This window comes from Rhodococcus sp. T2V (assembly GCF_029269925.1).
Lineage (GTDB): Bacteria > Actinomycetota > Actinomycetes > Mycobacteriales > Mycobacteriaceae > Rhodococcus_F > Rhodococcus_F koreensis.
Window position 1 is genome coordinate 57,672 of record NZ_JARJBD010000033.1, and the last position, 41,509, is coordinate 99,180.

Here is a 41,509-nt window from a genome sequence, read left to right on the forward strand (position 1 = left end):
CGTCGATGCTGGCGGGACTGACGCCGGAGCAATGGGACGCGCCGTCGCTGTGCTCGGGGTGGCGCACCCGGGAGGTGATCGCGCACATCACCATGCCGTATCGCCTGTCGACGCCGCGGATCTTGCTGAAGATGGTGAAGGCGCGCGGCAAGTTCAACCGGATGTCGGACGCGCAGGCCCGCGAGGACGCGCGGACCCTGACCGCCGACGCGCTGCTGCGCACACTGGAGGAGAACGTCGCGCACCCGTGGACGCCGCCGGGCGGCGGCTTCGAGGGGGCACTGTCCCACGACGTGATCCACGGTCTCGACGTGTCGGTGGCGCTCGGCCTGGGCAGGCGGGTCCCGGACGACCGCCTCGACCGGGTCCTCGGCGGCGTCGGCCCGAAGCACGTGAAGTACTTCGGCATCGACCTGACGGGCGTGCAGTTGACGGCGGACGATCGCCCCTGGACCTTCGGTGGGGGTGCGCCGCTGCGTGGTTCCGCCCAGGACCTGCTCCTCGTGCTGTGCGGTCGCCGGTTGCCGCCGGGACATCTGAGCGGGGAACCGAGCGCACGGTTCACGGCGCCGGGGTGAGCCCGGGCCAGGCGGGGGCGTCGCCGCCCCAGGGCCGGGCCGGGAACGGGTAGTCGTCGAATTCGGCCAGGGCGGGGCGGGCCGTCACCAGGTCGCCGTGCGTGGTGAGGCAGCGGGGTCCGGGCACCGCCGGCGGCGGCGGATCCTCGGAGCGGCCGTCCGCGGTCAGCAGCCACGCCGCGGTGCGGGCGAGGGACACGTCGACGGAGCGGCCGCGCCCGTCGGTGTACCCGGCGGCGAGGGCGTCGACGATGCCCGCGGCGAGCAGATACCCGGTCGCGTGATCGAGTGCCTGCGCGGGCAGCGCGCCCGGGATGTCGCCGCCGCCCTCGATCGTCGCGATCCCCGACGCCGCCTGGACGATGCTGTCGAATCCCCGCCGGTCCGCCCAGGGACCGGAGCCGCCCCACGCGCACACCCGTCCCCGCACCAGATGCGGTGGGGCGTGGTCGAACAGCCCGTCCAGCGCGCCCGGACGGTAGCCGGTGACGACCACGTCCGCCTCGGCCAGCAGGCGGTCCCACACCGCTCGGCCGGCCGCGGACCGCACGTCGAGCAGCGCGGACCACTTGCCCTGCCCGGTGTCGCGGTGCTGCACGACGATCTCGGGGAGCGACGGCGGATCGATCCGCAGCACCTCGGCGCCGAGCAGCGCCAGCGTGCGGGTGGCGACGGGACCGGCGATCACCCGGGTCAGGTCCAGAACCCGCACCCCCGCCAACGGTCCCGGGCCGGGAACGATGCGGGAGCGCTGCCCGGCGGCGTGCACCACGGTGGTCACGAGGTCGCCCGCCGTGGCGGCCGCCCCCTGCGGGCTCGCCGCCCACTCCGCGGCCGTCCGCACCCGCACCGCGACGGCCTGCGCGGCGGCGGCCCTATCCTCGACCTCGGCAGCGGTGAGGGTCCCGATCCGGGCGGCCACCGCGTCCCGGCCGGCGCCGGCGGACAGGCCGAGCGCCGACAGCAGCCGGGTGCGGTGGTGCGGGTAGTTGGCGTGGGTCCGCACCCAGCCGTCCCACGCCGGAAAGAACCCCGACAGCTCCGCGAAACCGGACACCGGGGCGCCCGACAACCGCAGCAGACGGTCGCTCGCGAACGACGCGGCGATCCGCTCGGGGTCGAGCCGCCACTGCCGGGGGTCGCGGCCGTGCGCGCGGTCGAACCGGTCGACGGCGCCGGTGAGGGCGGTCAGCGAGCCCGCCGCCACCGCGTACACAGGGAGGCGGGCCGCCAGGTAGTCCCCGGCGTGGTCGGGCACCGGGGGAGTCACGGCCCCACGGCGGCGAGCAACCGGCGGCACCGGTCGTGCAACGCGGCACGCAGCGGGGCGGCGCGGGCGGCCAGCGCCGCCTGCTCCCGGACGTATTCGGCGCGGCCGTGCGGGGTCTCGATCGGGATCGGGGTGTAGCCGTATCCGCTCAGGTCGTACGGGCTGGCCCGCATGTCGAGTTCCCGTGCGGCGAGGGACAGTTCGAAGCAGTCGACGGTCAGGTCCGAGTCGATCATCGGCGCCAGCTTGTAGCAGTACTTGTACAGATCCATCGACGCATGCAGGCACCCGGGCTGCTCCCGGCCGAGCTGGTCGGCCCGGGTCAGCGGCACGCTGTTCCGGGGTTCGGCGGCCGGGGTGAAGAAGCGGTACGCGTCGTAATGGGTGCACCGCAGTTGCAGCGACTCCACCACCGAGTCGGTGCCGCCGGCCCCGAGCCGCAGCGGTACGCCGCCGTGCCGCACCTCCTCGGACCGGTACACCATCGCCCACTCGTGCAGGCCGAAGCAGGACAGGTGCGGGGGCCGCCCGCCGGTCGCCTCCATCAGTCGTGCGGTGAACGCGACCGTGTCCGCGCGGCGCCGCAGGAATTCCGGGTCGACGGTGACACCGCCGTCGGTGCGGTGATAGCCGCGCAGGTCGGCGTACTCGTCCGCGCCGGCGAGGACGGTGCCCCACCCGGCGTGCCAGCGGAGCAGCTGGTTCGGCCGGTAGCTGTAATAGGTGAACAGGAAGTCGTGCACCGGGTGGGTCTCACCGCGGTCCCGCCGCTCGAGGTGCGGCCCGATCAGCGCGGACACCCTCGCCCGGTGCCGGTCGCGGCGAGGGATCCATTCCGACGCGTCCAGAACGTTCATCCGATCAGCTCGTTCGCTGTCCCGGATTGACGCCGTTGTTCCGGTGGGTGCCGTCGCGGACGGTGCCCACGTATTCCTCGACGAGGTCCTCGAGGGCGACGATGCCGACGATCTGCCCCGACGGGTCTGCCGCCGCCCCCAGGTGGGAGCTGGCGCGGCGCAGACTCGCCAGTGCCTCCGCGAGCGGGGTGGTGGTCGACATCCGCGGCAGCGGGCGGATGTCCGACCGCGGAATCAGGGTGTCGGGTCCGGCCTCCTCGTCGAGGATGTCGTCGAGCACGTCCTTCAGGTGCAGATACCCGACCAGCGACCCGTCCTCGGCGCGCACCGGGTACCGGGAGTAGCCGGTCTCGACGACGGCCTGCTCGATGGCGCCGAGCCGGGTACCGCCCTCCGTCAGGGGGATGGTCCGTGCCTCGCTCAGCGGGATCATCACCTCGGTGACGGTGCGGTCCGTGGTCTCCAGCGCCTGGGTGAGCCGGCGGTGTTCCTCCGCGTCGATCAGCCCCTCGGACCGGGATTCGCCGATCATCTCGGACAGTTCCACCGCCGACACGGTGACGTCGAGTTCGTCCTTCGGCTCCACCCTCAGCAACCGCAGCGTCAGGTTGGCGCACAGGTTGTAGAACGAGATCAGCGGCCGGGCCAGCTTGATGAACACCAGGTGCACCGGGACCAGCAGCATCGCCGTCCGCTCCGGGCCCGCCAGGGCGATGTTCTTCGGCACCATCTCACCGAGCAGGATGTGCAGCACCACGACGAGCGCCAGCGCGATCGTGAACGCGATCGGGTGCAGCAGCCCGGCGGGCAGCCCGACCGCGTGCAGCGGGACCTCGAGGAGATGCGCGATCGCCGGTTCGGCGACCTTGCCGAGCAGGATCGAGCAGATGGTGATGCCGAGCTGCGCGGCGGCCAGCATCAGCGACAGGTTCTCGCCCGCGAGGATCACGGTGCGGGCGCGTTTCTTGCCCTGCGATTCGAGGGCCTCGAGCCGGTCGCGGCGCGCCGAGATCAGCGCGAACTCGGCGCCGACGAAGAAGGCGTTGCCCGCGAGCAGCACGAACGTGAGCAGCACACCGAAGAGGTCACTCATCGTCGTCCTCCTCGCTGCCGGTGCCGGTGGTCCGATCGGGTTTCGGGGTGAGCAGCACCCGGTCGATGCGCCGGCCGTCCATGTGGGTCACGGTGGCCACCCACCGGCCGCCGGGGTCGTGCGCGCCCTCGGGCAGTGGGAGTTGCACCTCGTCGCCCTCGTCGGGGATCCGTCCGAGTTCGGTGAGCACGAGACCGCCGAGGGTTTCGTATTCCCCCTCGGGGGCGGTGTAGCCGGTGGTCTCGGAGACCTCGTCGACGCGCAGCAGCCCGGAGCAGGACCAGCTGTCGCCGATCCGCTGGACGTCGATCTCCGGTTCGTCGTGCTCGTCGCGGACGTCGCCGACGATTTCCTCGATCAGGTCCTCCATGGTGACCATTCCGGCGGTGCCGCCGTATTCGTCGACGACGAACGCGACCTGCATGCCGTCGGACCGGATCCGTTCCATCAGCGTGTCGCCGTCGAGGCTGGACGGCACCACCGGCACCTTCTGGGCCAGCGTGTTGAGGCGGGTGGTGCGGCGGCGTTGCGCGGTCACCGCGAACGCGTGCTTGATGTGGACGATGCCGACGGCGTCGTCCAGGTCGCCGTCGACGACGGGGAAGCGGGAGAACCCGGTGCGGGCGGCGGTGTCGATCAGATCGGCCACCGTGTCCGTGGTGGACAGGGTCTCGATCTTCACGCGCGGGGTCATCAGTTCCTCCGCGGTGCGTTCGCCGAAGCGCAGCGAGCGGTTGACCAGCAGCGCCGTGCCCTTGTCGATGGCACCGCGCTGCGCGGACGTCCGCACGAGCGAACCGAGTTCCTGCGGGGACCGCGCGGACCGCAACTCCTCGGCCGGTTCGATGCCGAGGCGTCGCACCAGCCAGTTCGCGGTTCCGTTGAGCCCGTTGATGGCCCATTTGAAGATGAGCGAGAACGCGGCCTGCATGCCGGCCGTCGCCCGCGCCGTGGGCAGGGGGTGCGCGATGGCGAGGTTCTTCGGGACGAGTTCGCCGAATACCATCGAGAATGACGTCGCGAGAATCAGGGCGATCACCAAAGACGTTGCCGCGGTAGCAGATTCACTGAACCCGATCGCGGACAGTACCGGAGTGATGAAGCGCGCGAGGACCGGTTCGGACAGGTAGCCGGTGATCAGCGTGGTGATGGTGATGCCGAGCTGGGCTCCCGACAACTGGAACGACAGGGTGCGGTGCGCGTGCTGCACCTGGCGGGCCCGCCGGTCACCGGTGCGGGCGTGCGCGTCGACGGTGCTGCGTTCGAGGGCCGTGAGGGAGAACTCGGCCGCCACGAACAACGCGGTACCCGCGGTCAGGGCGAGAAAGCCGAGCAGGGCGAGAATGCTGAGCGCGATGTCCATCGGTCATCGCCGCCGAGCGGAGGAACGGGGGTCGCCGGGTTTGTCACCCGGCTCGATAGAGGAGCCCTCCGAACCGGCGGAATCGGAGTCCGATTCCACGGAGCAGGAGGGGACGACACTCCCGGAGACGGCGGGTGGAGCGCTTGCTGCGTATGTGGGTGCCGCGGGCACCGGAGTCCTCTCGTTCGGCCTCGACGGCCCGGACGGGTCCGGCGCCGAGAACTGGTGGGGTTGAGCGACCCATGATACCGGGGGATGTCCGGTTCCGTGGAACAGGACACCCTCCGGCACTTCAGGATGCAGTCCTCACCAGCCGGCAGGCAGCGGGCGGCCCTCCGCGAACCCGGCGGCCGACTGCACGCCGAGAACGGCCCGCTCGTGCAGTTCCGCCAGCGTCCGCGCGCCCGCGTACGTGCAGGTGCTGCGCACCCCGGAACAGATGTGGTCGATCAGGTCCTCGACGCCGGGACGCTCCGGGTCCAGGCGCATCCGGGAACTCGAAATACCCTCCTCGAACAGCCCTTTCCGGGCCCGGTCGAACGCGGTGTCGGTGGCGGTGCGCGCCGCGACCGCACGCTTGGAGGCCATCCCGAAGCTCTCCTTGTACGCGTTGCCGGACTGGTCCACGCGCAGGTCGCCGGGCGACTCGTAGGTGCCGGCGAACCACGATCCGATCATCACGTTCGACGCGCCCGCGGCCAGGGCGAGCGCCACGTCGCGGGGGTGACGGACGCCTCCGTCCGCCCACACGTGCGCACCCATCGCGCGGGCCTGCGCGGCGCATTCCTCGACGGCGGAGAACTGCGGCCTGCCCACCCCCGTCATCATCCGGGTGGTGCACATCGCGCCCGGCCCGACCCCGACCTTCACGATGTCGGCGCCCGCGTCGATCAGGTCCCGGGTGCCGGCGGCGGACACGACGTTGCCTGCGACCAGCGGCACCCCGAGATCGGCCTTCTTCAGTGCGCCGAGGACGTCGATCATCTTCTGTTGGTGGCCGTGCGCGGTGTCGACGACCAGCAGGTCGGCCCCGGCGTCGACGAGGGCGCGCGCCTTCGCGGCGACGTCGCCGTTGACGCCGACGGCCGCGGCCACCCGCAGCTTCCCGTTGCCGTCGACGGCGGGCTGGTAGATGCCGTCCCGGATGGCGCCGGTGCGGGTGAGGACACCGGCGAGGGTGCCGTCCGGGTGCACGATCACGGCGAGGGAGTCGTGCGTGCCGTCGAGGAGTTCGAACACCTCCCGCGGCGACGCGGAGACGGGGGCGGTGACGAAGTCGGTCAGCGCCACCGCGCGCAGCCGCGCGAACCGGTCGACGTCCGAGCACGAGGCCTCGGTGACGACACCGACGGGGCGGTCGTCCTCGACGACGACGACGGCGCCGTGCGCCCGCTTCGGCAGCAGCGCCAGCGCGTCGGACACGGCGGCGTCGGGGCCGAGGGTGACCGGGGTGTCGGCGACCAGGTGCCTGCTCTTGACGAAGGCCACGGTCTCCGCGACGGCACGGGCGGGAAGGTCCTGCGGGAGGACCACCAGACCACCACGGCGGGCGACGGTTTCGGCCATGCGGCGCCCGGACACCGCCGTCATGTTCGCGACGACGATCGGGATGGTGGTGCCCGAACCGTCCGCGGTGGCCAGGTCGACGTCGAATCGCGACGTGACCTCGGTGCGGTTGGGCACCAGGAACACGTCGTCGTACGTCAGGTCATAGGGAGGGCGATGCCCGTCGAGGAACTGCACATTTCAGGACGATACCGGGGAAATTGCGGCGACGCCGGATGTCCGCTGGGCCTGCGACCTGGACAGTCCGATCGTGGCCACCACCATCACCGCGACCGAGCAGCCGACCACCACCAGTCCGGGTCCTGCGACCCGCAGGCGTTCGTCGAGGACGGTCATGCCGAGGAACACGGCCGCGAGCGGTTCGGCGATGGTCAGCGCGGGCAGGGACGCGGACAGCGGCCCCACCTGGAAGCCGCGTTGCTGCAGATACACCCCGGCCAGCCCGGCGGCGACCAGCGCCCACGCCTGCCAGCTGCTCAGCACCGCCCACAACCCGCGGGGGAAGAGTTCGACGACGTACTTGGTGAACGCGACCGCCACCCCGTACAGGATGCCTCCCGCCCCGCCGAGCAGCAGGGCCCGCCACCCGGGGTCGATCTTCGTCATCCCCGCCGCGGCCGCGACCGCCACCACGGCGAGCAGGATGCCGAGGGGCACCACCCATTCCCGGAACGGGGCGTCGATGTTCCCCTCGGTGGGGTCGCCGATCACCAGGAAGATCGCGAGCGCCACGGCCAGCGCGACGGCGAGGGCCCACGTGGTGCGGCTGAGCCGGTACCCGGAGAACTTCGCCGACAGCGGCAACGCGAACAGCAGCGCCGTCACCAGCAGCGGCTGCACCACGAGCACCGACCCCAGCGCCAGTGCCACCGCCTGCATGACGTAGCCGCCGCCGTCCCCGACGATGCCGGCCCACCAGCGGGGACTGCGCAGGAGGGTGGACAGGAACGCGGCGTCCTCGGGGACCTCGGACGCCGCACTCTGCTGCGCGACCGACGCGCACGCGAACAGCAGCGCCGCGATCAGCGCGCACACGACCGACGCGAACGGCAGGGACATGCCTCTCAGTGTGCCCCGCGGTTGCGGTGTCCGTGGGGAGTTGACGCAGGTCCGGGTTTCCGGCCGCGGCGCGCACCCGACCGGGCCGCTCCGCCGTCGCCGGGCCTGCCGCGGCGGGCGGCGCGACCCGCGGGGTCGTGCGCCTGCCTGCCCTTCTTCGGGGTGTCCTGCGCCGGCGCCCGGGTGTCCGGGGCGGGGACCGCCTTCCCGGTGGGGCGGCGCGCGCCGGTGAGCTCGGCCAGCACCCGGTCACCCGGCCGCACCGGGGTGCCGGTGACGTCGAGACCGGCCTTGCGGGTCAGCTTCTCGACCGCGTCCCGCTCGTCCTCGGTGACGAGGGTGACCACCACCCCGGACTCGCCCGCGCGGGCGGTGCGCCCCGCCCGGTGCAGGTAGTCCTTGGCCTCGGTGGGCGGATCGACGTGGACGACGAGCGTGATGCCGTCCACGTGGATGCCGCGGGCCGCCACGTCGGTGGCCACCAGGACCGGGGTGGTGCCGTCGGCGAACGACTCCAGGGTGCGGGTGCGGTTGTTCTGCGCCTTGCCGCCGTGCAGAGCCCCCGCCGCGACGCCGGCGGCGTGCAGTTCCTGCGCCACCCGGTCCACCCCGTACTTGGTGCGCACGAACATCAACGTCCGGCCGGATCGTGAACCGATATGTGCCACAACGGAATACTTGTCCTGCCGGTCGACGTACAGCAGGTGGTGCCGCATCGTCGGCACCGCCGCCGCGGCCGGCGCCGTCGAATGTGTCACCGGGTCGTGCAGGTACCGGCGCACGAGGGTGTCGACCTCCCCGTCGAGGGTCGCCGAGAACAGCAGCCGCTGACCCCCGGCCGGCGTCTTGTCGAGGATCGCCGTGACCTGCGGCAGGAACCCCAGGTCGGCCATGTGGTCGGCCTCGTCGAGGGCCAGCACCGTCACGTCGTCGAGGGACACCGAGCCCTGCGCCAGGTGGTCGGCGAGGCGCCCCGGCGTCGCGATCAGCAGGTCGACACCCCGCGACAGCGTCTCGACCTGCCGTTTGATCGGAACCCCGCCGACGACGTTCGCCACCCGCAACCCCACCGACAGGGCCGGCTCGTCCAATGCGCGTTCGATCTGCACAGCCAGTTCGCGGGTGGGCACCAGCACGACGCCGCGCGGGTACCCGCGCCTGCTGGCTGCGCCCTTGAGCCGCACGAGCATCGGCAACCCGAACGCGAGGGTCTTCCCCGACCCGGTCGGTGCCCGGCCCAGCACGTCCCGGCCCGTGAGGACGTCGGGAATGGTGGCCGCCTGGATCGGGAACGGCGCGGCGATGCCGCCGCGGTCGAGGGCGTGGGTCATCACCGCGGGGAGACCGAGCGCGAGGAACGTCTCACCCACCGGTGCGGGCGAGGCGGACTCGTCGTCGGGCATATCCAGAAGGCTACCGCCTCCGCGGTGGGGTATTCGATGGCCCGGCCTTGGGCAGGCCACGGCGCGGCCCGGCCGTGACACACCTGCGGTATGCCACGGCCGGGGACGGTCGATCGGGGAGGGTCAGGCCTGCACTTCGCTGCGGTCACCGCTCCAGAGGGTGTGGAACTTGCCCTCGGCGTCGACCCGCTCGTAGGTGTGGGCGCCGAAGAAGTCCCGCTGCCCCTGCGTCAGGGCGGCGGGCAGCCGCTCGGCGCGCAGGGCGTCGTAGTAGGACAGCGAGGACGCGAACGCCGGCACCGGGATCCCCAGCAGGGTGGCGGTGGACACCACGCGGCGCCAGCTGTCGATGGCCGTCTCGATGGCATCCCGGAAGTACGGGGCGAGGATCAGGCTCGGCAGCTTCGGGTTCTCGTCGTACGCGTCCTTGATGCGGTTGAGGAACCGGGCGCGGATGATGCAGCCGCCACGCCAGATGGTCGCGAGGTCGGCGGGGTGCAGGTCCCAGTCGTATTCGGCGCTGCCCGCAGCGATCTGGTCGAACCCCTGCGCGTACGCCACGACCTTCGACGCGTACAGGGCCTGCCGGATGTCCTCGGTGAACTGGGCGGCGTCGGCGGGCTTGTCGGCCAGCTGACCGGACGCGAGACCGACCGCGGCCTTGCGCTGCTCGCGGGCACCGGACAGGGCGCGGGCGAACACGGCCTCGGCGATGCCGGTGACCGGGACACCGAGGTCGAGGGCGGACTTGACGGTCCAGCGGCCGGTGCCCTTCTGCTCGGCGGCGTCGACGATCACGTCGACGAGGGCCTTACCCGTCTTCGCGTCCTTCTGCCGCAGCACCTCGGCGGTGATCTCGACGAGGTAGCTCTCGAGGTCGCCCGCGTTCCACTCGGTGAACACGTCGGCGACCTGGTCGGCGTCGTAGCCGAGGGCGTCGCGGAACAGGTTGTACGCCTCGCCGATCAGCTGCATGTCGGCGTACTCGATGCCGTTGTGGACCATCTTCACGAAGTGCCCGGACCCGTCGGGGCCGATGTGCGTGCAGCAGGGGGTGCCGTCGACCTGCGCGGCGATCGACTCGAGCAGCGGGCCCAGGGCCTGGTAGGACTCCTTCGGTCCGCCCGGCATGATCGACGGGCCGTTCAGCGCGCCCTCCTCGCCGCCGGAGATGCCGGCACCGACGAAGTGCAGGCCACGGTCCCGGAGCGAAGCCTCGCGCCGGATCGTGTCCGTGTACAGTGCGTTGCCGCCGTCGATGATGATGTCACCGGGCTCCATCGCCGAGGCGAGTTCCTCGATGACGGCGTCGGTGGGGTCGCCGGCCTTGACCATGATCAGCACGCGGCGCGGCTTCTGCAGCGCTGCCACGAACTCCTCGATCGTCTCCGTGCGGACGAAGTCGCCTTCGCTGCCGTGCTCCTCGATGAGGGCGTCGGTCTTGGCGATGCTGCGGTTGTGCAGCGCGACCGTGTGACCGTGCCGGGCGAAGTTGCGGGCGATGTTCGAGCCCATGACGGCCAGTCCCGTGACGCCGATCTGCGCGCGGGCACCCTCAGTGTTGTCGATAGTCATGGATACAGCATTCCCTCTCGCTCGGCGGTAGTGAAATCGGCGGCTACGAAAAGCTCGACCGGCTAAGCCAAACACACGAAGGCCGGCCGTCGCACATGCGACGGCCGGCCTTCGTGTCACGGCATCGTTCGATCAGCTGCGGCGCTCACGGCGCGGGCCGTCGAAGCCGTCGTAGGAGCGACGGTCGGTGCGGCTGCGGAACCCGCCGCCGGTCGACGCGGGACGCCGCTCCGACGTGGCTGCGGGGCGGCGATCGTCCCGGCGGTCGTCGCGGCGGAACCCGCCTGCGGCGCCGCGATTGTCGCCGAAGTCGCGGCGCGGTGCGCTGCGGTCGAAGCTGCGCTCGCCGGAACCGCGGTGGCTGTCGCCGCGGTCCCCGTAGTCGCGCCGGGGTGCGCTGTCTCCGAAGTCTCGGCGCGGAGCCCGATCGGAGAACGTCCGGTTGTCGCGGTCACCGCGGTACCCACCGCGGTTGTCGCCGTCACGCTGGGGGCGGTCGCCCCGGTCGCCCCGGTAGCCGCCGGACCGGTTGTCGGTCTGGTCGCGGCGCGGGCCGCGCCCTTCGTAACCCCGCCCCTCGTAACTCCGGCCCTCGTTGCCGCGGCCCTCGAAGCTGCGACCACCCGACGGGCGGTCACCGTAGCTGCGCTCACCGGCGTCGCGGCGCGGGCCGCCCCGGTCGGAGGAGCCGCGACCGTCGAAGCCGCGGTTGCCGCGGTACCCGCCGCCGTCGCGTCCGGCGTACCCGCCTTCGCGGCGGGGTCCGCGGTCACCGAACTTGCGGTCGCCGCCGCGCTCGCCGCGGGAGTAGGTGTCGCGCACCGGTTCTCCGCTGGGCGCCTTGGCGCCGGTGATGCTGGCCAGCTTCTCCGAGCCGGGGGTGACGGGCACGGCGGTGGCGTCGACGCCCGCCATGCCGGTCAGGCGGCGGAAGGTGCGCTTCTGGTTGGGGAGCACGATCGCGACGACGGTGCCCTTCTCGCCTGCGCGGGCGGTCCGGCCTGCGCGGTGCAGGTAGTCCTTGTGGTCGGCGGGCGGATCGACGTGCACGACCAGGTCGATGCCGTCGACGTGGATGCCGCGGGCGGCGACGTCGGTGGCGACGAGCACCGGGGTGCGGCCGTTCTTGAAGCGTTCGAGGACCCGGGTGCGCTGGTTCTGCGCCTTGCCGCCGTGCAGGGCCTCGGCGGCGATGCCCACCGCGCGGAGCCGGTCGGTGATGCCCTCGCAGCCGAGCTTCGTGCGGGCGAACATGATCGTGCGGCCTTCGCGGGCACCGATTTCGGCGAGAACGTTGTCCTTCTGGCCGCGGTCGACGAGCAGCACGTAGTGCTCCATCGTGTCGACGCTGGCGCGACCGTCCTCGGTGGAGTGCTGCACGTGGTCGGGCAGGAACTGGCGGACCAGCGACTGCACCTCACGGTCGAGGGTGGCGGAGAACAGGAGCCGCTGGCCGTCGGCCGGGGTCTCGCCGAGGATGGACCGGACCTCGGGCAGGAAGCCCATGTCGGCCATCTGGTCGGCCTCGTCGAGGGCGGTGATCTCGACGGAATCGAGGATGCAGGTGCCCTGACGGAGGTGGTCGCCGAGTCGGCCGGGGGTGGCGACGAGGATGTCGACGCCGCGGCGCAGCTGGTCGACCTGTTTGGTGAACGGGGTGCCGCCGACGGCGGGGCGGACGGTCAGTCCCATTGCGCCGGCGTACGAGTTGAGGGAGTCGACCACCTGGAATGCGAGTTCCCGGGTGGGGACGAGCACCAGTGCGCGGGGCCGCTTGGCGGCGGGCCGGTCCTCGTGGCGGGCGAGCCGGGCGAGCATCGGCAGGCCGAACGCGAGGGTCTTGCCGGAACCGGTCTGTGCGCGGCCGAGGACGTTGGTGCCGGCCAGCGCGTCCGGGACGGACAGCGCCTGGATCGGCGACGGGACGGTGATGGAGTTGCGGGCGAGGGCCTGCACCAGGGGTGCGGGCAGGCCGATCTCGGCGAACGTCACGGTGGCCGTGTCGGCCTCGGTGGCGTTCTGATCAGGGGTTTCGGTCTCGGTCTGCTCAAGTGGGGCAGACGTCGTCTGGACAGCGTTGGTCACGCAAATACCTCTCCGGGCATAGGGCGCGTCGCGGAGCGGGGGCTGTCATGCAGCACGCACAAAGGGACGAGCCAGGGCACATGTCACCTGGTCAATCCATTCGCGGAAGTGCGGGGAATTGGGCTGTGTGCCGTTTCAGTGTTGATGGGCCGCAGTGGCGACCGCCGACCAGTGTACGCGACGGGGCACTCGGTTATCGAACCCGGCGGACTGTGAGGTGGGCGACTATACGGCGCTGAACAACCGACTCAGTTCGGTGAGCCAGGGGACGGCGACGGCGATGGTCGGCACCACGAGGATGGCCACGGACGCCGCGTAGGCGGCGAGCGCGACCCGGGTGCCCTGTTCCGTGGACGCCAGGCGCTGCACCCGCAGCAGGGTGCTGGGACCGCCGGCGGCCATGGCGCCCTTCGGGGCGATCGACCCCGAGCAGGCGACGAGTGCACGAGCCAGTGCGGTCGGCCCGGTGGCGCGGACGGCGGAGTCGTCGGCGAGCATCTCCACCAGCAGCTGCACCGATCCCAGCGCGGACTTGCTGCGCACCACGGTGGGGAAGGCGGCGTTGACGGCGGTGAAGGCCTCGAGGACGAGGTCGTGCCGGGCCCGCAGGTGGGACCGCTCGTGGGTGAGGATCGCGGTGATCTCCGCGTCGTCGAGGTTGGTGAACGTGCCCTGGCTCAGCACCACCCGCTGCCGCAGCCCGGGCAGGCAGTAGGCGATGGGCTCGGTGACGTCGAGGACCCGCAGGTCGGGGGTGCGGGCGAGCGGGGACGACGAGTCGCAGCGGTCGAGGAGATCGACGAGCATGCGGTGCCGGGCGCGCCGACGCCGGGTGCGGACACCGACCTGCACGATCGCGAAGATCAGTTTGGCCCCGACGAGGAGGGTCAGCGCGAACACCACCACGTACAGCAGCCACAGCGGCAGGCCGAGTGCGTCGATCTCGGCGACCGGTGCGGTGGTGGGGCGGCCGTCCGGTCCGGGAACGAGGAGCTGGCTGGCGATCGCGAGTCCCGAACTGAACGCGGACAGGACCGCGGCGAGGGCGATTGCCTGCCACAGCACGAGTGCTGCTCGGGGGGCGTGATGTGGCCATCGGGCTCGACTCAGCAGCGCAGGGACAGGCCCTGCGAGAAGAAGTGCGAGTACTCCGAATACCAGCGCGGTGGTGGCGTCCATGTCCTACTCATCATGCATGACGAACGTCAGCCGGCGCGAACGGTTCCCGACTGATTGTCTCCGGTGGTCCGTTCCTTGGCCTCGAGCGCGGCGAGGGCCTCGCGGAGCGCGTCGGCCTCGTCGGCGCCGACCTGGCCGACGAAGTGCACGAGTGCGGCGGCGCGGCTGCCGGACTTGTCGGCCTGCTGCAGGGCGTCCACCATGAGGCTCGCGACGAGTTCCTCTCGCTGGTGTACCGGCAGGTACCGGTGGGCGCGGTCGTCGCGCTGCTGGATGACGAGGTGCTTCTTCGCCAGCCGCTGAAGCACTGTCATGACAGTGGTGTACGCGAGTTCACGGCGTGCCGCCAGTGCCTCGTGCACCTGCCGTACCGTCTGCGGTTCCGAAGTGGACCACAGGTGATCCATCACTGCGCGTTCGAGTTCGCCGAGTCCAGCCATAAACCGATTCTACGGATACGACGACGCAGATACGTACTACTGGTAGTAGTAAAACTGCGTCACTGCGTGTGGTATTGGCCATAGTCCGAACGGGTGGATTACGGTCGGGTTGGCTAGCGGCCGACCCGCCGGGCAAGCTTTCGTTCTCGACATCGCGGAGAGAGTGGGGACCTGGCGGATGAAGACCGACGACAGCGCGGCAACCGGACACGGTACGGCAGCGAGGGTCAAGGGTCGGACGGGGCGGGCCGCGGAACGGGTCTGGGGCGGGGTGCGGGGCGCGCCGGTCAGCATCTCGCTGCTGGTTGCGATCTGGATCCTGGCGATCGCCACGTCCAGCGTGATCAGCGGGCCCTCCCACGACCTGTCCCAGCACGTCGCGATCGGGATCCGGGCGTTCCAGAACGGCTGGGTGTGGACGCTGCTCACCGCCGGGCTGTGGGGCGACGACGTCCTCGCGTACCTGTCGACGACCGTGCTGCTCCTGGTGGTGGCCGCGCCGTTGGAACGCCGGATGGGGTCGGCGCGGTTCACCCTGGCCGCGGTCGCCACCCAGGTGCTCGGCGGCTTGCTGGCGCTGTCGGTGGCCGCGGTCGCGAAGGTCGTCGACGCGAACTGGGGTTTCCGGCTGCACGTGGGGATGGCAGTCGGCCCGAGCACCTGGATCGTCGGCGCCGCGATGGTGGCCAGTTCCAACATGGGCACGCTGTGGCGGCGGCGGATCCGTGTCGGAGTCCTCGCGTTCACGATCACCCTGGCGCTGTTCAGCGGGTCGCTGCAGGACGTGGTCCGGCTGGCCGCGGCCGTGGTGGGGCTGGTGATCGGCCGCTGGATCGTCGGCCGCTCCGCCCGCGGCGAGCGGATCGCGGGCACCCAGCGGGAGGGCCGGGTGCTCGTCGCGATCGTGGTGGCGGCCAGCGCGATCGGTCCGATGATCGCCGCGCTGTCCGCGGAGGCGGTCGGGCCGCTCGCCGTGCTGCGCGACCTGTTCCGCGGCGTGCCGTACACGGCCGGCGAGGTCCGCGACCTGTGCGAGGTGTCGGCGGCGGACCCCGAATGCCGGCGCGGGCTGCTCGAACTGCGCCTGTCCGGGGTCGGGCCGACCCTGCTGAGTCTGATGCCGTCCCTGTTCCTGCTCACCCTCAGCGACGGCCTCCGACGGGGTCGTCGCTTCGCGTGGGTGGCGTCGGTGGTCGCCCAGGTCGTCCTGCTGGTGCTGTCGCTGCTGAACTTCGCGGTCCGGTTCGTCGACTCCCTCGACGAGGACTCCCTGTTCTACGGTCTCGCCGACCCGAACCTGTACCGGACGCTGGTGCCGTTCCTGACCCCGCTGGCGATCCTGATCGTGCTGCTCGCGACCCGGCGGTTCTTCGACGTCTCCGCCCCGGCCGGGACGTATCGGCGGCTGGCGGGCATCCTGGTGGCGCTCGTCGCCGGTCTCGCCGTCCTCTACGTCCTGGGCGGATTGTGGGCGCGGCACGGGTTCGACCCCCGGCCGGGAACGACGACGCTGCTGGCCGACTTCCCGGAGCGGCTGATCCCGCCCGTGTACCTGCAATGGCTCGACCCGCGGCTGCTGCCGGAGAGCATCCCCGCGACGCTGCTGTACGAGTGGACGGGGGTGGTGTTCTGGGTCGCCCTCTGCGCGCTGGTCGCCGCGACGTTCCTCAGCCCCGCCATCGGCTCGGACTCGAAGTCCACCGAACGCGCCCGGGCCCTCCTGAAGTCGGGGAGCGGGAGCCCGCTGTCCTGGATGACGACGTGGCGCGGCAACAACTACTGGTTCTCCGCCGACGGCACCAGCTACGTCGCGTACCGGGTCATCGCCGGTGTCGCCCTGACCACCGGCGACCCGGTCGGCCCACCGGACCGGTTGCGGGACACCGTCGAACACTTCGCCGAGTTCGCCGCCGCCAACGGCTGGATTCCGTGCTTCTACTCGGTGACCGGTGAGGTCCGCGACATCACCGACGCCCTCGGCTGGAGCGGCATCCAGGTCGCGGAGGAGACGGTGCTGGATCTGGGGCAGATCGCGTTCACCGGCAAACGGTTCCAGGACGTCCGCACCGCCCTGAACAAGGCGAAGAAATCGGGGATCACCGCCGAATGGGTCAGCTTCCCCAGCGCCCCCCGGGCGATCACCGATCAGATCACCGCGATCTCCGAGGAATGGGTGGCCGACAAGGGCATGCCCGAAATGGGTTTCACACTCGGCGGACTCGACGAGGTCGACGACCCGGAGGTCCGCTGCCTCATCGCCGTCGACGAGGACCGCACCGTCCACGGCATCACGTCCTGGCTTCCGGTGTACCAGGACGGACGGGTGGTCGGCTGGACCCTCGACTTCATGCGGCGGCGGGCGGAAGGGTTCCGGCCGGCGATGGAGTTCCTCATCGCGTCCGCGGCACTGAAACTGGAGGAGGAGGGGGCCCAGTTCCTGAGCCTGTCCGGCGCCCCGCTCGCGAAGGTCGAGCAACCGGACGGCGACGCCGACGAGCGGGAACGGTCGGAGTCGTCGAGCCTGTCGGCGGTGATGGACAGCGTGCTCGATCTGCTCGGCCGCACCCTGGAACCGGTGTACGGGTTCCGTTCGCTGCTGGCGTTCAAGTCGAAGTTCCAGCCCCGGTACGTGGCCATGCACATGACGTTCGCCGACCCGGCCGCCCTCCCCAGCATCGGCAACGCCGTCGGCAGGGCGTACCTGCCGACGGTGTCGCTGGGGCAGAGTTACCGGCTGGTGCGGACGATGATCGGCGGGCGGCGCTGACCGCCGCTACTTCGCGTCCGGTCCGCCGATCGCGCCGTACACGTGGCGGGTGCCGATCGGCACCACCAGCGGGCGGTCGGACACCGGGTCGGCGATGACCGCGGCCTCGAGACCGAACACCTCGAGCAGCAGTTCGGCGGAGATGATGTCCTTCGGTGCGCCGGACGCGACGATGGTGCCGTCCCGCATGACGATCAGCTGGTCGCTGTAGCGGATCGCGAGGTTCAGGTCGTGCAGCACCATCACCACCGTGCGGCCCAGTTCCTCGTGCATCCGGTCCACCAGGTCGAGGACCTCGACGGAATGCGCCAGGTCCAGGTAGGTGGTGGGCTCGTCGAGCAGCAGGATGTCGGTTCCCTGCGCGAGGGCCATCGAGATCCACGCCCGCTGACGCTGACCACCGGACAGCTGGTCGACGGGGCGGTCCGCGAGGTCGGACACCCCGGTCAGGGCGAGCGCCTCGGCGACCTCGCCCTCGTCGTCGGACGACCACTGCCGCAGCCACGACTGGTGCGGGTGCCTGCCGCGGGCCACCAGGTCGGCGACGGTGAGCCCCTCGGGGGCCACCGGCGCCTGCGGGAGCATGCCGAGGGTGCGGGCGACGTCCTTGGTGCGCATCGACCCGATGGCCTTGCCGTCCAGCAGCACGGAACCGTTGCGCGGCTTCAAGAGTCGCCCCAGCGCGCGCAACAGGGTGGACTTGCCGCAGCCGTTCGGCCCGATCACGGTGGTGATCACCCCGGTCCGCACCTCGAGGTTCAGGTGGTCGACGATGACCCTGTCGCCGTACCCGAGGCTCAGGTTGTCGGCGATCAGTCGAGAGTCAGTCTGCACGGTCATGCCGAGACCTTCCGATTGTTGCGAACCAGCAGATACAGCAGGAATGGGCCACCGAGTGCCGAGGTGACGATACCCACGGGCAGTTCGACGGGCAGGATGGTGCGGGCGACGACGTCGCTGCCCACCACGAGCACGGCGCCGGTCAGCGCCGACGCGATGAGCGGCGGACCGGCGGACCGTACCAGCCGCAGCGCCACCTGCGGCGCGGCGAGCGCGACGAACCCGACCGGGCCTGCCGCGGCGGTGGCGATGCCGGCGAGGGCGACGGACATGAGCAGCAGCCGGGCCTGCGACCACTGCAGCCGCACCCCCAGCGACACGGCGTTGTCGTCGCCGAGACGCAGCGCGCCCATCGTGAACGAGGAGATCACCGCGTAGCCGCCGACGAGGACGACGGCGATCGTGACGGGCCACACCTGACTCCAGGAGGCGCCGTTGAGGGACCCGTTGAGCCACACCTGGGCCCGCGACGCGTCGTTGATGTCCGCCGAGATCAGCAGCCACCCGGTGACCGCGATGAGCATGGCGTTGACACCGATCCCGATGAGGATCAGCCGGTACCCCTCCACCCCGCCGCGCCACGCGAGCAGATAGATGACCAGGGCGGTGAGGAGTCCGCCGACCAGGGCGGCCAGCGGGATCCCCAGGGTGGCGAGGATGCCGACGAAGCTGCCGCCGCCGCCGAGGACGATCAGCGCGACCGCGGCGGCGCTGGCACCGGACGTGATGCCGAGGATGTCGGGGCTGGCGAGGGCGTTGCGGGCGATCGACTGGGTGATGGCGCCTGCCAGGCCGAGGGCCATGCCGATGAACACCCCGGTCAGCGACCGCGGCAGGCGGAGGTCCATGACGATGAAGTTCTGGGCCTTCGTGCCGCCGCCGAACAGCACCCGCGTGACCTCGGGGATCGACAGCGGGTAGTCGCCGCGGCCGATGTTGAGGCACAGCACCAGGAACAGGGCCGCCAGCAGCGCGACGTTGACGGCGATGCCGAGGGGGCGCAGGACCAGGGAGATCGGTCCGAGGCGGAACGCGGGGCGGGCCGGTACCCGGGCCGCGGGCGCGGCGCCGACGTCGGGGCGCACGTCGTCTCGAGTGCTCACAGGCTTGCCAACTTTCTGCGCCGAACCAACGCGATGAAGAACGGTGCCCCGAACACGGCGAGCACGATTCCCACCTGCAACTCACCCGGCCGGACCACGACCCGGCCGATGACGTCGGCGGTCACGAGCATCACGCCGCCGAGGAGCCCGGCGTAGGGGACCAGCCACCGGTAGTCGGGGCCGGTGATGGCCCGCGCGACGTGGGGGACGACGAGACCGATGAACGCGATCGGACCGCACGCCGCGGTGGCCGCACCGGTGAGGAGGGTGATCGCGACGATGCCGAGCGCGCGGCTGGCCGCGATGTTGGTGCCCAGCGACCGGGCCACGTCCTCGCCGAGGCTGAGGACGTTGAGGCCCGGCGTGCTGACGAGGGCGAGGATCAGCCCGAGGACCAGGAACGGCAGCACCTGCCACAGCACGTCGAAGCCGCGGCCGGCCACCGACCCGACCACCCAGAACCGGTAGGAGTCGAGGCTGGACTGGTCGACGATGATGATCGCGTTGGTCATCGCCTGCAGGAAGAACGCGACGGCGGCGCCGGCCAGCGCCAGGCTCAGTGGGCTCGCCGCCCCGTTGCCGATCGACGAGAGCCCGAACACGATCACACTCGCCGCGAAGGATCCGGCGAACGCGAACCACAGGTATTCGCTGGGCGCGCTGAAGCCGAACAGGTACATCGACAGCACGACGAGGAACGCGGCGCCGGCGTTGAGGCCGAGGAGGCCGGCGTCGGCGAGCGGGTTGCGGGTGTGCCCCTGGATGAGGGCGCCCGCCACACCGAGCGCCACTCCGACGACGAGGCCGAGCACGGTGCGCGGGCCGCGGAGCGTCCGCACGATGATGTCGGTCTGCGAGCCGTCCGGATCGAACAGTGCGTGGAAGATCTCCGCGAACGACAGCGGCCGCGCCCCGACCGCGACGCTGGCGAGCAGCACCAGTCCGAGCAGGATCACGAGGACGCCCAGCCCGATCAGCCGGCGGCGGCGGATCGCGGCGACGCTGACGTCCCTCTCGCGGACGGCGAATCCCTCGTCGGTGGCGGTGCTTTCCCGGACGACCTCGGTGCCGGTGCGCCGGAACGCCCGCTGCAGCGACCGTTTCGGGCCGATCGCATCGCCGGTGTGGGTGTCGCGGGTGACGAGGCCGACCCACCCTTTGCCCGAACTCTGCCCGGTGTTGCCTTCGCGGAATCCGCGGTTCCACAGGGCGAGTCCCAGCGCGATCGCGACGGCGGCGCCGCCGAACACGACGCGGTCGGCCTCCCCGCCGCCGTTGTCGTCGCGGAGGGAGTCGACGATGTACCACCCGAGAACGAGCGGGATGGCCACTATCCCGATGTCGATCAGTCCCGCGAGTGCCCGGAGGTACAGCGGGGCGGGACCGCGCGGAACGTCGCGCTTTCCGTAGGGCTCGTCGGTCGGCAGGTGCGGGATGTCGCCGCCGAACTGTCTCGTCGTCGTCACTGGCGGGGGAAGCTCCTGACGTGTGTGCCTGTGCACGGGATCTGCACTGATTCAACTACTTAGGTTACGGAACCCTATCCCCGATGCCACATCCGGCGGGGCGTCCCGTGGGACGCGGTTCGCGGGGGTGCCCCACATCACATGATGTCAAGTCTTGATATTTGGTTAGGCTCACCTATGTTTGGTGGTGTTCCATCCCGACCGATTGGAGTGCACGGTGACTTCGACCCTGTCCGCCCCCGCGACCGCACTGGACGTGTCCTGCACACGACTTCGCGCGCTGAACGCCGAATATCCGCGCATGTACGCGGTCGCGACGATGGCAGACGAGGGTAAACGCCGGTGGTGGTCGCTCGCCGACGACCTCGACGGCGACCGGGTGCCCCGGATGTGGGCGCGTTCGCTCGAGGACGTCCCCGATCCGGACGTCGCCGCCATGCAGGTGGCCACGGCGCTCATTCATGCGGTGGTCGGGCGTGTCACCGCCCTCGTCGTGCTGGAGGGGCGGGCCTGGGACCCGGGGCTCGAGAACCTGTGGATCCACATGGACAGTGACGAGGGGATCGACTGGGCGGGCGTCGCCGACGACACCATGCGCGTGCTGCCGGACGACCCCTACGCCGGCACGCCCCGGACGGTCACCGTGCCGTGCGAGCGGGCACTGCTGCTTTGGACGGTGCACCGCAGTCTCACGTCGCTGCACGCGGTGTTCGACGCGATCGCCCGGCTGACGCCGATCGATGCGTCCCGATTCTGGGGGCTCGTGGGGGAGTCGGTGCTCGGCGCGGCGACGTATGTGCCGATCCTCGCCGGTGGCGGCGAGGCCGCCGCGCAGCGCCGCGGTCAGGGCATCCTGGACGCCTTCGTGGCTGCCGGCGTGCCGGTCCGCTCGAAGGGCCGGATCACGCGCCCGCACTGTGGTCGGCTGGGTCAGGCGCGGAAGCGCTTGCTTAATTAGGGAAGCCTTGCCTATACTCATGCCAGACGTCGAGCAGAAACGCCGGCGCCGAGAACCGAACTACCGGACCGCGCAGGAGTCCTGAGGGCTGCAGTGACTCCCAGGTCCATCCCACGGCGGGCCTCACGCTGAACAAGCGTGAGGCCCGCCGATCCGTTTGCCCCACCTGATTGTTCGGCCGGTCGTCCCGTCGTGTAGGCAGGAGTGCGGGTGCGCCGCGAGAGCGCACAGCGATCCGATGGAGAGTGCGATGGTGGATTCCGGGCAGCAGCAGGCATCGAACGGCGACGGGCACGGCGACACCGCCGCGCTGGCCGATCAACTGGGCAAGGGATTCGACGCTCTCATCGGACTCGAATACCTCGAACTCGGCCCCGACCGCGTGCGCGCACGGTGGACGGTCACCCCCGATCTGCAGCAACCGGCCGGAATCCAGCACGGCGGCGTGTACTGCTCCGTCATCGAATCGGTCGCCAGCACGGCGGGCACGGTCTGGCTCGGCGGACGCGGCCACGTCGTCGGCGTCAACAACAACACCGACTTCCTCCGCGCGACGCGAGAGGGAACGCTGACCGCCGAGGCCAGCCCCGTCCACCGCGGCCGCACCCAGCAGTTGTGGGAGGTCCGGATCACCGACGAACAGGATCGGCTGGTCTCCAAGGGGCAGGTCCGGCTCGCGAACATCACCGACACCGGACGCCTCGGCAACTGACACACCCCGGACACGGCGGAGGGGACGGACCCGATGGTCCGTCCCCTCCGCCGTGGTCAGCTCAGGTGGATGACTGTGTCACCCGGCGGCCTTGCGCTGCTCGCCGCCGGACGACTTCTCCGCGGTCTCCTTCTCCCGTTCGTGCCGCTCCAGCTGCTCCATCGCGTTGCGGGCGAACACCCACTGCTCGGTGGACGCCATCTGCGCGCGTCCGCGACCGAGGAACGTCACCGTCCACGACAGCACCGTCGACAGCCGGCTGCGGAACCCGACCAGGTACATCAGGTGGATCGCCAGCCACGCCACCCAGCCGATGAATCCGCTGATCTCGAGCTTGCCGACCTTCGCCACCGCGCTGAACCGCGAGATGGTGGCCATGCTGCCCTTGTCGAAGTACTTGAACGGCGGCCGGTCCTCCGGCTTCTGCCCGCTCAGCCCCGCCTTGATCTGCTTGGCCGCGTACTTGCCGCCCTGCATCGCGACCTGCGCCAGACCCGGCAGCTTGTCCAGCGACATCATGTCGCCGATCACGAACACGTCGGGGTGACCGGGCACAGACAGGTCCGGGTTGACCAGGACGCGTCCGGCGCGGTCGATCTCGGCGTCGGACTGGTCCGCGATCTGCTTCCCCAGCGGGCTCGCCTGCACACCGGCCGACCACACCTTGCACTGCGACTCGATCCGGCGCTGCGTGCCGTCCTTGTCCTTGACGACGAGGCCGTCCACGTCGACGTCGACGACCATCGCGCCGAGCTGGATCTCGATTCCGAGCTTCTCCAGCTGCTGGCGGGCCTTGCGGCTCAGCTTGCCGCCGTAGACGGGCAGGACGTCGTCCGCGCCGTCCAGCAGGATCACCCGGGCCTCGCGGGGGTCGATGTTGCGGAACGCCCCCGACAGGGTGCGCCGCGACAGTTCCGCGATCTGGCCGGCGAGCTCGACACCGGTCGGGCCTGCGCCGACGACGACGAACGTCAGCAGCCGGGCCCGCTCGGCGGGATCGCTCGACAACTCGGCCTGCTCGAACGCACCGAGGATCCGGCCGCGCAGCTCCAGTGCGTCGTCGATCGTCTTCATGCCGGGCGCGAACTCGGAGAAGTGATCGTTGCCGAAGTACGACTGTCCCGCGCCGGCGGCGACGATCAGGCTGTCGTACGGGGTGACGGTCGTCCGGTCCAGGAACCGGGAGGTGATCGTCTTCGCCTCGAGATCGATCTTTTCGACATCGCCGAGCAGCACCTGCGTGTTCTTCTGCTTCCGCAGCACGAGCCGGGTGGCGGGGGCGATGTCGCCGACGGAGAGAATGCCGGTCGCCACCTGGTACAGCAACGGCTGGAACAGGTGGTGAGTGGTGCGCGCGATCATGGTGATGTCGACATCGGCATTCTTCAGCGCCTGTGTGCCGAACAACCCACCGAAGCCGGATCCAATGACCACGACGCGATGGCGGCGTGACTCAACCGACTGGATACTCATTCCGTGCTCCTCGAAAGATAGGCGACTCCTGTCACGGTAGTCGCCTTGTCCCCGAGCGTCTCAGTAAGGCGTGCTTCCCTGCGCCCGCGGCCGGAATCGATCCAGAAACCCGCTGCTCCCCACCACACACGACGGCGGGCAGCCCCTCCGTGAGGGACTGCCCGCCTGCCGGTGCTCGACGCGGCTATTCCGCCCGGCCGATCCGCTTCCTCCCCGAGGGAGCCCCGGTCGAGTCCGGGGGGATGAAATCCGATTTGATCGAGAACACGAACAGGGCCGTCACCCCGACCACGACGACAAGAATGGTGAGGACTACGACCACGTAGCCGAAACCGACACCAATTGCTGTCAAGTCCATCAGACCTACCTCCTCAGTCGCTGCTCACGCTACTGCGGAGGGTATCCGCTGTCACCGCGTCGGCGGGGAAGAACGATTACAGTGCCCCCTCGAAGGCGCCGTCCGGCGCGGTGGCCGGTTCTGCGACCGTCACGTGAGGTGATCGAACTCCCCGGTCACCCAGGCGCAGTGCCGGGTCGCCGAATACTCGAGCGCCTCCCGGCCGTCGTGGTCGATGACGTTGTCGAAGTTGCCGATGATGCGGTCGAACTCGAGGTGCGACAACTGGTCCGCGATCCGCCGCACCACCGCCGCGGACAGCGGCAGCCGGTTGGGGTACGACCGCAGGAACGACACCGTGCGGCGATCCGGGTTGGGGAACACGCCATCGCCGGTGAGCAGCACACCCCCGCCGTCGCCGCCGCCGCGCCAGTGCGCGACGGCGCTGCCCGGGAAGTGCCCGCCGATCTGGTGCAGGGTCAGCCCCGGTGCCACCTCGTGGGTGCCGGACCAGAACACGATCGGCCCGTCGGACCGCGCCAGCCAGGAGCGGTCCGCCTCCGCCACCAGGATGGGCACGTCACCGAGCGCCTTCGACCACTGCGTCTGGACACCGAACATGTGCGGGTGACTGCCCGCGACGGCGATGACCGGGCCGTGCGCGGCGACGGCGTCGACGGCCGCGGCGTCGACGAATCCGAGCGGATCCCACAGCAGCGACCCGGCGGGGGTGCTGATCACCAGGGACTGCTGACCGATCGCGGTCTTCGGGTCCACGTACAGGCCGTGCAGTCCCGGCTCGACTTCGTGTTCGACGGCGCGGTGCCCAGCGCCTGCCAGCGCCTCGACGGTGGTCCACTCCTGCCCGCCGAGCGGAATGTACTGGCGTTCGTCGGCGCAGATCGCGCACTCGTCGGGGAGCGGGGTGTTCGGGTCCTGTTCGACACCGCACGTGGCACAGAGATGAAATAACACCCCTCGATGATGCATGCTCACGGCACGCCGAGGAGCCGCAATCCGGCAGCCGTGGCGGCAGCGGACAGGACGATGACGACGAAAGGCGCCTTCCGCCAGGCGAGTAGGCCCGCGACGACGACTCCGGTGGGACGCGCCACTCCGGCGAGGTCGTGGCCCTCGGTGAGCGCCGCCGTGCCCACCAGGGCGGTGAGCAGGACCACGGCGGCCGACGCCATGGTCCGCTCCACCCAGGGCCGGGTCGCGATCCGCGGCCGCAGCGCCGGCCCGGCGAACCGGAACGCGAACGTGCCCGCCGCGAGCGCCCCGACCGACCCGATCAACACGAGGTGCCCGGTCACCGCAGCACCGTCCGCCGCACACCCACGAGCAGACCCACCAGCGCCGCGAGCACCGGAAGCCCGGCGGGCAGGACCGGCGTGGCCGCCAGGGCGACGACGGACCCGATCAGCGCAGACACCCGCACGTCCCGATCACGCAGCGCCGGAAGCACCAAGGCCAGCAACACCGCCGGGAACATCGCGTCCAGACCGAGCGCTGCGGGGTCGCCGATCGCGTTGCCCGCCAGCGCGCCGAGCAGCGCCCCGAGCGGCCAGCACACCGCGATCCCCACACCGCACGCCCAGTACGCGGCGCGCCTGCGGTCCGGGTCCGTCTCCCCGAGCGCGAACACCACCGACTCGTCGTTCATCAGGTGACTGCCCACGACGCGTCGGAGCCCTCGCCCGAGCACGTCACCGACCGCCAGACCGAACGGCAGGTGTCGAGCGTTCACCAGCAGTCCGGCGATCGTCGCCGCGATCGGGCTGCCGCCTGCCGCGACGATGCCGACGAAGAGGAACTCCGCGGAACCGGCGAGGACCAGCACCGACAATGCGACGGGCAGCCACGCGTCGAGTCCCGAGCCGACCGCGATCGCGCCGTAGGACATGCCGACCACTCCGTCGGCCAGGCACACGAGCGCGATGTTCCGGAGGATCCGTGAGCCGAGTGTTCGCTTCATCGAACGCATGACTTATATACTGAACGAGTGGCGCTATGTTCGTCAAGTCGAACAAGGCGACCGAAATAATGAACATTCTCAGGAAGGGAACCATGGACGGGCAATCCCCGCTGGGATACATCGGACCCTCGCTGCGCCGCGAGCGCGAACGGTCGGGCATGTCCCTGACCGAGGTCGCCCGCCGTGCCGGGGTTGCGAAATCCACTCTGTCCCAATTGGAATCGGGAGGCGGCAACCCGAGCGTCGAAACCCTGTGGGCCCTGTGTGTGGCGCTGGATGTGCCGATGTCGCAACTCCTCGATCCGCCTCGCCCGCGCGTCCAGGTCATCCGGGCCGACGAGGGACCCGAACTGACCTCCGACCGAGCCGACTACCGCGCCACCCTCGTCGCGTCCTGCCCGCCGTCCGCGCGCCGGGACCTCTACCGCCTCGCCGTCGAACCGGGACCGGCCCGCGAATCCGAACCGCACATGCCCGGCGTGGTCGAGCACGTCATCCTCAGCGCCGGGCGCGCACTCGTCGGCCTCGCGAGCGCCCCCGTCGAGCTCGGGCCCGGCGACTACATCGCCTACCCGGGCGATGTTGCACACGTGTTCGAGGCGCTGGAGCCGGGAACCCGCGCCGTGCTGGTGTCCGAGCACAACTGACGGCACCCGGGGCAACTTCCTCGTGCACCGTGCCTTTTCGTGCACAGTGTCGATTCGGGGGGCCGGCGTTCGTATAGGAGGTGAAGGCCGGCCACAGCACATCCCGAGGCGCCGACCGTCCGATCCGAGGAGGAACCCGACATGACCCAGTACCTGTTGAGCGTGTACCAGCCCGACGGTCCCGCTCCCGAACCTGACGTCCTCGCGAAGATCGCCGACGACCTCGACTCCCTCAACCAGGAGATGGTGTCCGCAGGCGCGTGGGTGTTCAGCGGGGGACTGTGCGCCCCGACGACCGCGACCGTGCTGCGGGCCCGCGGCGGCGACGTGCTCGTCACCGACGGCCCGTACACCGAAGGCAAGGAGCACCTCGGCGGATTCACCATCGTCGAGGCCCCCGACCTGGACGCCGCGCTCGATTGGGGTCGCAAACTCACCCGGGCGACGACGCTGCCCATCGAGGTCCGGCCGTTCGCCGACCACGCCGGGGCCGGAAGCCACTGACGTGATCGACACCGCCGACATCGAACACGTGTTCCGCACCGAACACGGTCGCGCGGTCTCCGTCCTGGTCGGCGTGTTCGGCGACATCGACCTCGCCGAAGATGCCGTCCAGGACGCATTCGCCGAGGCGGTCCAGCGCTGGCCGTCGGCCGGGCTGCCACCGAGCCCCGCCGGGTGGATCATCACCACCGCCCGGCACCGCACGATCGACCGACTCCGGCGCGAGGCGTCCCGGCACGACCGGCACGCGCAGGCCGCGCTGCTGCTCGCCCGCGACGAACCGACGGAGGAGGGCGCCGTGCACGACGACCGGCTACGCCTCATCTTCACCTGCTGCCACCCGGCGCTGGCACCCACCGCCCAGGTCGCATTGACCCTGCGCCTCCTCGGCGGGCTCGGCACCGCGGAGATCGCCCGCGCCTTCCTGGTGCCCGAGCCGACCATGGCGCAGCGCCTCGTCCGGGCCAAGGGGAAGATCCGGGACGCCCGGATCCCGTACCGGGTGCCGGACGAGACCGATCTTCCGGACCGTCTCCGCACCGTCCTGGCCGTCGTCTACCTGATCTTCAACGAGGGGTACACGGCGAGTTCGGGGGACAGGCTGACGCGGGCGGATCTCTGCGCCGAGGCTCTCCGTCTCGGCCGGGTCCTGGCGGCCCTGATGCCCCGCGAACCGGAGGTCGCCGGGCTGCTCGCGTTGATGCTGCTGATCGAATCGCGGCGCGCCGCCCGCACCGACGCCGACGGGCGACTGGTGCTCCTGCCCGACCAGGACCGCGGCCGGTGGGATCGCGACCTCGTCACCGAGGGGCAGTCGCTGGTGCGGGACTGCCTGCGACGCAACCGGCCGGGCCCGTATCAGATCCAGGCCGCGATCAACGCCGTCCACAGCGACGCCGCGACGGCCGCCGACACCGACTGGTGGCAGATCCTGCAGCTGTACGACCAGTTGATGTCGCTGGCGCCGAGCCCGGTGGTGGCGTTGAACCGGGCCGTCGCCGTGGCGGAGGTACGGGGTCCGGCGGAGGGGCTGGCGCTCGTCGATCAGCTCGACCTCGACGACTATCACCTGTACCACGCGGTGCGGGCCGATCTTCTCCGCCGCCTCGGGCGCCCCGTCGAGGCCGCCCACGCCTACGACGCGGCACACGACCGCACAGAGAACGCGGCCGAGCGGGAATTCCTTCGGACACAGCGCGATTCGATCGGATGACGCGCGCGGTCAGAGACCCAGCCCCGGCGGCAGGCACAACGATCCGAGACACGTCTGCGTTCGCACGGTGACGGGGAGCGGTTCCGCCGTCGCCGGCTTCGCGTACGCGGCCTCGGGAAGCGGCGCCGAACCCCACACCTCGTCACCGGGGCCGGCGTTCTCGCTGCAGATCCAGTGGATCAGATAGTCGCCGTCGGGTACCGCCTCGAACACGAACTCCCGCGGTCCCGGCCTGATCACCACGTTCGATCGGTGAAACACCGCCACTGACTCGGGGTTCACGATGTCGTCCGTCGCCCGCAGTCCGCCGAGTCCGCACACGATGTCCGCGCCGGTGTCGTTGGTGAGCGTCGTCGTGACGGTGCTCCCGGCCACCGCGGCGGCCAGGGTCACGTCCGGCGGGTCCGCGGCGGCGGGCGCGGCCAGGAACAGGGCGAGTGGGCCTGCGGCGAGCAGCGCGACCGCGACCCGGGGCACGAGTGTCATCAGCGGAACCTTCGTTCTCGGCGGTCTCACTCCGGAAGTCACCGTATTGATACCCGCCGCGGAGGCCGGTAAACGGCGCGAAGGGACGGACATCGAATCCCGCTCGCCGGACCGGTGCCGCGGCCTACGATTGAATTTCGAGGCCCTGCGGCCGAAGCCCACCTCGACGTCGCCCAGCCCACCACACCCTTCGGACTCCGACAGTCGGTCTCGCCAGGAGCGAGCACGCCGACGCGTGAAGCATCGGAGGGATGACATGAGCGGAACACCCGCACTGAAGAAGGCGCTGAGCCAGCGGCAGCTGACGATGATCGCCATCGGCGGCGTGATCGGCGCGGGCCTGTTCGTCGGCTCCGGCGTCGTCATCGGCGACACCGGTCCCGGGGCATTCATCACCTATGCCCTCGCCGGGGTCCTGATCATCATGGTCATGCGCATGCTGGCCGAGATGGCCGTGGCCAACCCGTCGACCGGATCGTTCGCCGACTATGCCCGCCGGGCGCTGGGCAATTGGGCCGGCTTCTCCGTCGGCTGGTTGTACTGGTACTTCTGGGTGATCGTCGTCGGCTTCGAGGCCATCGCCGGCGCGACGATCATCCAGTACTGGATCGACATCCCGCTGTGGCTGTCCGCGCTGGTTCTGATGATCCTGATGACGGCGACGAACTTGTTCTCCGTTTCGTCGTTCGGCGAGTTCGAATTCTGGTTCGCCGGCATCAAGGTCGCCGCGATCGTGGTGTTCATCGCGCTCGGCGCACTGTTCGTGCTCGGCGTGTGGCCGGACAAAGCGCTCGACTTCTCCAACCTGTGGAGCCACGGAGGGTTCCTCCCGCTCGGCGCCATGGCCGTCACCGTCGGTGTGGTCACGGTGATCTTCTCCATGGTCGGCGCCGAAATCGCGACGATCGCCGCCGCGGAGTCGGCGGATCCGGAGCGGGCGGTGACCAAGGCCGCCAACTCGGTGATCGTGCGGATCGCCGTGTTCTTCGTCGGCTCGACGTTCCTGCTGGCCACCATCCTGCCGTGGGACGACGATCAGATGGCCGCGTCCCCGTTCGTCGCCGCGTTCACCGAGATGGGGATCCCGTACGCCGACGACATCATGAACGCCGTCGTGCTGACGGCGGTGCTGAGCTGCCTCAACTCGGGCATGTACACCGCCTCCCGCATGCTGTTCGTCCTCGCCGCGCGCCGGGAAGCACCCGCGCAGTTGGTCAGGGTGACCCGCCGCGGGGTGCCTGCCACCGCGATCCTCGCCTCCTCGGTCGTCGGGTTCCTGTGCGTGATCGCCGCGGCCGTCTCGCCGGACACCATCTTCGCGTTCCTGCTGAACTCCAGCGGCGCGATCATCCTGTTCGTCTACCTGCTCATCGCCGTGTCCCAGATCGTGCTGCGGTACCGCACCCCGGCCTCGGAACTGCGGGTCAAGATGTGGCTGTTCCCGGTGTTGTCGATCATCACCGCCGCCGCGATCGTGGCGATCCTGGTGCAGATGTATCTGCAGGAGGACGTGCGGTCGCAACTCGTGCTGAGCCTGGTGTCGTGGGCGGTCGTGATCGTGCTGTTCCTCGCGAACACCTGGTTCGTGCGCCGGCGGCCCGCCGTCGAGGGGGCCGCCGCGACCGCCCGGCCTCACCGGGTACTGGTGCTGGCCAACCAGACCGTCGAGTCGAAGGAGATGCTCGACGAACTCCGTCGCATCGGCGCGGATCGGGAAGCCGTCTACTTCGTGGTCGTGCCGGCCAGCCCGATCGAGACCGGAACCGCCGCCACCCACGGCCCGCTCGACGTCGCGGAAGCGACCCGAGAGGTCGCCCGGCAGCGACTCGCCGACACGCTGACGACCCTCCGCTCCGAGGACCTCGACGCGGACGGCGAGGTGGGGGACTACCGGCCGTTGCGCGCACTGGCCACCGGTGTCGAGTCGTTCCATCCGGATCAGATCGTCATCTCCACGCTGCCACCCGAGGAGTCGGTGTGGCACCGGTTCGATGTCGTGGACCGCGCCCGCGCCGAGCACGATGTGCCGGTCACCCACGTCGTTGCGCAGCCGGTCGGCGCAGGGAAACCCGCGCGATGACGATCATCGCCGGATTCAGCTCGAGCCGTCAGGGGACCGCGCCGCTGCACCTGGCGGCACGGATCGCGCGCTGGACCGGGGAGACGGTCCTCGCCGCGGCCGTCGTGGAACAGCCGTGGCCGGGGAAGGGCGACCCCATCGACCGCGAATACCTGCGCTACGTCACCGCGGAGGCGTCGCGGGCACTCGACGGGGTGGTCGGCGGTCTGCCGGGCGATTTGGACATCCCCACCGTCGTCCACCGATCGACCTCGATTCCCACCGGGCTGATCGAACTCGTCGCCGCCCACGACGCCACCCTCGTCGTCGTCGGGTCGTCGTCGTCCGGTCTGCTGGGCCGGGTGGCGCTGGGCAGCGTCACCGAACGGCTCGTGCACACCGCGGCGGTGCCCGTCGCGATCGCGCCGCGCGGCTACCCATCGGTGCCCGGACCGATCCGCAGGCTCACCGCAGCCTACGGCGGCGAAGCCGACGTCAACGGACTCATCGCCGCCACCGCCGAGATGGCCGCACGGTGGCCGGCGACAGTGCGGATCGTGTCGTTCACGGTGCGGCCCGTGTCCAGGTTCGGTGGCGCGATCGAGCAATCGACCGAGGATCTCGTCGTCCGGCAGTGGACGCGCCGGACAACCGACGACATCGCCCGGCAACTCGACGCGGTTCGCGCCCGCATCCCGGTTCCCGACGTGGACGTGGAGATCGGCAGCGGCACCGACTGGCGCGCGGCGGTCGAGGCCGTGTCCTGGGAACCCGACGACATGCTGGTGCTGGGGTCGGGAGCCGCCGGACCCGCCGCGCACGTGTTCCTCGGCTCGGCCGCCTCGAAAATTCTGCGGCACGCTCCGGTGCCCGTGATGATCGTGCCGAGACACGCACCGGCGGCATGACCGTCAGCGGTCGGCCACCACCGCCGCGGACGCGGATGCCCGGCGACGCCGGGACGCGGTGATCCGGCGACCGATCACGCCCTGCCGCGGTGCGAACAGATAGGCCAGAGCGAAGGCCGCGCCCTGAGACAGCACCACCATGCCGCCGCTGGCGGTGTCGAGGTGATAGCTCAGGTACAGGCCGATGACGGCGCAGGATGCCGAGATAGCCGGGGCGATGATCAGCATCCGATGGAAACTGTCGGTCAGCAGGTACGCCGTCGCTCCGGGAATGATCAGCATGGCCACGACCAGGATGACACCGACGGCCTGCAGAGCCACCACCGCCGTCAGGGCCAGCAGCCCCAGCAGCGCCGCCCCGAGCAGCCGCGGGTTCAGGCCGATGGCGTGCGCATGGGTGGGGTCGAAGGCGTACAGCGTGAAGTCGCGGCGCTTGACGATCAGTGCGATGAACACGAACGCCCCGAGGATCGCGATCTGGACCAGGTCGGACCGGCTGACGCCCAGCAGGTTGCCGAAGATGATGTGGTTCAGGTCGGTTTGGCTGGGGGTGACCGAGACCAGCACCAGTCCGAGGGCGAACAGTGTGGAGAACACGATGCCGATCGCGGCGTCCTCCTTCACCCGGCTGGTGTCGCGGACCACCCCGATCAGTGCCACGGCCAGGAATCCGAAGATCACCGCGCCGATCGCGAACGGAGCGCCGACGATGTAGGCCAGGACCACGCCGGGCAGCACGGCGTGCGAGACCGCATCACCCATCAGCGACCAGCCGATCAGCACCAGCCAGCACGACAGCACCGCACACACCACCGCCGCGATCAGGGTGGTGATCAGCGCGCGGACCATGAAGTCGTAGCGCAGGGGGTCGACGAAGAAGTCGATGACGTCCATTGTTCCTCAGGTCCTTGTCATCACGTCGAGGCCGAATGCGGCCGCCAGATTCTCCGGTTGCAGCACCACCGCCGGGTCGCCGTGCATCAGCACCGTGCGCAGCAGCAGGATCGCCTCGTCGGCGAGATCGGGGAGCGCATGCAGGTCGTGGGTGGAGACCAGGATCGCCGCGCCCGCGTCGGCGAGTTCCCGCAGCAGCGCGGTGATGGTGGCCTCGGAGCGTTTGTCGACCCCGGCGAACGGTTCGTCGAGGAGAAGGATGGTGGCGCCCTGCGCGATTCCCCGGGCCACGAACGTGCGCTTCTTCTGGCCGCCGGACAGTTGCCCGATCTGCCGGTCCGCCAGGTCCGTGAGTTCGACGCGTTCGAGAGCGTGGTCGACGGCCTCGCGGTCGGCCTTACCGGGCCTCCGCGTCGGTCCCATGCGCCCGTACCGGCCGGTCATCACCACGTCCCGCACCGAGAGCGGGAACGTCCAGTCGACGTCCTCGCTCTGCGGGACGTACCCCAGCACCCCGGCCTTGCGCGCCGCGGCCGGCGCCGCGCCGTTGATGCGGACCGTGCCGGTGTCGGGTTTGACCGTGCCCATGATCGTTTTGAACAGGGTGGATTTTCCGGAGCCGTTCATGCCGACGAGTCCGCAGACGCGTCCGGGGCGAAGGGCGAGGGAGACCCGATCGAGCGCGAGCACGTCGCCGTAATGGACGGTGACGTCCTCGACCTCGACGGCAGGCTGCGCGGTCACGACCGCTGCCCGTTCAGTGCGGAGGTGAGGGTGTCGGCGTCGTGCCGGATCAGATCGAGATACGTCGGCACGGGCCCGTCCGCCTCGGACAGCGAGTCGACGTAGAGGGTGCCACCGAACGCGGCGCCGGACGCTTCGACGACCCGTTGCATCGGCGCATCCGACACCGTGGACTCGCAGAACACCGCCGGAACCCGGTTCTGCTTCACGAACTCGATCGTCGACGCGATCTGCTGGGGAGTGGCCTGCTGCTCGGCATTGACCGGCCAGATGTACTTCTCCGTCAGCCCCGCGTCGCGGGCCAGGTACGAGAACGCGCCCTCGCACGTGACCAGCGCCCGTTCGTTGACCGGCAGTGCACCCAGTTCGGCGACCAACTCGTCCTGCACGGCCTGCAACTGCGCCTTGTACGCGTCGCCGTTGGAGCGGTAGTCGGCGGCATGAGCGGAATCGAGTTCGCTGAACGCGGCGACCATGTTGTCGACGTAGATCTGCACGTTCAGCGGTGACATCCAGGCATGCGGATTCGGTTTCCCCGCATACGCGTCTTCACCGATGGCGATCGGTTCGACGCCCTCACTGACGACCACGTGCTCGACGTCCACCCCGTCGACGAACTGGCCGAACCAGGCCTCCAGGTTCATGCCGTTGTCGAGGATCAGGTCAGCCTGTGCGGCCTTCTTGATATCGCCCGGGGTGGGCTCGTATCCGTGAATTTCCGCGCCCGCCTTGGTGATCGACTCGACGGTCAGGTGCTCGCCGCCGACATTCGCGGCGATGTCGGCGAGCACGGTGAACGTGGTCAGCACCACCGGTTTGTCGTCGGCGGGCCCGTCGCCCTTGCCGCACCCGGACAGCATCAGCGTCGCGGCCAGCGCTGTCAGTACTGCGGCAGCGGGCATCGGCCGTCGTCGCGCACCTACCTTGAAGGACGTTGTTTTCACGCGGCGAATCATAATGTTCGGTTCCCCGAAACCACAAGTGCGGATCGTCGAGCCGCGGCCCTCGCCGAGGAGGCCGTCGTCGTCGACACCGGCGGACGCGACCGTCAGCTCGCCTGCGCGACAGGGGCGTCCGCATCCTCGATCCGACGCTCGAGGCTGTGCAGCTGCGCGATCGCATTGCGGGCGGTGATCTGCTGATGCGTGTTGGTCAGTTGCCCGCGCCAGGTGCCGAGGAAGGTCCAGGCCCACGACAACAGGGTGGCGACACGGCTCCGGAACCCGACGACGTAGACCACGTGCACGGCCAGCCACATGATCCACGCGAGGAAACCGGTCAGCTCGACACCGCCGATCTTGGCGACCGCGTTGAACCGGGAAATGGTGGCCATCGAACCCTTGTCGCGGTATCGAAACGGTGGCCGTTCCGGCGCCGGGCGTCCCGTGGCCGCCGCGGCGACCTCGGCGGCGATCCGCTTCGCGGCGTAGCGGCCCCCTTGAATCGCGACCTGGGCGACGCCGGGCAGGCGATCACGCGACATCATGTCGCCGACGACGAACACGTCGGGATGGCCCGGCAGGGTGAGGTCTTCGTCGACGGCGACGCGGCCGGCGCGGTCGAGTGCGGCACCCGACTGGGCGGCGAGCTGCGCGCCGAGAGGGCTCGCCGCCACCCCCGCGGACCAGACCTTGCAGACGGACGCGATGCGGTGCTCGGCACCCTCCGCATCCCGGACGGTCAGTCCGCCGGCGTCGACGTCGGTCACCGACGCACCCAGTCGCACCTCGACACCGAGCTTTTCGAGGGTTTCCGCCGCCTCCGAACCCAGGTTGTCACCGAACGGCGGCAGTACCGCGGAGGCCGCGTCGAGCAGGATGATCCGCGCGTCGCGGGGGTCGAAATTGGTGTAGGCCCCGACGAGGGTTCGGTGGGCGAGTTCGGCGATCTGACCGGCCATCTCGACGCCGGTGGGCCCGGCACCGACCACGACGAACGTGAGCAGGCGTGCCCGCTCCTGCGGGTCGGCGGTCACCTCGGCCTGCTCGAACGCGCCGAGGATGCGGCCGCGGAGTTCGAGGGCGTCGTCGATGGACTTCATCCCCGGGGCGTGCTCGGCGAAGTGGTCGTTGCCGAAGTACGACTGCTGAGCCCCAGCGGAGACGATGAGGCTGTCGTACCCGGTGACGGTGGACTGCCCGAGGTGTTCGGATGTCACCGTGCGTTCGGTCAGGTCGATGCCGGTGACGTCACCGAGGCGGACGGCGGCGTTGGCCTGGCCCTTGAGGATCATCCGCGTCGACGGGGCGATCTCGCCCTCGGAGAGGATGCCGGTCGCCACCTGGTACAGCAGGGGCTGGAAGAGGTGGTGGGTGGTGCGGTCGATCACCGTGACGTCCACGTCCGCGCGGCGGAGGGCCTTGGTCGCGAACAACCCACCGAAGCCGGATCCGATCACCACGACGCGGTGGCGTGCGGGCGGGGACTGGGGGTTGCTCATGATGAGCCTTTCCGATCACGCTGGGAGGCGACGATCTCGGTGTCGGGGCATTTTGCAGCCGTGGACCAGGGGAGTGGGGCGGTGGTGCGGGCGGTGCTCGTGGTTCGTGAAGGGCCGGCCGGGGAATTCGGCCGACAGGCACCAATGGTGAACAATCAGCGCACCGAATCCAAGGTGGAAGAAGAAAATTCTCTAGACTGAGCTGATGAAGAAGAATGTTCCGGGCACGCCGTATGCCGAAGGCCCGCGGTCGAATGATGTTCGAGCGGGGGCGCCGATCGACGACATCGACCGGATCCTCCTCGATCAACTCTCGCGGGACGCCCGCACCCCCAACAACGCCCTCGCCGCGCTCGCGGGCATCGCCCCGTCGACCTGCCTGGGTCGGGTGCGCTCCCTGATCGACCGTGGAGTGATCCGCGGCTTCCACGCCGACATCGATCCCGCCACCCTCGGCAGGGATCTGCAGGCGATGATCGCAGTTCGCGTGCAGGCCAATGCAAGGCAGCACCTCGGGCAGCTCGCCGAGCAACTCGCTACCCTCGACGACGTGCTGAACGTGTACTTCATCGCCGGCGCCGACGACTACCTCATCCACGTCGCCACCGGCAGCAGTGAGGAGTTGAGGCGCTTCGTCCTCGACCACCTCAGCGCGCACCCTGCGGTCGCCTCGACCGAGACCATACTGATCTTCGAACATGTGCGCCCGCGGCTCCGGGCGCCTCAGGTCGAGCAATCTTCGGGCCGCTGAGGGGCCCGCGTCCCGGTCAGGCCGCGGCGAGGGCCTTGATGCGGTCGGGCCGGAAACCGGCCCAATGGTCGTCACCGGCCACGACGACGGGCGCCTGCAGGTAGCCGAGGGCCCGCACGTAGTCGTGGGCGTCGAGGTCGCGGGTGATGTCGACGACCGTGTAGTCGAGGCCTTCCTTGTCCAGGGCGCGGTAAGTGGCGGTGCATTGCACGCAGGCCGGTTTGGCGTAGATCGTGATGGTCATCGTGCGCTCCGCTCTGTCTGATGTGTGCCGGCGGGGGACCGGAAGCATATGCGTTCCGGTCCCGGTTCGCCCGGCGAGCGGCGATGGCGGAGCCTCGTGGGCGATTCCCGGCGAGGTCGAGACCCGTCAGCTGGCGGGGTCGTACCCGAACGCGCGCACCTCCTGTGCGCACCGGCAGGCAACCGCGAGCTTCGCGGCCCATTCCAGTGCCGCCTCACGGGACGGCAGTTCCAATACCGCGTAACCGCCTTCGAGCTGAGTCGTCTGCGGGTAGGTGCCCGCGGTGACCGTTCCGTCCCCGTCGACCATGACCGGCGGAACGCTTTCGTCGATGCCACCGCCGAACACCCAGACGCCGGCGTCCTTCGCCTCTTGAACCACCGTGTGCGACGCATCGGACACTGCCTGCAGATCCCCGTCGGGAATGACCATGGCACCACTCGGGAACGAGATCAGGTACTTCGTCATCGGGTCGACTCCTTCTTTGCGTCGGAATAGCGGACTCAGGATAGACACGACATTAGGGGACCACGGCGACAAGCGATTTCAGTCGAACGCAAGTTCGACCATCTGTCACGGTGACGGTTCGGTGCGGCGTGTCGCGGTATCGGTGTGACAAGAGCGCGTCTCGAGCCCTGAGCGGCACGCTGAGGTGTTTCGCCGTGGCCGGGTCGAGGGAACTGAGGAGCGTGTGGGCATCTTTGTGGTCCTCGCTCTGCGCATGCTTACCTCATTGCGCGCAATTGATGACATCCGTTGCTGTGATGCCCGCGATTTCAGGTGCTCTCCGTCGGAGTGCCCTCCGCTACTCCCGGCTGTCGTTGTTTCGTAATCGGCGGATTCTGTAGGCGAAAAGTAATGCTCAACAGTGTATTTGGAGCTTTAGTCGATCTTCTGACTGTGGGGCGATGTAGTGGTGCTCGGGTTCTGCGGGGGCGTCGTGCATGCCGTTTGCGTCGGGAGTGACCGCCTGGTTGCCGGCGCCGTATGGATCGAGTACCGGCCGGCGGGGCCTCGTCACCGGTGAGCTGCCATTCGGCGAGTCCGGTGTGACGGTCGGCAGGTCGGTCGAAGAAACTCGTGTACCAGGTAACGGCGGCCTCGACGTCGACGACTGAGGCTACTGCGCTGACATGGCTGGGCTTGATGGTCATTTTCTCCAGCAGACCTGAGCAGTGATCGATCGACCGTCGATTCAACGCCCGGTCCGTACCTGGTGCGCGGACAGCGAGATCGATGTGACGCTCCGTAGGTCCGGGGTGTTCGGCGTGCGGCGCGGTGATGCGCGATAGTGGCAGGGGTTCGGACTCGGGCCGCCCACTTCGAGGAGGACTTTGCGGTGTCACTGTCGCTGGCCGTGTTGGCGGACCTGGCCGAGGAGCAGGGCCGGGGCACCGTTGAGTTGGTGTCGCCGCGGGTCCTGATGCGGAGTGTGCGCAGAGTGCCGCGCTCGACGGTGTCGTCGGCCGGCTGTCGAACCGCTGTGGGCGGTGTGGGTTGACGCTGGTCGAGTCGGCGCCGTGGGCGCCTGGGGATGTCGACTGCCTTCGAGGCGTGTGTGGTGGCACGGTCCCGGCTCGGTGCGGTCCGCGTGACCACGGTGTCGTTGTCGCTCGGTCAGCTTCGGGCCGCTTCCCCGCCCCCGGTGCCGGACGAGTAACCGAACCGACGCCGTATCATCCGTCCGATATCCAGGAGAATGCCGATGCGCAGCTTCGTCCATCTGGTCCTGTTCGCGTGCGCCATTGCGGTCGCGATCGGTGCCTTTCTTCCCGTGGTCGGCGGCATTTCCCCGGGCGACGTCGCGGTGATCGATCTGCGCGACGGCTTCCCTGCCGGGATCACCGTCGAGCAGATCGAGAATCAGGCCGTGACCTTCTACCAGTCGATGACGGTAGTGCTGTTGGGGGCTGCGGCCTTGCTGCTGGTCGCCGCGTGGGTGGGTTCATACGCGGCCGAGTGGGTGGGGGTGATCGTGGGGATCGGCACGCTCGCGGTGTTCTGGTGGCGGCTCAATGACCGTGTCGGCGACTACCTCCGGGACAACTCCGCCACCGTGTTCACCGATCGCTGGGGGTTGTATCTCGCCGGTGGTGGCCTGATCGTCGCGCTGGTGGCGTTACTGGTGCCGAAGGAACGACCGGCGAAGGCGTGATCCGGGTGTCCGCCTCGGTTCACAGGGGCTGCACCTGGACCGACGACATCGCCCACGCCACCCGGGTCGGCGGCCGCACACATCGCTCGGATCGGCCTGCCGATCCCGCTGCTGGGAAGCGGCCGCGGGGCGAATCCAAGGAGATTCGCGCCTGGGCGATCGTGCGGGGCTACGAGCTGTCCCCCCGTGGCCGGATTCCCGCCGAGATCGAGCAGGGGTTCGACGACGCGCACTGACAGGCTCGCCCGCCTCGTCGGTCGGTCGGTCGTGGAACGTTATCGGTATGTTCGGTTGCAACGCATCGACGACGAGCCGGAACGCTGGTCGAGACCTTCGGGATCGACCCGGACCGGGCCTTCTCCGAGGCAGCCCCGCTGCCCGCTGCCACCGCGGACCGCGCCCGTGACGTATTCGATCAGATCCGGGGACCGGACGGCCGGGGCTGGAATCAGTTCGGGGGCCGGTCGCTCGTCGACGCGATCGCCGCACTCGGCCACCAACTCGGGGTACCCGGGTACTGACCGAACGCTCCTCGGTACCACGAGCACGCCGCCGGCCTGTGGAGCGTGAGTGGGTTCCGGTGAACGACGGACGCAGTTCGGACGCAGTATTCCGAAATCGCGTCGCCGACGGGGCGAACTTCTTCCTCAGACCGCGTCACGGCGGACGGGTCAGCCGACGCAGTCGCGGCAGATCATCTGCCCGTCACTGGTGTCGACGAGGCGGCTGCGATGCTGGACCAGGAAGCACCGGGTGCAGGTGAATTCGTCGGCCCGCTTGGGGATCACCCGCACGTTCAGTTCCTCGCCGGACAGATCGGCGCCGGGCAGCTCGAACGACTCGATGACGTCCGGTTCGTCGACGTCGGGCACCCCGGAGCGGCGGTCACCGCGCCGGGTCTGCAGTTCGTCGAGCGAGTCGTCGTCCGGTTCCTCCGGACGGGTGCGCCGGGGTGCGTCGTAGTCGGTGGCCATGACTTCTCCCGGAGTTCGGGTCGGCACTGGATTTCCACCCGCATTCCGGTGCTGTATAGACAACGTCGGGGCGGGCCGTATCGTGCCCACCGGGCGCCGTTCACTACCGTCATCGCGTTGCCAGGTCCGTCGATCAACGCCGACCCGTCCGCCAGTCTCATTGCGAATTTGCGCAGCCCGGGGAAGAACGGACAGGTACGTTCACGACATGGAGACCATTAATCTGGGTAAGGCGGATGGGCTGCCGCCGGTCGAGTGGGCGGCCATCGTCGAAAACCTCGATGCGGGGGCGGCACCGGCTCCGGACGCTGTGAACTCCCGCACGACGTGGCTGTGCACCGTCAACGAGGACGGCAGCCCGCATGTGACCGCGGTCGGTGCCCTCTGGGTGGAGGGCACGTTCTGGTTCCAGACCGGCGCGGGTACGCGCAAGGGGCGCAACGTCGCGCGCGATCGGCGATGTTCGGTCGCCGTGTCGATCCGCGGCGCGGATGTCGTGCTCGAGGGTGACGCGGTGCGGGTGAGCGAACCAGGTGCGGTGGCGCGCATTGCGAAGGCGTGGGCGGACCAGGGTTGGCCGGCGGAGCCCGACGAGAGCGGGTCGGGCATCACGGCCCCGTTCAACGCGCCGGCGCAAGGACCGCCGCCGTGGAACGTGTATCGCATCGAACCACGCTCGGCGACCGTGACCTCGACGACTGAGCCGGGCGGCCTGACCCGCTTCCGCTTCTGACGCTGCCCATACGAGACGATTGCCGCGCGAGACGATCCTCACACGGACCTGGCCAGGTCGGGTTAAGAACAATACCGTTCACTGATACCCACGCGCTTGGCAAACGCAGCACCGGCAACCATTCGGCCGGGGCGATCGCCGAGGAGCAGCCGAGACCGTCGCGTTCTTGACCCTGTGCGTACATCGCGCCGGCGTCGCATGGACGTTCCCGATCGAGCAGGTCGCGCGCTTCGCGCTGGCCGGCATGAACGGGCTGGTGTTGCGCTGGCTGGTCGATCGGGACAGCGACGCCACCCTCACCGCCCCTCGACGAACTCGCCCAGATTCTGACCAGCAAGGCCCGCTGACCTGCGGCGACGTCACCGCCTGTGCGCAGGCCGTTGCCGCTGCTTCTCAGTACAAGGGATCGTGGCAGATGTCGGCGGAATCGACGCCCGCGGCCACCAGCTGGTACTTCGTGGCGCGAACCATGGACGGCGAGCCGACGACCTGGATGTCATGATCGGTCCAGTCCCCGTACTTGGCGACGACGCGTCCAAGCTGGCCGGTGAGCAGATCGTGCATCCCGGCCGGATTCTGGGTGTTTCCCGAGACCCACCCCGGGTTGTCGCTGTTTTCGATGACCGGGACGACGGTGAGCCACGGGCAGGTCCGA

General features: G+C 69.9%; 40 protein-coding genes and 3 pseudogenes (1 of these 43 running past the window's edge). 15 read left to right on the forward strand and 28 right to left on the reverse strand.

Features of this window, described 5'->3' with window-relative positions:
- Positions 1-578, forward strand: partial view of a maleylpyruvate isomerase family mycothiol-dependent enzyme gene (locus P3H15_RS25940; protein WP_276139858.1) — the 3' portion only. Its footprint begins 52 nt before the window's first position; the window shows 578 of its 630 coding nt (coding positions 53-630); the start codon falls outside the window, past its left edge; its stop codon occupies positions 576-578.
- Here P3H15_RS25940 and P3H15_RS25945 read toward each other — a convergent pair.
- Genes P3H15_RS25945 through P3H15_RS25960 form a run of 4 tightly spaced genes read right to left on the reverse strand, consistent with a single transcriptional unit; the run spans position 562 to position 5,161 of the window.
- Positions 562-1,848 (reverse strand): CoA transferase, encoded by a 1,287-nt coding sequence (locus P3H15_RS25945; protein WP_276139859.1) that lies wholly within the window; start codon positions 1,846-1,848, stop codon positions 562-564. The two genes, P3H15_RS25940 and P3H15_RS25945, sit on opposite strands and share 17 nt — an antisense overlap.
- Positions 1,845-2,705: a 3-methyladenine DNA glycosylase gene (locus P3H15_RS25950; protein ID WP_276139860.1), complete on the reverse strand. Its 861-nt coding sequence runs from the start codon at positions 2,703-2,705 to the stop codon at positions 1,845-1,847. The genes P3H15_RS25945 and P3H15_RS25950 overlap by 4 nt, the downstream gene beginning before the upstream one ends.
- A 4-nt stretch (positions 2,706-2,709) precedes the next feature.
- Entirely contained in the window at positions 2,710-3,798 is a 1,089-nt protein-coding gene (locus P3H15_RS25955; protein ID WP_072942022.1) for a hemolysin family protein, read from the reverse strand.
- A complete protein-coding gene (locus P3H15_RS25960; RefSeq protein WP_276139861.1) occupies positions 3,791-5,161 on the reverse strand; it encodes a hemolysin family protein in 1,371 nt (456 codons plus the stop codon). The genes P3H15_RS25955 and P3H15_RS25960 overlap by 8 nt, the downstream gene beginning before the upstream one ends.
- Here P3H15_RS25960 and P3H15_RS25965 point away from each other — a divergent pair.
- On the forward strand, positions 5,154-5,396 hold the full coding sequence (locus P3H15_RS25965) for a hypothetical protein (protein WP_276139862.1): 243 nt from the start codon (positions 5,154-5,156) through the stop codon (positions 5,394-5,396). The genes P3H15_RS25960 and P3H15_RS25965 overlap by 8 nt on opposite strands.
- Before the next feature lie 71 nt (positions 5,397-5,467).
- On the opposite strand, the gene P3H15_RS25970 is transcribed toward P3H15_RS25965, so the two are convergent.
- The 7 genes from P3H15_RS25970 to P3H15_RS26000 all read right to left on the reverse strand — a co-directional run bounded on the left by P3H15_RS25970 (position 5,468) and on the right by P3H15_RS26000 (position 14,468).
- The gene (locus P3H15_RS25970; protein WP_276139863.1) at positions 5,468-6,904 is read right to left on the reverse strand and encodes a GuaB1 family IMP dehydrogenase-related protein; all 1,437 of its coding nucleotides are present in this window, start codon (positions 6,902-6,904) and stop codon (positions 5,468-5,470) included.
- Between the two features lie 3 nt (positions 6,905-6,907).
- Positions 6,908-7,786 (reverse strand): DMT family transporter, encoded by an 879-nt coding sequence (locus P3H15_RS25975; protein WP_276139864.1) that lies wholly within the window; start codon positions 7,784-7,786, stop codon positions 6,908-6,910.
- Positions 7,787-7,791: 5 nt separating this feature from the next.
- Positions 7,792-9,189, reverse strand: coding sequence for a DEAD/DEAH box helicase (locus P3H15_RS25980; protein ID WP_276139865.1), 1,398 nt, complete (start codon positions 9,187-9,189; stop codon positions 7,792-7,794).
- A 123-nt stretch (positions 9,190-9,312) separates the two neighbouring features.
- Positions 9,313-10,764 (reverse strand): NADP-dependent phosphogluconate dehydrogenase, encoded by a 1,452-nt coding sequence (gndA, locus tag P3H15_RS25985; protein WP_276139866.1) that lies wholly within the window; start codon positions 10,762-10,764, stop codon positions 9,313-9,315.
- Positions 10,765-10,896: 132 nt separating this feature from the next.
- On the reverse strand, positions 10,897-12,849 hold the full coding sequence (locus P3H15_RS25990) for a DEAD/DEAH box helicase (protein ID WP_276139867.1): 1,953 nt from the start codon (positions 12,847-12,849) through the stop codon (positions 10,897-10,899).
- Between the two features lie 225 nt (positions 12,850-13,074).
- Positions 13,075-14,028, reverse strand: a complete 954-nt coding sequence (locus P3H15_RS25995; protein WP_276139868.1) for a M56 family metallopeptidase — start codon at positions 14,026-14,028, stop codon at positions 13,075-13,077.
- Positions 14,029-14,054: 26 nt separating this feature from the next.
- The gene (locus P3H15_RS26000; RefSeq protein WP_015890703.1) at positions 14,055-14,468 is read right to left on the reverse strand and encodes a BlaI/MecI/CopY family transcriptional regulator; all 414 of its coding nucleotides are present in this window, start codon (positions 14,466-14,468) and stop codon (positions 14,055-14,057) included.
- A 178-nt stretch (positions 14,469-14,646) separates the two neighbouring features.
- Between P3H15_RS26000 and P3H15_RS26005 the strand changes: the two genes are divergently transcribed.
- Positions 14,647-17,235, forward strand: coding sequence for a rhomboid family intramembrane serine protease (locus P3H15_RS26005; RefSeq protein ID WP_276139869.1), 2,589 nt, complete (start codon positions 14,647-14,649; stop codon positions 17,233-17,235).
- Positions 17,236-17,241: 6 nt separating this feature from the next.
- Here P3H15_RS26005 and P3H15_RS26010 read toward each other — a convergent pair whose 3' ends face one another.
- From P3H15_RS26010 to P3H15_RS26020, 3 genes are read right to left on the reverse strand one after another with little or no spacing between them, the layout of a single operon-like run.
- On the reverse strand, positions 17,242-18,075 hold the full coding sequence (locus P3H15_RS26010; protein WP_206005001.1) for an ABC transporter ATP-binding protein: 834 nt from the start codon (positions 18,073-18,075) through the stop codon (positions 17,242-17,244).
- Positions 18,072-19,178 (reverse strand): iron chelate uptake ABC transporter family permease subunit, encoded by a 1,107-nt coding sequence (locus tag P3H15_RS26015; RefSeq protein WP_276139870.1) that lies wholly within the window; start codon positions 19,176-19,178, stop codon positions 18,072-18,074. The genes P3H15_RS26010 and P3H15_RS26015 overlap by 4 nt, the downstream gene beginning before the upstream one ends.
- Positions 19,175-20,644, reverse strand: a complete 1,470-nt coding sequence (locus P3H15_RS26020; RefSeq protein ID WP_276139871.1) for an iron ABC transporter permease — start codon at positions 20,642-20,644, stop codon at positions 19,175-19,177. The genes P3H15_RS26015 and P3H15_RS26020 overlap by 4 nt, the downstream gene beginning before the upstream one ends.
- A gap of 184 nt (positions 20,645-20,828) precedes the next feature.
- Between P3H15_RS26020 and P3H15_RS26025 the strand changes: the two genes are divergently transcribed.
- Complete coding sequence (locus tag P3H15_RS26025; RefSeq protein ID WP_276139872.1) at positions 20,829-21,602, forward strand: hypothetical protein; 774 nt, start codon at positions 20,829-20,831, stop codon at positions 21,600-21,602.
- A gap of 250 nt (positions 21,603-21,852) precedes the next feature.
- Entirely contained in the window at positions 21,853-22,314 is a 462-nt protein-coding gene (locus tag P3H15_RS26030; protein WP_276139873.1) for a PaaI family thioesterase, read from the forward strand.
- Between the two features lie 78 nt (positions 22,315-22,392).
- On the opposite strand, the gene P3H15_RS26035 is transcribed toward P3H15_RS26030, so the two are convergent.
- From P3H15_RS26035 to P3H15_RS26055, 5 genes are all read right to left on the reverse strand, one after another.
- Complete coding sequence (locus P3H15_RS26035) at positions 22,393-23,787, reverse strand: NAD(P)/FAD-dependent oxidoreductase (protein ID WP_276139874.1); 1,395 nt, start codon at positions 23,785-23,787, stop codon at positions 22,393-22,395.
- 184 nt (positions 23,788-23,971) lie between these two features.
- The gene (locus P3H15_RS26040; RefSeq protein WP_276139875.1) at positions 23,972-24,145 is read right to left on the reverse strand and encodes an adenylate cyclase; all 174 of its coding nucleotides are present in this window, start codon (positions 24,143-24,145) and stop codon (positions 23,972-23,974) included.
- Between the two features lie 129 nt (positions 24,146-24,274).
- On the reverse strand, positions 24,275-25,099 hold the full coding sequence (locus P3H15_RS26045) for an MBL fold metallo-hydrolase (RefSeq protein WP_276139876.1): 825 nt from the start codon (positions 25,097-25,099) through the stop codon (positions 24,275-24,277).
- A 17-nt stretch (positions 25,100-25,116) separates the two neighbouring features.
- Positions 25,117-25,440 (reverse strand): AzlD domain-containing protein, encoded by a 324-nt coding sequence (locus P3H15_RS26050; RefSeq protein ID WP_276139877.1) that lies wholly within the window; start codon positions 25,438-25,440, stop codon positions 25,117-25,119.
- Positions 25,437-26,111 carry an AzlC family ABC transporter permease gene (locus P3H15_RS26055; RefSeq protein WP_276139878.1) on the reverse strand — a complete coding sequence of 225 codons (675 nt, stop codon included), beginning with the start codon at positions 26,109-26,111 and terminating at the stop codon, positions 25,437-25,439. Before P3H15_RS26055 ends, P3H15_RS26050 begins: the two co-directional genes overlap by 4 nt.
- Before the next feature lie 83 nt (positions 26,112-26,194).
- On the opposite strand from P3H15_RS26055, the gene P3H15_RS26060 reads away from it, so the two are divergent.
- The 3 genes from P3H15_RS26060 (at position 26,195) to P3H15_RS26070 (ending at position 28,466) form a co-directional block, all read left to right on the forward strand.
- Positions 26,195-26,749, forward strand: coding sequence for a helix-turn-helix domain-containing protein (locus tag P3H15_RS26060; protein WP_072942439.1), 555 nt, complete (start codon positions 26,195-26,197; stop codon positions 26,747-26,749).
- A gap of 141 nt (positions 26,750-26,890) precedes the next feature.
- A complete protein-coding gene (locus P3H15_RS26065; protein WP_276139879.1) occupies positions 26,891-27,253 on the forward strand; it encodes a YciI family protein in 363 nt (120 codons plus the stop codon).
- Position 27,254: 1 nt separating this feature from the next.
- Positions 27,255-28,466: an RNA polymerase sigma factor gene (locus P3H15_RS26070; protein ID WP_276139880.1), complete on the forward strand. Its 1,212-nt coding sequence runs from the start codon at positions 27,255-27,257 to the stop codon at positions 28,464-28,466.
- A gap of 9 nt (positions 28,467-28,475) precedes the next feature.
- Here the strand turns inward: P3H15_RS26070 and P3H15_RS26075 are convergent, their stop codons facing one another.
- Positions 28,476-28,952: a hypothetical protein gene (locus P3H15_RS26075; RefSeq protein ID WP_276139881.1), complete on the reverse strand. Its 477-nt coding sequence runs from the start codon at positions 28,950-28,952 to the stop codon at positions 28,476-28,478.
- A gap of 256 nt (positions 28,953-29,208) precedes the next feature.
- On the opposite strand from P3H15_RS26075, the gene P3H15_RS26080 reads away from it, so the two are divergent.
- Complete coding sequence (locus P3H15_RS26080; RefSeq protein ID WP_276139882.1) at positions 29,209-31,032, forward strand: amino acid permease; 1,824 nt, start codon at positions 29,209-29,211, stop codon at positions 31,030-31,032.
- Complete coding sequence (locus tag P3H15_RS26085; protein WP_276139883.1) at positions 31,029-31,919, forward strand: universal stress protein; 891 nt, start codon at positions 31,029-31,031, stop codon at positions 31,917-31,919. The genes P3H15_RS26080 and P3H15_RS26085 overlap by 4 nt, the downstream gene beginning before the upstream one ends.
- A 3-nt stretch (positions 31,920-31,922) precedes the next feature.
- On the opposite strand, the gene P3H15_RS26090 is transcribed toward P3H15_RS26085, so the two are convergent.
- From P3H15_RS26090 to P3H15_RS26105, 4 genes are all read right to left on the reverse strand, one after another.
- The gene (locus P3H15_RS26090; RefSeq protein WP_276139884.1) at positions 31,923-32,813 is read right to left on the reverse strand and encodes a metal ABC transporter permease; all 891 of its coding nucleotides are present in this window, start codon (positions 32,811-32,813) and stop codon (positions 31,923-31,925) included.
- Between the two features lie 6 nt (positions 32,814-32,819).
- Positions 32,820-33,557, reverse strand: coding sequence for a metal ABC transporter ATP-binding protein (locus P3H15_RS26095; RefSeq protein ID WP_276139885.1), 738 nt, complete (start codon positions 33,555-33,557; stop codon positions 32,820-32,822).
- Positions 33,554-34,459, reverse strand: coding sequence for a metal ABC transporter substrate-binding protein (locus P3H15_RS26100; protein ID WP_276139895.1), 906 nt, complete (start codon positions 34,457-34,459; stop codon positions 33,554-33,556). Before P3H15_RS26100 ends, P3H15_RS26095 begins: the two co-directional genes overlap by 4 nt.
- A gap of 146 nt (positions 34,460-34,605) precedes the next feature.
- Positions 34,606-35,997, reverse strand: coding sequence for an NAD(P)/FAD-dependent oxidoreductase (locus P3H15_RS26105; protein WP_276139886.1), 1,392 nt, complete (start codon positions 35,995-35,997; stop codon positions 34,606-34,608).
- Positions 35,998-36,202: 205 nt separating this feature from the next.
- Here P3H15_RS26105 and P3H15_RS26110 point away from each other — a divergent pair, with 205 nt between their 5' ends.
- The gene (locus P3H15_RS26110) at positions 36,203-36,748 is read left to right on the forward strand and encodes an Lrp/AsnC family transcriptional regulator (RefSeq protein ID WP_276139887.1); all 546 of its coding nucleotides are present in this window, start codon (positions 36,203-36,205) and stop codon (positions 36,746-36,748) included.
- 16 nt (positions 36,749-36,764) lie between these two features.
- Here the strand turns inward: P3H15_RS26110 and nrdH are convergent, their stop codons facing one another.
- Both nrdH and P3H15_RS26120 read right to left on the reverse strand, forming a co-directional pair.
- Positions 36,765-36,992 carry a glutaredoxin-like protein NrdH gene (nrdH, locus tag P3H15_RS26115; protein ID WP_276139888.1) on the reverse strand — a complete coding sequence of 76 codons (228 nt, stop codon included), beginning with the start codon at positions 36,990-36,992 and terminating at the stop codon, positions 36,765-36,767.
- Between the two features lie 126 nt (positions 36,993-37,118).
- Positions 37,119-37,460, reverse strand: coding sequence for a YciI family protein (locus tag P3H15_RS26120; protein WP_276139889.1), 342 nt, complete (start codon positions 37,458-37,460; stop codon positions 37,119-37,121).
- A 1,237-nt stretch (positions 37,461-38,697) separates the two neighbouring features.
- Here P3H15_RS26120 and P3H15_RS26125 point away from each other — a divergent pair.
- Both P3H15_RS26125 and P3H15_RS26130 read left to right on the forward strand, forming a co-directional pair.
- Positions 38,698-39,147, forward strand: coding sequence for a hypothetical protein (locus P3H15_RS26125; RefSeq protein WP_276139890.1), 450 nt, complete (start codon positions 38,698-38,700; stop codon positions 39,145-39,147).
- Between the two features lie 47 nt (positions 39,148-39,194).
- Positions 39,195-39,383 (forward strand): annotated as a pseudogene (locus P3H15_RS26130) (histone-like nucleoid-structuring protein Lsr2); the annotation flags it as partial.
- Positions 39,384-39,818: 435 nt separating this feature from the next.
- Here the strand turns inward: P3H15_RS26130 and P3H15_RS26135 are convergent.
- Complete coding sequence (locus P3H15_RS26135; RefSeq protein WP_276139891.1) at positions 39,819-40,121, reverse strand: DUF4193 domain-containing protein; 303 nt, start codon at positions 40,119-40,121, stop codon at positions 39,819-39,821.
- 208 nt (positions 40,122-40,329) lie between these two features.
- Between P3H15_RS26135 and P3H15_RS26140 the strand changes: the two genes are divergently transcribed.
- Complete coding sequence (locus tag P3H15_RS26140) at positions 40,330-40,854, forward strand: pyridoxamine 5'-phosphate oxidase family protein (RefSeq protein ID WP_276139892.1); 525 nt, start codon at positions 40,330-40,332, stop codon at positions 40,852-40,854.
- An 89-nt stretch (positions 40,855-40,943) separates the two neighbouring features.
- Positions 40,944-41,201: pseudogene (locus tag P3H15_RS26145) on the forward strand (TetR/AcrR family transcriptional regulator); the annotation flags it as partial.
- A 46-nt stretch (positions 41,202-41,247) separates the two neighbouring features.
- On the opposite strand, the pseudogene P3H15_RS26150 reads toward P3H15_RS26145, so the two are convergent.
- A pseudogene (locus P3H15_RS26150) lies at positions 41,248-41,509 on the reverse strand (flavoprotein); the annotation flags it as partial.

Coding starts and splice junctions, on each gene's coding strand:
- P3H15_RS25950 (WP_276139860.1), bottom strand. CDS start 2,705: ATGAACGTTCTGGACGCGTCGGAATGGATCCCTCGCCGCGACCGGCAC.
- P3H15_RS25955 (WP_072942022.1), bottom strand. CDS start 3,798: ATGAGTGACCTCTTCGGTGTGCTGCTCACGTTCGTGCTGCTCGCGGGC.
- P3H15_RS25965 (WP_276139862.1), top strand. CDS start 5,154: ATGTCCATCGGTCATCGCCGCCGAGCGGAGGAACGGGGGTCGCCGGGT.
- P3H15_RS25960 (WP_276139861.1), bottom strand. CDS start 5,161: ATGGACATCGCGCTCAGCATTCTCGCCCTGCTCGGCTTTCTCGCCCTG.
- P3H15_RS25975 (WP_276139864.1), bottom strand. CDS start 7,786: ATGTCCCTGCCGTTCGCGTCGGTCGTGTGCGCGCTGATCGCGGCGCTG.
- P3H15_RS25980 (WP_276139865.1), bottom strand. CDS start 9,189: ATGCCCGACGACGAGTCCGCCTCGCCCGCACCGGTGGGTGAGACGTTC.
- gndA (WP_276139866.1), bottom strand. CDS start 10,764: ATGACTATCGACAACACTGAGGGTGCCCGCGCGCAGATCGGCGTCACG.
- P3H15_RS25995 (WP_276139868.1), bottom strand. CDS start 14,028: ATGGACGCCACCACCGCGCTGGTATTCGGAGTACTCGCACTTCTTCTC.
- P3H15_RS26000 (WP_015890703.1), bottom strand. CDS start 14,468: ATGGCTGGACTCGGCGAACTCGAACGCGCAGTGATGGATCACCTGTGG.
- P3H15_RS26005 (WP_276139869.1), top strand. CDS start 14,647: ATGAAGACCGACGACAGCGCGGCAACCGGACACGGTACGGCAGCGAGG.
- P3H15_RS26010 (WP_206005001.1), bottom strand. CDS start 18,075: ATGACCGTGCAGACTGACTCTCGACTGATCGCCGACAACCTGAGCCTC.
- P3H15_RS26030 (WP_276139873.1), top strand. CDS start 21,853: ATGGTGGATTCCGGGCAGCAGCAGGCATCGAACGGCGACGGGCACGGC.
- P3H15_RS26035 (WP_276139874.1), bottom strand. CDS start 23,787: ATGAGTATCCAGTCGGTTGAGTCACGCCGCCATCGCGTCGTGGTCATT.
- P3H15_RS26040 (WP_276139875.1), bottom strand. CDS start 24,145: ATGGACTTGACAGCAATTGGTGTCGGTTTCGGCTACGTGGTCGTAGTC.
- P3H15_RS26055 (WP_276139878.1), bottom strand. CDS start 26,111: ATGCGTTCGATGAAGCGAACACTCGGCTCACGGATCCTCCGGAACATC.
- P3H15_RS26060 (WP_072942439.1), top strand. CDS start 26,195: ATGGACGGGCAATCCCCGCTGGGATACATCGGACCCTCGCTGCGCCGC.
- P3H15_RS26065 (WP_276139879.1), top strand. CDS start 26,891: ATGACCCAGTACCTGTTGAGCGTGTACCAGCCCGACGGTCCCGCTCCC.
- P3H15_RS26075 (WP_276139881.1), bottom strand. CDS start 28,952: ATGACACTCGTGCCCCGGGTCGCGGTCGCGCTGCTCGCCGCAGGCCCA.
- P3H15_RS26080 (WP_276139882.1), top strand. CDS start 29,209: ATGAGCGGAACACCCGCACTGAAGAAGGCGCTGAGCCAGCGGCAGCTG.
- P3H15_RS26085 (WP_276139883.1), top strand. CDS start 31,029: ATGACGATCATCGCCGGATTCAGCTCGAGCCGTCAGGGGACCGCGCCG.
- P3H15_RS26090 (WP_276139884.1), bottom strand. CDS start 32,813: ATGGACGTCATCGACTTCTTCGTCGACCCCCTGCGCTACGACTTCATG.
- P3H15_RS26100 (WP_276139895.1), bottom strand. CDS start 34,459: ATGCCCGCTGCCGCAGTACTGACAGCGCTGGCCGCGACGCTGATGCTG.
- P3H15_RS26105 (WP_276139886.1), bottom strand. CDS start 35,997: ATGAGCAACCCCCAGTCCCCGCCCGCACGCCACCGCGTCGTGGTGATC.
- P3H15_RS26110 (WP_276139887.1), top strand. CDS start 36,203: ATGAAGAAGAATGTTCCGGGCACGCCGTATGCCGAAGGCCCGCGGTCG.
- nrdH (WP_276139888.1), bottom strand. CDS start 36,992: ATGACCATCACGATCTACGCCAAACCGGCCTGCGTGCAATGCACCGCC.
- P3H15_RS26120 (WP_276139889.1), bottom strand. CDS start 37,460: ATGACGAAGTACCTGATCTCGTTCCCGAGTGGTGCCATGGTCATTCCC.
- P3H15_RS26125 (WP_276139890.1), top strand. CDS start 38,698: ATGCGCAGCTTCGTCCATCTGGTCCTGTTCGCGTGCGCCATTGCGGTC.
- P3H15_RS26135 (WP_276139891.1), bottom strand. CDS start 40,121: ATGGCCACCGACTACGACGCACCCCGGCGCACCCGTCCGGAGGAACCG.
- P3H15_RS26140 (WP_276139892.1), top strand. CDS start 40,330: ATGGAGACCATTAATCTGGGTAAGGCGGATGGGCTGCCGCCGGTCGAG.